Source organism: Streptomyces sp. NPDC018031 (assembly GCF_044327625.1).
Taxonomy (GTDB): domain Bacteria; phylum Actinomycetota; class Actinomycetes; order Streptomycetales; family Streptomycetaceae; genus Streptomyces.
Genome location: NZ_JBIRFT010000001.1, coordinates 1,390,744 through 1,447,252 on the forward strand (window position 1 = coordinate 1,390,744; position 56,509 = coordinate 1,447,252).

At 73.8% G+C, this 56,509-nt stretch carries 50 protein-coding genes, 1 pseudogene and 1 riboswitch (1 of these 52 cut by a window edge); of the genes and pseudogenes, 28 read left to right on the top strand and 23 right to left on the bottom strand.

The annotated features are described in order from the left end of the window. Window positions 1-165: 165 nt before the first annotated feature. The 5 genes and pseudogenes from ACH4B3_RS05955 to mshD all read right to left on the bottom strand — a co-directional run. A pseudogene (locus ACH4B3_RS05955) lies at window positions 166-531 on the bottom strand (CHAD domain-containing protein); the annotation flags it as partial. 91 nt (window positions 532-622) lie between these two features. Then, window positions 623-2,878 (bottom strand): RNA degradosome polyphosphate kinase, encoded by a 2,256-nt coding sequence (locus ACH4B3_RS05960; RefSeq protein WP_398461448.1) that lies wholly within the window; start codon window positions 2,876-2,878, stop codon window positions 623-625. 670 nt (window positions 2,879-3,548) lie between these two features. Continuing rightward, window positions 3,549-4,841: a phosphatase PAP2 family protein gene (locus ACH4B3_RS05965; protein ID WP_398461598.1), complete on the bottom strand. Its 1,293-nt coding sequence runs from the start codon at window positions 4,839-4,841 to the stop codon at window positions 3,549-3,551. 352 nt (window positions 4,842-5,193) lie between these two features. Then, entirely contained in the window at window positions 5,194-5,475 is a 282-nt protein-coding gene (locus ACH4B3_RS05970) for a hypothetical protein (protein ID WP_398461449.1), read from the bottom strand. Between the two features lie 279 nt (window positions 5,476-5,754). Then, window positions 5,755-6,684 carry a mycothiol synthase gene (mshD, locus tag ACH4B3_RS05975; RefSeq protein WP_398461450.1) on the bottom strand — a complete coding sequence of 310 codons (930 nt, stop codon included), beginning with the start codon at window positions 6,682-6,684 and terminating at the stop codon, window positions 5,755-5,757. 218 nt (window positions 6,685-6,902) lie between these two features. Here mshD and ACH4B3_RS05980 point away from each other — a divergent pair, with 218 nt between their 5' ends. The 3 genes from ACH4B3_RS05980 to ACH4B3_RS05990 all read left to right on the top strand — a co-directional run bounded on the left by ACH4B3_RS05980 (window position 6,903) and on the right by ACH4B3_RS05990 (window position 10,560). After that, window positions 6,903-8,726 (top strand): bifunctional metallophosphatase/5'-nucleotidase, encoded by a 1,824-nt coding sequence (locus ACH4B3_RS05980; protein WP_398461451.1) that lies wholly within the window; start codon window positions 6,903-6,905, stop codon window positions 8,724-8,726. 105 nt (window positions 8,727-8,831) lie between these two features. Beyond that, window positions 8,832-9,686 carry a helix-turn-helix transcriptional regulator gene (locus ACH4B3_RS05985; RefSeq protein ID WP_398461452.1) on the top strand — a complete coding sequence of 285 codons (855 nt, stop codon included), beginning with the start codon at window positions 8,832-8,834 and terminating at the stop codon, window positions 9,684-9,686. A 103-nt stretch (window positions 9,687-9,789) separates the two neighbouring features. Then, window positions 9,790-10,560, top strand: a complete 771-nt coding sequence (locus ACH4B3_RS05990) for a glucose 1-dehydrogenase (protein ID WP_398461453.1) — start codon at window positions 9,790-9,792, stop codon at window positions 10,558-10,560. 63 nt (window positions 10,561-10,623) lie between these two features. Here ACH4B3_RS05990 and ACH4B3_RS05995 read toward each other — a convergent pair whose 3' ends face one another. Together ACH4B3_RS05995 and ACH4B3_RS06000 are read right to left on the bottom strand one after the other, a co-directional pair. Beyond that, window positions 10,624-10,827, bottom strand: a complete 204-nt coding sequence (locus ACH4B3_RS05995; RefSeq protein ID WP_398461454.1) for a DUF397 domain-containing protein — start codon at window positions 10,825-10,827, stop codon at window positions 10,624-10,626. Between the two features lie 12 nt (window positions 10,828-10,839). Next, window positions 10,840-11,694: a helix-turn-helix domain-containing protein gene (locus ACH4B3_RS06000; RefSeq protein ID WP_398461455.1), complete on the bottom strand. Its 855-nt coding sequence runs from the start codon at window positions 11,692-11,694 to the stop codon at window positions 10,840-10,842. Between the two features lie 159 nt (window positions 11,695-11,853). On the opposite strand from ACH4B3_RS06000, the gene ACH4B3_RS06005 reads away from it, so the two are divergent. Then, entirely contained in the window at window positions 11,854-12,357 is a 504-nt protein-coding gene (locus tag ACH4B3_RS06005; protein WP_398461456.1) for an ATP-binding protein, read from the top strand. Between the two features lie 36 nt (window positions 12,358-12,393). On the opposite strand, the gene ACH4B3_RS06010 is transcribed toward ACH4B3_RS06005, so the two are convergent. Both ACH4B3_RS06010 and ACH4B3_RS06015 read right to left on the bottom strand, forming a co-directional pair. After that, window positions 12,394-13,644: a hypothetical protein gene (locus tag ACH4B3_RS06010; RefSeq protein ID WP_398461457.1), complete on the bottom strand. Its 1,251-nt coding sequence runs from the start codon at window positions 13,642-13,644 to the stop codon at window positions 12,394-12,396. Window positions 13,645-13,800: 156 nt separating this feature from the next. Next, entirely contained in the window at window positions 13,801-15,024 is a 1,224-nt protein-coding gene (locus ACH4B3_RS06015; protein WP_398461458.1) for an alpha/beta hydrolase family protein, read from the bottom strand. 244 nt (window positions 15,025-15,268) lie between these two features. On the opposite strand from ACH4B3_RS06015, the gene ACH4B3_RS06020 reads away from it, so the two are divergent. Next, window positions 15,269-16,867 carry an LmeA family phospholipid-binding protein gene (locus tag ACH4B3_RS06020; protein WP_398461459.1) on the top strand — a complete coding sequence of 533 codons (1,599 nt, stop codon included), beginning with the start codon at window positions 15,269-15,271 and terminating at the stop codon, window positions 16,865-16,867. 93 nt (window positions 16,868-16,960) lie between these two features. Here ACH4B3_RS06020 and ACH4B3_RS06025 read toward each other — a convergent pair whose 3' ends face one another. The 7 genes from ACH4B3_RS06025 to ACH4B3_RS06055 form a co-directional block, all read right to left on the bottom strand. Next, window positions 16,961-17,443: a nuclear transport factor 2 family protein gene (locus ACH4B3_RS06025; RefSeq protein WP_398461460.1), complete on the bottom strand. Its 483-nt coding sequence runs from the start codon at window positions 17,441-17,443 to the stop codon at window positions 16,961-16,963. Between the two features lie 127 nt (window positions 17,444-17,570). Beyond that, window positions 17,571-18,368, bottom strand: a complete 798-nt coding sequence (locus tag ACH4B3_RS06030; protein ID WP_398461461.1) for a GNAT family N-acetyltransferase — start codon at window positions 18,366-18,368, stop codon at window positions 17,571-17,573. 47 nt (window positions 18,369-18,415) lie between these two features. Beyond that, entirely contained in the window at window positions 18,416-19,858 is a 1,443-nt protein-coding gene (locus ACH4B3_RS06035; protein ID WP_398461462.1) for an ATP-binding protein, read from the bottom strand. Between the two features lie 110 nt (window positions 19,859-19,968). Beyond that, window positions 19,969-20,727: a response regulator transcription factor gene (locus ACH4B3_RS06040; RefSeq protein WP_398461463.1), complete on the bottom strand. Its 759-nt coding sequence runs from the start codon at window positions 20,725-20,727 to the stop codon at window positions 19,969-19,971. 359 nt (window positions 20,728-21,086) lie between these two features. Next, window positions 21,087-22,223 carry a S1C family serine protease gene (locus ACH4B3_RS06045; RefSeq protein ID WP_398461464.1) on the bottom strand — a complete coding sequence of 379 codons (1,137 nt, stop codon included), beginning with the start codon at window positions 22,221-22,223 and terminating at the stop codon, window positions 21,087-21,089. A 152-nt stretch (window positions 22,224-22,375) separates the two neighbouring features. Beyond that, window positions 22,376-23,398, bottom strand: coding sequence for a LacI family DNA-binding transcriptional regulator (locus ACH4B3_RS06050; protein WP_398461465.1), 1,023 nt, complete (start codon window positions 23,396-23,398; stop codon window positions 22,376-22,378). Window positions 23,399-23,422: 24 nt separating this feature from the next. After that, complete coding sequence (locus ACH4B3_RS06055; protein WP_398461466.1) at window positions 23,423-24,247, bottom strand: response regulator transcription factor; 825 nt, start codon at window positions 24,245-24,247, stop codon at window positions 23,423-23,425. 321 nt (window positions 24,248-24,568) lie between these two features. Between ACH4B3_RS06055 and ACH4B3_RS06060 the strand changes: the two genes are divergently transcribed. Then, window positions 24,569-25,570, top strand: a complete 1,002-nt coding sequence (locus tag ACH4B3_RS06060; protein ID WP_398461467.1) for an alpha/beta hydrolase — start codon at window positions 24,569-24,571, stop codon at window positions 25,568-25,570. 373 nt (window positions 25,571-25,943) lie between these two features. Here ACH4B3_RS06060 and ACH4B3_RS06065 read toward each other — a convergent pair whose 3' ends face one another. Then, window positions 25,944-27,917, bottom strand: coding sequence for an ABC transporter ATP-binding protein (locus ACH4B3_RS06065; protein WP_398461468.1), 1,974 nt, complete (start codon window positions 27,915-27,917; stop codon window positions 25,944-25,946). Then, window positions 27,914-29,653: an ABC transporter ATP-binding protein gene (locus ACH4B3_RS06070; protein WP_398461469.1), complete on the bottom strand. Its 1,740-nt coding sequence runs from the start codon at window positions 29,651-29,653 to the stop codon at window positions 27,914-27,916. The genes ACH4B3_RS06065 and ACH4B3_RS06070 overlap by 4 nt, the downstream gene beginning before the upstream one ends. Before the next feature lie 285 nt (window positions 29,654-29,938). On the opposite strand from ACH4B3_RS06070, the gene ACH4B3_RS06075 reads away from it, so the two are divergent. From ACH4B3_RS06075 to ACH4B3_RS06120, 10 genes are all read left to right on the top strand, one after another. Beyond that, window positions 29,939-30,547 (top strand): hypothetical protein, encoded by a 609-nt coding sequence (locus tag ACH4B3_RS06075; RefSeq protein WP_398461470.1) that lies wholly within the window; start codon window positions 29,939-29,941, stop codon window positions 30,545-30,547. A 1,756-nt stretch (window positions 30,548-32,303) separates the two neighbouring features. Then, the gene (gene mycP / locus ACH4B3_RS06080) at window positions 32,304-33,440 is read left to right on the top strand and encodes a type VII secretion-associated serine protease mycosin (RefSeq protein WP_398461471.1); all 1,137 of its coding nucleotides are present in this window, start codon (window positions 32,304-32,306) and stop codon (window positions 33,438-33,440) included. Window positions 33,441-33,851: 411 nt separating this feature from the next. Continuing rightward, window positions 33,852-35,168, top strand: coding sequence for a type VII secretion-associated serine protease mycosin (gene mycP / locus ACH4B3_RS06085; RefSeq protein ID WP_398461472.1), 1,317 nt, complete (start codon window positions 33,852-33,854; stop codon window positions 35,166-35,168). Between the two features lie 178 nt (window positions 35,169-35,346). Next, window positions 35,347-35,631: a MoaD/ThiS family protein gene (locus ACH4B3_RS06090; protein WP_398461473.1), complete on the top strand. Its 285-nt coding sequence runs from the start codon at window positions 35,347-35,349 to the stop codon at window positions 35,629-35,631. Between the two features lie 10 nt (window positions 35,632-35,641). Beyond that, the gene (locus ACH4B3_RS06095; RefSeq protein WP_398461474.1) at window positions 35,642-37,483 is read left to right on the top strand and encodes a hypothetical protein; all 1,842 of its coding nucleotides are present in this window, start codon (window positions 35,642-35,644) and stop codon (window positions 37,481-37,483) included. Window positions 37,484-37,870: 387 nt separating this feature from the next. Next, a complete protein-coding gene (locus tag ACH4B3_RS06100; protein WP_398461475.1) occupies window positions 37,871-38,707 on the top strand; it encodes a DUF2993 domain-containing protein in 837 nt (278 codons plus the stop codon). 251 nt (window positions 38,708-38,958) lie between these two features. Beyond that, entirely contained in the window at window positions 38,959-39,066 is a 108-nt protein-coding gene (locus ACH4B3_RS06105) for a putative leader peptide (RefSeq protein WP_398461476.1), read from the top strand. A 167-nt stretch (window positions 39,067-39,233) separates the two neighbouring features. After that, window positions 39,234-40,073 carry a sulfurtransferase gene (locus ACH4B3_RS06110; protein ID WP_398461477.1) on the top strand — a complete coding sequence of 280 codons (840 nt, stop codon included), beginning with the start codon at window positions 39,234-39,236 and terminating at the stop codon, window positions 40,071-40,073. A 57-nt stretch (window positions 40,074-40,130) separates the two neighbouring features. Beyond that, on the top strand, window positions 40,131-40,418 hold the full coding sequence (locus ACH4B3_RS06115) for a DUF1416 domain-containing protein (protein WP_398461478.1): 288 nt from the start codon (window positions 40,131-40,133) through the stop codon (window positions 40,416-40,418). Between the two features lie 433 nt (window positions 40,419-40,851). After that, entirely contained in the window at window positions 40,852-41,106 is a 255-nt protein-coding gene (locus ACH4B3_RS06120) for a DUF3099 domain-containing protein (RefSeq protein ID WP_398461479.1), read from the top strand. 348 nt (window positions 41,107-41,454) lie between these two features. On the opposite strand, the gene ACH4B3_RS06125 is transcribed toward ACH4B3_RS06120, so the two are convergent. Next, window positions 41,455-41,817, bottom strand: a complete 363-nt coding sequence (locus ACH4B3_RS06125) for a DsrE family protein (RefSeq protein WP_398461480.1) — start codon at window positions 41,815-41,817, stop codon at window positions 41,455-41,457. Window positions 41,818-42,079: 262 nt separating this feature from the next. On the opposite strand from ACH4B3_RS06125, the gene ACH4B3_RS06130 reads away from it, so the two are divergent. From ACH4B3_RS06130 to ACH4B3_RS06155, 6 genes are all read left to right on the top strand, one after another. Continuing rightward, window positions 42,080-42,652 (top strand): FABP family protein, encoded by a 573-nt coding sequence (locus ACH4B3_RS06130; RefSeq protein ID WP_398461481.1) that lies wholly within the window; start codon window positions 42,080-42,082, stop codon window positions 42,650-42,652. Next, a riboswitch (cobalamin riboswitch) is annotated at window positions 42,645-42,784 on the top strand. (Overlaps the previous gene by 8 nt.) 177 nt (window positions 42,785-42,961) lie before the next feature. Further along, entirely contained in the window at window positions 42,962-43,996 is a 1,035-nt protein-coding gene (locus ACH4B3_RS06135) for a FecCD family ABC transporter permease (RefSeq protein WP_398461599.1), read from the top strand. Beyond that, window positions 43,996-44,775 (top strand): ABC transporter ATP-binding protein, encoded by a 780-nt coding sequence (locus ACH4B3_RS06140; protein WP_398461482.1) that lies wholly within the window; start codon window positions 43,996-43,998, stop codon window positions 44,773-44,775. The genes ACH4B3_RS06135 and ACH4B3_RS06140 overlap by 1 nt, the downstream gene beginning before the upstream one ends. Before the next feature lie 363 nt (window positions 44,776-45,138). Beyond that, window positions 45,139-46,191: an ABC transporter substrate-binding protein gene (locus ACH4B3_RS06145; protein ID WP_398461483.1), complete on the top strand. Its 1,053-nt coding sequence runs from the start codon at window positions 45,139-45,141 to the stop codon at window positions 46,189-46,191. Between the two features lie 19 nt (window positions 46,192-46,210). Next, window positions 46,211-46,687, top strand: coding sequence for a Fur family transcriptional regulator (locus tag ACH4B3_RS06150; protein WP_398461484.1), 477 nt, complete (start codon window positions 46,211-46,213; stop codon window positions 46,685-46,687). 92 nt (window positions 46,688-46,779) lie between these two features. Continuing rightward, complete coding sequence (locus ACH4B3_RS06155; protein ID WP_398461485.1) at window positions 46,780-47,745, top strand: YgfZ/GcvT domain-containing protein; 966 nt, start codon at window positions 46,780-46,782, stop codon at window positions 47,743-47,745. Window positions 47,746-47,978: 233 nt separating this feature from the next. Here ACH4B3_RS06155 and dtd read toward each other — a convergent pair whose 3' ends face one another. Continuing rightward, a complete protein-coding gene (dtd, locus tag ACH4B3_RS06160) occupies window positions 47,979-48,404 on the bottom strand; it encodes a D-aminoacyl-tRNA deacylase (RefSeq protein ID WP_398461486.1) in 426 nt (141 codons plus the stop codon). Window positions 48,405-48,549: 145 nt separating this feature from the next. Here dtd and ACH4B3_RS06165 point away from each other — a divergent pair, with 145 nt between their 5' ends. The 3 genes from ACH4B3_RS06165 to ACH4B3_RS06175 all read left to right on the top strand — a co-directional run bounded on the left by ACH4B3_RS06165 (window position 48,550) and on the right by ACH4B3_RS06175 (window position 51,579). Further along, entirely contained in the window at window positions 48,550-49,191 is a 642-nt protein-coding gene (locus tag ACH4B3_RS06165; RefSeq protein WP_398461487.1) for an ABC transporter substrate-binding protein, read from the top strand. A gap of 71 nt (window positions 49,192-49,262) precedes the next feature. Further along, window positions 49,263-50,222: an asparaginase gene (locus ACH4B3_RS06170; RefSeq protein WP_398461488.1), complete on the top strand. Its 960-nt coding sequence runs from the start codon at window positions 49,263-49,265 to the stop codon at window positions 50,220-50,222. A gap of 106 nt (window positions 50,223-50,328) precedes the next feature. Further along, window positions 50,329-51,579, top strand: a complete 1,251-nt coding sequence (locus tag ACH4B3_RS06175) for a GNAT family N-acetyltransferase (protein WP_398461489.1) — start codon at window positions 50,329-50,331, stop codon at window positions 51,577-51,579. A gap of 132 nt (window positions 51,580-51,711) precedes the next feature. Here ACH4B3_RS06175 and soxR read toward each other — a convergent pair whose 3' ends face one another. Further along, window positions 51,712-52,167 carry a redox-sensitive transcriptional activator SoxR gene (gene soxR / locus ACH4B3_RS06180; protein WP_398461490.1) on the bottom strand — a complete coding sequence of 152 codons (456 nt, stop codon included), beginning with the start codon at window positions 52,165-52,167 and terminating at the stop codon, window positions 51,712-51,714. Window positions 52,168-52,218: 51 nt separating this feature from the next. Between soxR and ACH4B3_RS06185 the strand changes: the two genes are divergently transcribed. Continuing rightward, window positions 52,219-52,836 (top strand): NADPH-dependent FMN reductase, encoded by a 618-nt coding sequence (locus ACH4B3_RS06185; RefSeq protein ID WP_398461491.1) that lies wholly within the window; start codon window positions 52,219-52,221, stop codon window positions 52,834-52,836. A 117-nt stretch (window positions 52,837-52,953) separates the two neighbouring features. Here ACH4B3_RS06185 and ACH4B3_RS06190 read toward each other — a convergent pair whose 3' ends face one another. Further along, window positions 52,954-53,823, bottom strand: coding sequence for a TetR/AcrR family transcriptional regulator (locus tag ACH4B3_RS06190; protein ID WP_398461492.1), 870 nt, complete (start codon window positions 53,821-53,823; stop codon window positions 52,954-52,956). 230 nt (window positions 53,824-54,053) lie between these two features. Here ACH4B3_RS06190 and ACH4B3_RS06195 point away from each other — a divergent pair, with 230 nt between their 5' ends. Together ACH4B3_RS06195 and ACH4B3_RS06200 are read left to right on the top strand one after the other, a co-directional pair. Further along, window positions 54,054-54,986 (top strand): serine hydrolase, encoded by a 933-nt coding sequence (locus ACH4B3_RS06195; protein ID WP_398461493.1) that lies wholly within the window; start codon window positions 54,054-54,056, stop codon window positions 54,984-54,986. A gap of 500 nt (window positions 54,987-55,486) precedes the next feature. Continuing rightward, on the top strand, window positions 55,487-55,915 hold the full coding sequence (locus tag ACH4B3_RS06200; protein WP_398461494.1) for a hypothetical protein: 429 nt from the start codon (window positions 55,487-55,489) through the stop codon (window positions 55,913-55,915). A gap of 187 nt (window positions 55,916-56,102) precedes the next feature. Here the strand turns inward: ACH4B3_RS06200 and ACH4B3_RS06205 are convergent, their stop codons facing one another. After that, window positions 56,103-56,509, bottom strand: partial view of a PLP-dependent aminotransferase family protein gene (locus ACH4B3_RS06205; RefSeq protein WP_398461495.1) — the 3' portion only. 1,177 nt of this gene lie beyond the right edge of the window; only the last 407 of its 1,584 coding nucleotides appear in the window; its start codon lies beyond the right edge, outside the window — the gene reads right to left on this strand; the stop codon is at window positions 56,103-56,105.

Sequence of the window (56,509 nt, forward strand, 5' to 3'; positions counted from 1 at the left end):
GCCCGGGGTCGGCTCGTGGGCGGCCGGTACCCGTACGCCCCCCGCGGCGGACGGTTCGGCCGCGGTGTCCGGGCCGGCCGGCTCGCGGTCGCCGTCCCGGCCGCGGTCCGGCAGGTCGGTGGTGCGGAGGTCCCGCGTCCGGTCGTGCTCGGCGTCCGGGTGCGGCACGGACGCGCCGGAGAGCCGGTGCAGGGCGCCGCGCAGCCGGGCGAGGCGGGCGGCGTAGGCGTGCTCCCGGGCGAGGGTGCCGGACAGCCAGGCGAGTTCGGCGCGGAGCTGGTCCGCCCAGGCGGTGTCGGTCAGCGGACGGTAGACGTGCAGCGCGCCGCTGATCCGCCGGGCCGAGCGGCGCAGCAGCCGGGCCGCTTCGGCGGCCTCCTCCACGTCCGCCGCGCTCTCCCGGTGCAGGCGCAGGCTGCGCAGGAAGTCACCGGCCTGCCCGTGCAGGTAGAGCGCGAGCACCTCGCCCGCCGTGGCGGGCCGCGGGCCCGGTGCGGAGGTGGTGGTGCTGCCCGTCGCGTGTTCCGTCATGTCGTTCCCCCCGGGGCCGAGTGCGCCAGTCGGCGGGGTGCCGGACGACGACGGTGGCCCGGTCGTCCCCGTAACTTCGGCCGGCAGCAGGTCATGTCGCTGTACCACGCCGGCGCCTCCGGGCGTCGATGAGCATTTCCTGTACGTTGCGCAGCGGCTTCCCCTCGGCGTCGGTGGCGTGCCGGGTCCAGGTGCCGTCCGGGCCCAGGTGCCAGGAAGCGGTCGAGTCGGACATCCCGGTCTCCAGCAGGCGGTCGAGGGAAGCGCGGTGGGCGGGGTCGGTGACGCGCACCAGCGCCTCTATCCGACGGTCCAGATTGCGGTGCATCATGTCGGCGCTGCCGAGCCACACCTCGGGCTCGCCGCCGTTCCCGAAGGCGAACACCCGCGAGTGTTCGAGGAACCGGCCGAGGATGCTGCGCACCCGTATGTTCTCCGACAGGCCGGCCACTCCCGGCCGCAGCGCGCAGATGCCGCGCACCCACACGTCGACCGGCACGCCCGCCTGCGCGGCGCGGTAGAGCGCGTCGACGACGGCCTCGTCGACCATCGAGTTGACCTTGATGCGGACGTAGGCGGGGTGGCCGGCCCGCAGGTGGGCGATCTCCTGGTGGATCCGGGAGACCAGCCCGTCGCGCAGCGAGCGGGGGGCCACCAGCAGCCGCTCGTAGCTCTCCTGCCGCGAGTAGCCGCTCAGCCGGTTGAAGAGGTTGGACAGGTCGGCGCCGACGTCCGGGTCGGCCGTCAGCAGGCCGAGGTCCTCGTAGAGCCGGGCGGTCTTCGGGTGGTAGTTGCCGGTGCCCACGTGCGAGTAGCGGCGCAGGGTGTCGCCCTCCTGGCGCACCACCAGCGACAGCTTGCAGTGCGTCTTGAGGCCGACCAGGCCGTACACCACGTGGCAGCCGGCCTCCTCCAGTTTCCGCGCCCACTTGATGTTGGCCTGCTCGTCGAAGCGCGCCTTGATCTCGACCAGCACCAGCACCTGCTTGCCGGCCTCGGCGGCGTCGATCAGCGCGTCGACGATCGGGGACTTGCCGGACGTCCGGTAGAGCGTCTGCTTGATCGCGAGCACGTCCGGGTCGCCGGCGGCCTGCTCCAGGAACGCCTGGACGGAGGTGGAGAACGAGTCGTAGGGGTGGTGCAGCAGCACGTCCCGTTCGCGCAGCGCCGCGAAGATGTCCGGGGCGGACGCGGACTCGACCTCGGCGAGGTCCCGGTGGGTGCCGGCGATGAACTTGCGGTACTTCAGCTCCGGCCGGTCCTGGGCCGCGATGCCGAACAGTCCGGTGAGGTCCAGCGGGCCGGGCAGCGGGTAGACCTCGGCGTCGGTGATCTTCAGCTCGCGCACCAGCAGGTCCAGCACGTACGGGTCGATGGACTCCTCGACCTCCAGCCGCACCGGCGGCCCGAAGCGGCGTCGCAGCAGCTCCTTCTCCAGCGCCTGGAGGAGGTTCTCGGCGTCGTCCTCCTCGACCTCCAGGTCCTCGTTGCGGGTGACCCGGAACATGTGGTGCGCCAGCACGTCCATGCCGGGGAACAGCTGCTCCAGGTGCGCCGCGATCACGTCCTCCAGCGGCACGTACCGCTGCGGGGACGCCTCCAGGAACCGGGAGAGCAGCGGCGGGACCTTCACCCGCGCGAAGTGGTCGTGGCCGCTGACCGGGTTCCGGACGACCACCGCGAGGTTGAGGGACAGCCCCGAGATGTACGGGAACGGGTGCGCCGGGTCCACCGCCAGCGGGGTGAGCACCGGGAAGATCTGCTGCCGGAACAGCGTGGACAGGCGCGACTGCTCCTTCTCCGTGAGGTCCGGCCAGCGGATCAGGTGGATGCCCTGGTCGGCCAGCTCGGGGGCGACGTCCTGCTGGAAGCAGGCGGCGTGCCGCGCCATCAGCTCGCGGGACCGGGTCCAGATCAGGTCCAGCACCTCGCGGGGCTGGAGTCCGGACGCGGACCGGGTGGCCACTCCGGTGGCGATGCGCCGCTTGAGACCGGCGACCCGCACCATGAAGAACTCGTCGAGGTTGCTGGCGAAGATCGCCAGGAAGTTGGCCCGTTCGAGCAGCGGGGTGGCCGGGTCCTCGGCCAGCTCCAGCACCCGCTCGTTGAACGCCAGCCAGCTGCGCTCCCGGTCCAGGAAGCGGCCCTGCGGCAGCTCGCCGCCGTCCATGCCGGGGAGGCCGCCGTCCTGGTAGTCGTCCGCGTCGGCGTCCAGGTCCGGGTCCAGATCGAGCTCACTCACCGGGGGCGCCGCCACGGCGTTCGGACGGTGCGCGGCGATGGAGCCGACGGAAGGCTGCGGCTGCGGCTGCGGGGGGACGGGAGCCTGACCACTGGACTGGTTCATGACCTCATTCTTCCGCGCCCCGGGCAGGTCAGGCGCGTCGGACGACGGCGCCGGGGCGGCACGGAGCCTCCGGTGCAGGGGCTTGGACACAGCGGGCTGCATTCAGTGATGCTCGCAACCAAGATTGAATCGCCGGTAACGGAGACATGGCGCGTAGGAAATCGGGGCGCATCTCCCAGGGAGTCCCGCCGCGGGCCTGGTCCGGTGTCCGCAGCCCGGTGAGCCCCGGTGCGCACCGGCCGGCCGCCGCGTCACCGGTGCCCGGCCCCGGCACGGTGGGCGCGCGGCCGCGGGTTCCGCCCCCGCGGTGCCGCCGTACGCCGTGCGCGCTGCGTCTTCACGCGCCGCCCGGCTGGGGCCGTCACGCGCCGTGCGCCCCGGGCCCGCGCGGCACCCGCACGGGCCGCACCGCACCGCGCGCCCGGGGTCTGCGCGGCACCCGCACGGGCCGTCACGCGCTGTGCACCTCGTGGCCGCCGGCGGTCCGCCACGGTGACCGGTGGCCGCCGGGCGGCCCGTGGGGGCGGACGCGCTCCGCTGCGCGGCGGCACGGCCGCGGCGGGTGCCCGGGCCCGTCCCCGGCAGGTACGTCGTCACCGACCCCTACCGGCCGGGGGCCGGAGGCCGGGGGCCTGGGGCCGGGGGCCTGGGGGCCGGAGGGGCCGGGGGGCTACACCAGCTCGGGCTGCGGTTCCGGTTGCCGCGGTGCCGGCACGGTCTTCGGCTCCCACACCCTGGTGGTCCGTACATAGCCGTAGATCACCGAGGCCATCGCCAGGATGAGAAGGGGTCCGAACACCCAGGGATGTTCGGCCATCTCCATCGGCAGATAGCGATAGGACGCCAGAAGCGCGGCGAAGACCGCGGTGCCGTAGGCGACCAGCTGGATTCCCGACCGGTCCCAGCCACGTGCGGACGCGCGCAGACCTGCCTCGATCGTCAGCGTGAACACCACACCGGCCACGAGATCCGCGCCGTAGTGGTAACCGAACCCCAGCGTGACGCTGAGCGTGGCGATCAGCCAGAACGTTCCCGCGTGGCGCAGAATCCACGGGCCCCTGCGGGAATGAATGAAGATCGCGACAGCCCACGCCGTATGCAGGCTGGGCATGCAGTTGCGCGGCGTGACCTCGTTGAACGGCATCTGGTCCGGGGTGGTGATCGGCGGCGGCGTGTCCGGCCAGAGATCGGCCACCGCCCAGTGCCCGCCGTCGGCACCGTAGGCGAAGATCGGCCCGACCACCGGGTAGATCATGTAGATGCCCGGCCCGAGGAGCCCGATCACCAGGAAGGTGCGCACCAGATGGTGGCGCGGGAAGCGGCGCTCGACCGCCACGTTCCGCAGCTGGTACAGCGCGACGATGACGGCGGCAGCCGCGAGCTGGATGTAGACGTACTGCAGGACGTGGTCGCCGATCGAGCCGGTGGCCCGGACGATCCGGCCCGCCACCCACGACGGGTTGCCCAGCGCGTGATCGGCGACCGCCACGTACTGGTCGAGCACCACCGGGCGGGACTTGGACGTGATGAGCAGCCAGGTGTCGCCGATCTTGCGGCCGGCCACCAGCACCAGGCCCAGCCCGACGCCCTTCAGCAGCAGGACGCGCTCCCGGCCGGTGCGGCGCGTGACGGCGATGACCGCGCAGCCCAGCATCACCCACAACGCGCCGTTGCCGTACGGGTACCCGGCCCCCTCCGCCGTCTTGACGTCGGCCGCCCACCGCGCCAGCACGAAGACGACGTCGACGCCGATCGCGACACCGATCGCGATGAACCGTTGCCGCCAGGTGAGCACCACCATCATCAGCGCCATACCGGCGTACAGCAGCGTCCCTGACTTGGGGGCGAACACCACCTCGCGGGCCTGGTTGGTCATCGGCCCCGGTACGCCGTAGTCGCGGGCGGCTATCTCCAGCGCGACGGAGAGGCCGAGGGCCGCGACAGCCACCGCGGTCCACAGCATCGCCCGTGGCCGTCGCCACGCGGCGAGCACTTTTCTGCTGTCTATTCGCGCTATGGATATCAATTGTTTGACCGATTTGTTAGTTGCCGGGCAATTAAGTCACTCTTCGTGCTGGATCGCATGGTTTTCCGGTGAAGCGGCAGCCAATGAGGACGATCGTCGTGAGTTCGAACATGCTAACGGAGCCGTTCGGGTGACTTTCGTGCTCGTGAACGGCGCGGACGGCGCGAAGGGCATGCGCTCCCGCGCTCGGCGGCGCGGCGTCCCGACAGCCCGACGGCGCGGCGCCCCGACGGCGCGGCGCCCCGACGGCGCGGCGTCCCGACGGCGCGGCGTCCCTACGCCCCGGGGATCACGAGACTTTCGACACCCGGCGGCCATCGCGGGCATCACCAGGCGCCCGGTGGGTCCACAGCGTGTGCACCGGGTCGTCCACGGGCAGGCCGGGCGGGGATGCCGGCGCACCGCCGGGCCGCCGGCCCGGGGCGGCGACGTCCGGCACGACGGTCACACCGACCGGGCCGCCGGCGCCCTCGACCTCGACCTCGACCTCGGCCTCGGCCTCGTCCTCGGCCTCGACCGGGGCGCCTGGCTCCCTCGGCGCGCAACAGCGCACGAGCGCGGCGGCGGGCAACGGGCGCACCGGCATCACGCCGGGCAGCGGCGCGCGAGGGCACCGGCAGCACGCCGGGCAGCGGCGCGCGAGGGCACCGGCAGCACGGCGCGCAACGGCACACGAGCGCGACGGCGGGCAGCCGCGCGAGCGCACCGGCAGCACGGCGGGCGACGCACCGGCCGGCGCGGCCGCCGGGTACGGGGGCGTCGGCCCGGACCTCGGCCGACGGGCCGGCGCCGCCGGGGCCACTGACCGGTCCGGCCCCGGCGGGGCCGGCTCCCGGCAGGCGGCGTCCGCTCAGCTCTCCGTGCGGTACATCAGGTCCACCTCGTGGGTGGTGAAGCCCAGCCGCTCGTACACCGCGACGGCGGCGGCGTTGTCGGCGTCGACGTACAGCATCGCGGTGGGCAGGCCGAGCGCGGCCAGGTGGCGCAGGCCGACCGCGGTCAGCGCCTTGCCCAGGCCGCCGCCCTGCGCGTCCGGCCGGGCACCCAGGACGTACACCTCACCCAGCCGCTCCTCCCCGTGCACCTTGGTCCAGTGGAAGCCGACCAGGTCGCCGCCCCGCTCGGCGAGGAAGAAACCGGCCGGGTCGAACCACGGCTGGGCCTTGCGGTCGTCCAGGTCCCGCTGGGTGAGCGAGCCCTGTTCGGGGTGGTGGGCGAAGGCCGCGGCGTTCGTCGCGAGCCAGGCCGCGTCGTCCTCACCCGGCCGGAAGGCCCGCACCGTCACCCCCTCCGGCAGTACCGGCTCGGGCAGGGCCGGGGCGTCCGGGCCGGTCAGCGGCCGCCGCATCTGGCGCAGTTCACGGAAGAGCGACATGCCCAGCACCTGCGCCAGGTGCCGGGCGGAAGGGTGCCCGCCGTGCGCCCACACCCGCAGCCGCCGGCCGGACTCGCGCAGCAGCGCGTTGCCCAGCTCCCGCCCGTGGCCGCGCCCCCGGTGCGCCGGGTGCACCACCAGTTCGGCGGCGGGCGCCTCCACCGGGTCGGTGCCCTCCAGCTGCCCGTAGCCGACGAGTTCCCCGGTGCCGTCCCGCACCAGCAGGTGACGCACCCCCGGGCGGCGGCCGTGCATCTGCAACCGCCCCTGCTCCGACACGGCGGGCTGACCGTCGGTGCGCGCCGACTCGGTGACCAGTTCCAGCACCCGGTCCGCCAGACCCTCGGTCAGCTCGTCCAGGATCTCGATGCTCCGGCGGCCCGCGGTCTCACTCATCTCGCTCATGGTCACGAGCGTAGGCCAGCGGCGGCCGGCGGCCCGGGCAAACCCCTGCGACGGTCCCGCGGGGCCGCGCGCCGCCGCGGTGAGGGGAACCGGGCCCGCCGCGGCACTCCGCCCGGCCCCCCACGCGCAACCAGGTCGTAACCTCGTCCCCCCTGCCCCGCTACGCGCGTTGACCGTAAGCTTCCGCCGTCGTCCGACCAATGCACAAAGGGGACCAGATGCCAGCGACACCTCATCGACGGCGAAAGTTGCGACGTTCGGTCACGGGAGTGGCGGTGCTGGCGGCCACCGCCGGGGTGTTCGCCGCCGCGCTCCCGGCGGGCGCGAGCCCCACCGCGCCGGAGGCCGGGGACCGGGCCGAGTTCGGCCACGGCCGCACCGTCGACGTACAGCTGCTCTCGTTCAACGACCTGCACGGCAACCTGCAACCGCCGCAGGGCTCCTCGGGCAACGTCACCGAACTCCAGCCGGACGGCACCACCAAGGCCATTCCGGCGGGCGGTGTCGAGTACCTGGCCACCGCGCTGCGCAAGGCCCGGAAGGGCCACCCGTACTCCATCACCGCCGCGGGCGGTGACATGATCGGCGGCAGCCCGCTGCTCTCCGGCCTGTTCCACGACGAGCCGACCATCGAGGCGCTGAACAAGCTGGACCTGGACGTCACCGCGGTCGGCAACCACGAGTTCGACGAAGGCGCCGTCGAGCTGGGCCGGATGCAGAACGGCGGCTGCCACCCCAAGGAGGGCTGCTACGAGGAGGGCAAGACCTTCCCCGGCGCGGACTTCCCCTACCTCGCCGCCAACGTGACGGACGAGAAGACCGGCAAGCCCATACTCAAGCCGTACGTGGTGTGGGAGCGCAAGGGCGTGAAGATCGGCTTCATCGGCGTCACCCTGGAGGGCACCCCGGACATCGTCACCGCCGACGGCGTCAAGGGCCTGAAGTTCCACGACGAGGTCGAGACGATCAACAAGTACACCAAGGAGCTGAACCGCAAGGGCGTCAAGTCGGTCGTCGCGCTCATCCACGAGGGCGGCATGCCCACTGCCCCCTCGTACAACTACGACTGCGACAGCGCCGGCCCGGGCGCGGGGATCTCCGGCCCGATCGTCGACATCGCCAAGAACGTCAGCCCGCAGGTCGACGCGCTGGTCACCGGTCACACCCACCAGGCGTACGCGTGCAGCATCCCGGACCCGGCCGGCCAGCCGCGCACCGTCACCTCCGCCGCCTCCTTCGGCCGCCTCTACACCGACACCACGCTCACCTACGACCGTGACACCGACGACATCGTGCGGACCAGCGTCACGTCGGCCAACCACGTGGTGCACCGGGAGCAGCGCAAGGCCCGCGACATGACCAAGCTGATCAAGCGCTGGGACAAGCTCGCCGCGCCGATCGCCAACCGGCCGGTGGGCTACATCTCGGCCGACATCCCCGGCCGCGGCGCCACCTCCTACGAGACCCCGCTCGGCGACCTGATCACCGACGCGCAGCTGGAAGCGCTCGCCCCCGCCGACAAGGGCGGCGCGCGACTGGCCCTGATGAACCCCGGCGGCATCCGCTCCGACCTGGCGTTCAAGGCGTCCGGCGCCGAGGGCGACGGGGTGGTGACCTACGGCGAGTCGTTCACCGTGCAGCCGTTCACCAACATGATGACCGTCATCGACCTCACCGGCGAGCAGCTGCTGACCGCCCTGCGGCAGCAGGTCAGCGGCGCCAACGCGGCCCAGCCGAAGATCCTCCAGGTGTCCCGGGGCTTCACCTACACCCTGGACCTGACGAAGACCGGCGCCGACCGGATCGTCACCGACTCGGTCAGGCTCGACGGTGAGCCGATCGACCCGGCGAAGACCTACCGGGTGGCGATGAACGAGTTCCTCTCCGGCGGCGGCGACGGCTTCCCGGTCCTCAAGGAGGGCAAGAACAAGCTGGTCGGCGCGTCCGACCTGGACGTCCTCAACGCCTACCTGGGCGCCCACTCCTCCGCCCAGTCCCCGCTGGCCCCGCCGAAGGCCGACCGCATCACCATCGTGAAGTAACACCCGGTTCCGCCGACGGGCCGCCCGCACCCCGGTGCGCGGGCGGCCCGTCGTGCTCCCGCCGCCCGCTCCGGCCCGCGGCCGCCCGTGACTACCATGACGCGTATGCCCAGCGAATCCCCTGCGGGGGCGCTCCACCGCCGCGAGCAGCTCCGCGACTTCCTGCGCACCCGCCGGGCGCGGCTCACCCCCGCGGACGTCGGCATGGCGACGGCGGGCAGGCGCCGCACGCCGGGACTGCGGCGCGAGGAGGTCGCGGTCCTCGCCGGGGTCGGCGTGTCCTGGTACACGTGGCTGGAGCAGGGCCGCGACATCAACGTCTCGACCGAGGTGCTCGACGCGATCAGCAGGGCGCTGCACCTGACCGAGCCGGAACGCGCCCACCTCTACCTGCTCGCCGGCCTCAACCCGCCCCGGGCCGGCGGGTTCCGCGCCTCCCCGGTCACCCCGGAGCTGCGGCGGCTGCTCGACGCGTGGGCGCCGCGGCCCGCGGTGCTCCAGGACCGGTACCGGAACCTGCTCGCCGTCAACGACGCGGCGCGGACCGTGTTCGGCTACGGCGACACCGACCACAACTGCCTCGTCACGTTCTTCACCAACGCCCGGTACCGCGGCATGCAGCTGCACTGGGCCTCGGTCGCGCCGGACGTCGTCGCCTCCTTCCGCGCCGACGCGGCGCACCACCCCGACGACCCGGAGTTCCGGCGGCTGGTGGACGACCTCAGCGCGGTGAGCCCCGAGTTCGCCGAGCTGTGGGCCCGCCACGACGTGAGCGCGCCGATGCCGGCGGTGAAGGCGGTGCGCCACCCGGACGCCGGCGACCTGGTCTTCGACACCACCGTCCTGACCGTGGCCGGCCAGCCCGACCGGCAGCTGGTGCTGTACGACCCGCGGCCCGGGACCGGCACCGGGGAACGGCTCCGGGAGCTGGTCCCGCTCCGGCTCGCCGCCCCGGCCTGACCCGGCGGCCGGAGGCGGTGGCCCCGGCCCCCAGGGTGGTGGTGCCGGACCCCGGTTGACTGCGCCCTGTATGCCTGCCGCGCGGGTCGGCAGGGTGGTCGCCATGACGCACAGCACTCCCCGATTCACTGACAAGATCGCGCTGATCACCGGCGGCACCAGCGGCATGGGACTGGTCACCGCGCGCAGGCTGCTCGCCGAGGGCGCGCGGGTGGTCATCACCGGACGCGACGACGCCCGGCTGGACGCGGCGGTCGCCGAGCTGGCCGGCGGCGACCGGGTCCTCGCGGTGCGCGCCGACGCGGGCGACCTCGCCGACCTCGACGCGCTGACCGCGACGATCCGGGAGCGGTACGGGCGGCTGGACGTGGTCTTCGCCAACGCGGGCGTCGGCTCGTTCGACCCCTACGGCGAGATCACCGAAGCGGAGTTCGACCGGGTCGTCGGCATCAACTTCAAGGGCGTCTTCTTCACCGTCCAGAAGACCCTCCCGCTGCTGTCCGCCGGCGCCGCGATCGTGATCAACGCGTCCTGGACGCTCCACCGCGGCCTGCCGAACGCCACCCTGTACTCGGCGACGAAGGCGGCGGTGCACAACCTGTCGCACACCCTCGCGGCGGAGCTGGGGCCCCGGGGGATACGGGTCAACTCGGTGAGCCCCGGCTACATCGAGACCCCGATGTTCCACGCCGCGGTCACCCCGGACGCGAAGCCCGCCGTCGCCGCGGAGGTGGTCTCCGGCCGCCTCGGCACCTCGGAGGAGGTCGCCGCCGCGGTCGCCTTCCTCGCGTCCGACGAGGCGTCGTACGTCAACGGGCAGGACCTGATCATCGACGGCGGGCTGGTCGCGGCCATCCCCGGCTCGACGGTGTAGCCGGTCCGGCCACGGCGGTTCCACGGGGCCGGCCACCGCCAGGTGGCCGGCCCCGCCGGCGCGTCAGGGCCGCGGTGCGACGCGGTCGAAGTCCCCGCGCCGGGCCGCGCGTATGAACGCGCCCAGCACGGCGGGGGTGGTAGCGAGGACAGTCCCGGGTTCGTCGCTCTCCCGGAGCCGGACATCTCCCTGGCCGCCTGTCGCGATGTTCACGCAGTTCCCCGCATCAGCGCTGTAGGTAGATTTCCGCCACTCAGAGGTGGGCATGCCCTTCACCTTTCACATGGTGCGCAGCAGTCCGTGGATGAAGTCCCGGGACCTGACTGGGTCGAGCGCTGTCCCCTCCATCCGGTCAGCAACCGCCCGGTACTTCGCCAACTCAGTGTCCGCGTAAGCAAACTGGCACCCCGGCGCTGCGTCCAGCTGCACGGTATCGAGCTGCGGTACGGGTCCCAGGACATAGTCGAAGGACTGCCCCGTCCCCGGGAACGTACCGCCACCGGCAAAGGGGATCACCCGGATCGTCACATTGTCCATCTCGCTCATGGTGAGCAGATGCTTCAGTTGCCCCTGCATGGTCCCGGGTCCACCGAACTCCATGCGGAGTGCCGCCTCGTGAATGATCGCGGTGTACGGCACGGGCCGGTCGCCATGGAGCACAACCTGGCGTTTCAAACGATGCGACAGGCGATGCTCGACTTCGTACGGACGCAGCGGCGGGGCCGCTTCCGAGATCACAGCACGGGCGTGATCAAGCGTCTGGAGCAGCCCAGGAATGTGAATGACCAGGCAGACCCGGAGCCCACAGGCATGGTGTTCCAGTTCGGCCAGATCGGCGAAGCCCGCGGGAAGATGCTCCCTGTACCCGTCCCACCAACCCTTCGTGCGGCCACCGGTCATGTCGGCCAAGGCATCCACCAGCGCATCGTCCGCGCAGGCATAACTGCTCGCCATGGCGCGCACCTTGTCGGCGCCAACCGCGTAGCGGCCGGCCTCGATCATGCTCATGCGCGCCTGCTGAAACCCCAGTTGGGCCGCCGCAGCAGTAGAGGACAAGCCTGCCCGCTCGCGCAGTTTACGCAGTTCAGCGCCAAGGCGGCGCTGCCTCAGCGTCGGGAAGTTCATCGGAGACATCGATCCTCACTGTACGACCGCCCACAAACCGAGCCTGTCACCCACACGAGGGGAGTTCATAGCTATCTCATCAGTTCACTATTAGATCTATCACTCACGAGCCTATGGTGTGCGTAGGTCGACCACGGGACTCAACTTCCGTTGCCAGAGGAGACGTTCATGGAACACGCACGCCACCCAGACCCGGACCTCGAAGAACCCTGGGCCTACACCCTCCACCTCCCGCACGACCCCCGTTCCTCCGGCGTCGCGCGGTCCACCCTGCGCGCCGTCCTCGCCGGACACGGGCTCGGCACGTACACCGAGACCGCGACCCTGCTCACCAGCGAGATGGTCGCCAACGCCTTTCTGCACTCCGACGGTCCCGCCCGGCTCCGCATCCGCTGCCTGGAGGAGAAGCGGCTGCGGGTGTGCGTGATGGACACCAACCCCGACATCCCGCCACCGTTCGACGCACCGCCCGGTCCCGGCGAGCAGGCCGGAGCCTTCCTTGAGGCGCGACGCAGGTGTCTCGACCTCGGCGGGCGCGGGTTACTGCTGGTGCGCTACTGGGCGGACAACTGGGGCGGCTACCCGCTCGCGGAGAGCCTGTGGGGGATGCACGGCAAGCTGCTGTGGTTCGAACTCACCCCGGACGGCTCGGCCTTCGCTCCGGCCGCCTGACGGCGGCCCCGCGCCGGGACCGGCACCGGACGGCGCTCAGTCGGGCAGCCGGTCGAGGATCCAGCTGCCCAGTTCCTCGGTCATCAGCGTGTGCGCCTCGTTCGTCGAGGCGCACCGGAACTCGTCCAGTTCGCTCGCCTCCGCCGGCAGGCCGGACAGGTCCGCGTACAGGTCCTCCTGGCGGTCGAGGCGTGCGCCCCGGACGGCCAGGGCGCTGACGGTCGGCACGAAGCACACCGACCGGTGGTGCACCCTGGTCCTGCCGAGCCGGTCCAGCTCGTCGGCGAGGGTCCCGAAGGACTCCAGCAGGCCGCCGGGCGCGCCGTCCAGCTCCGGCAGGCCCCCGGCCCGGACGGTACGGCGGCGGCCCACGAGGCTGCGCAGCTTCCCCACCACCGGGTCCTCGCCCGCGGCCTGGGTGTACAGCCGGGTGCCGTTGAACACCAGCCCGCCGACGCTCAGCGCCTCCGCCCCGGCCGGGACGCCGTTGCCGGTGCCGCGACCCGCTCCGTTGGCGACGCCGATCCGGCGGCAGCGGCGCGGCCACCAGCCCATCGACCGCAGCTCCGCCAGGAACGCGGTGCGGGCCGGGTCCTCGGCGGGGGTGCCGCCGACCTGCGCGAGGTGGCGCCACAGCAGCTGGCGGGCGGCGGGGCTGTTGATCTGCGCGGAGAAGCCGCCGCTCAGCGGCCTGAGGTAGTGCGCGAACGCCTGGAGGCAGATCGGCAGCCAGGCGCCGTGGTGCGGGCTGTCGTACGAGACGTACAGCCCGGTGCGGTGGTCGACGCCCTCGTGCTCCAGCTTCGTCAGCGCGTACCGGCTGACCACTCCGCCCATGCTGAACCCGCCCACCGTCAGGGCGCCCCGGCCCCGGCGCCGGGCGATGGCGCGCAGGACGGCCGCCCGGACGTTCTCCGCGTTGGCCGGTACGGACGCGCTGCGCTCGTCGAACCCGGTCAGCACCAGGCCGCGGCCGGACTCCCGCAGCCGGGTGAGGAAGGGGTACGCCCCCCGGTCCAGCAGTTCCCAGGCGAGGTCCAGCTCGGTGGGGCCGGTGCTGAAACCGTCGGCCAGCACCACCGGCCGCGCGAGTCCGCGCCGCCCGTGTCCGTAGTAGATCCAGGCGGTCCCGCTCGGCAGCCGCCAGACCTCGTCGGGCTCCGGCGCCCGGGAGGCCGCCTCGGCCGCCGCCCCGGCGGCCGCCGGGCTCACCGTGCGCGCCACGGCCGGGCTCACCGGCCCGGGATCCGCCGGGGCGTCCGAGCCGGTCTCCGTTTCTGCGGCCATCCGAGAGGTCTCCGCTTCACGCGGGCAGGCAGTTGATCCGATCATCACCCACCGGCGGCCGTGGGGCGGCGGTCCGGCGCGGGAACCGGGCCACCGTCACCCCGACGGCTCAGCGACCGGCCCCGGGGGCAGGCCGGCGAGTCGCCCCCGGGCGGCTCACGGGCGGTTGAACTTCACCTCCGGGTTCCCCGGGGTGGGCCCGGTGAGCAGCGGCTGCGGTATGCCGCGCAGCTGCTGGTCGAAGAAGGCGCCCACGTAGTCCCGGGTGATCTCCGCCGAGCGGGTGCCCGACAGTGGCGCCTCGGGGTCCGGCAGTCCCAGCTGCTCGCCGAAGACCGGCAGGTCGGTGAAGGTGAAGTGGCCGGAGCCGGTGACGGTCAGCCACCCCTTCCAGCCGTCCAGCCGCTGCCAGGCGCGCATCCAGCTGCCGTCCGTGCCGCCGGGCCGGTGGGTCTCGTCGTCGGTGCCGAGCATCAGGAACGGACGGCCGTCGAGCCCCTCCGGGGGCATCTCGGCGAAGAAGGTGCCGTCCATGTTGGCGCCCGCCCGCACCCGGCGGTCGGTGGCCATGGCCTGGGCGGCGCTGTTGCCGCCGATGGAGTGGCCGGCCGCGCCGATGCGCTTGCGGTCGATCAGGTTCGCGTGGCGCCAGGCCGGTTTCCGCCCGGTCAGCCGGTCCAGCAGGAAGCTGATGTCCTTCGCCCGGCCCTCGGCGACCGCGGCCATGCCGGTCTCCTTGGTCTTGGTGCAGGCGACGCAGGTCAGCATCCGCCCGCCGCCGTCCCCGCCGGGGAAGAGGGTGCCGACCGACTCGTAGGCGTGGTCGACGGCGGCGACCACGTACCCCCGGGAGGCAAGTTCCTCGGCGAGCAGGGTGAGGGTGTGGCGGGAGACGGTGAACCCGGGCGAGAGGACCACCAGCGGGTGCTTGCCGGGCAGCGGGCGGGCACCGGTCCTGCCGTGCGTGGCGACCGCGCTCACCGCCTCGGCGGGCACCACCCCGTCCAGCCGCCGGCTCTCCAGCAGCAGCCGGGCCTCCTCGGTGGTCATGTAGCCGGCGGGCGTGCCGCCACCGGGGCGGGCCGGGTAGTAGAGGTCGACCATCAGCTCCCGGGCGCCGGCCGCCGGCACCCACGGGTCGGGGCGGCCGCGGTCGGTCAGGTGGAGCGTGTCGCGGCCGATCGCGTACCGGCCGCCGGGGCTGGGCAGCCGGAGGTCCGGGACGGACCGGTCGGCCGGGTCCGCGGCGTCCGGGAGGGCCTTCGGGGCCGCGGCGGCACTCCCCGCGTGCGGCGCGGCGGCGGCGGTGCCGGCCGCGGCGACGGGGACGGAGAGGGTGAACGCGAGGGCGACGGCGATCGCCGTCTGTCGGATGTTCATCACCCTTCGAGACTAGGAACGCGGCGGGCCGGAATCGTCAGACCAAGGTCGCGTCACCACCCCCACCTTCGTCAAGTACCGCCCCTACGGGAGGCGTTCGGGTTCGTGCCGCACCGCTGCCGCCGGGTCCGGAGCGCTCGCGGGCACGGCTGAAAACCCGTCTCTTTTCCCGGTAACCGGCAGTAAAACTTGCGTTCGAACCGGGGCAGCGTGGTGGGATTGCGCGATGCGACCCCCCACACGCATGTCTTCACCCCCGTACAACTCCGCACCGCGCTCGCACCGGCGCAGACGCCGCCACGGCGGACGCGCCGAGCACGGGCGGCGGCCGTCCCCGGCCGACCCGGCGACCGGCGGACCGGCCGCCACCGGCACCGCGCTCGTCGACCCGGCGCCGCCCGGACCCGACCCCCACGACCCCGGCGCCCCGGCCGGACCCGACCGCCACGACCCCCACGACCCCCACGGCAACACCGCCCCGGCCGGATCCGGCACCGCGCCACCGGAGACGGACTTCCCCCGCGCCGCCCCGCCCGGCGCGCCCCACCCGCAGGCCCACCCGCAGGCCCACCCGCGACCCGAGTGGGCGCCCGCCCCCGGCCACCGCCAGGACCCCGGCGCGGCGGCCCTGCCGCGGAACCCCTACGAGGAACTGGCCGATCTGGCCGACCCGTTCGACCCCGAGGACCCGTTCGGGACCGGTCTCCGCCCCGCCCGCGGCCGGACGCGCGCCGGGACCGGCCCGGCCCCGGCGGACGCGGCGGGCGACGAGCCGTGGTCCCCGCCGAACCACCGGCGGATCCGGCGCGGCCGCAGCCGCTTCTCGCTCGTGCCGCGCACCGTCAAAGCGCTCGTCGCGCTCGCCGCCTGCGCGGTGATCCTGGTACTCGCCGACCGGTGCGCGGTGATGTACGCCGAACAGCAGGCCGGCCGGCAGGTGCAGCGGCAGCTGGGGCTGGCGACCGCCCCCGAGGTGGACATCCGGGGCTTCCCGTTCCTCACCCAGGTGCTGGACGGGCGGCTGGACCGGGTCGACGTCACCATCCCCGACGTGGCCGCCGACCGGGTCTCGCTCGCCAGGGTGCGGGCCAGCGCCCACGACATCCGGCTCGACGGCAGCCTGCCCGACTCCGTGACCGGGGCCGTGGTGGGCAAGGTCGACGGGGAGGTACTGCTCTCGTTCGACGACCTCAACCGGGAACTCGGCGCCTCCCAGGTCCGGTTCAGCCCGCTGGGCGACGACTCGGTGCGCGCCGTCGGCCGGCTCCCGCTGGCCGGGCAGGAACTGCGGCTGAACGCCCGGGCCCGCATCCGGCGGGACGGCGACCGGGGCGTCTCCACCGACGTCGGCGCCATGCGGCTGGACATCCCGGGGGTGGCCAGCTACCGGCCGGGCCGGCACGCCGGGCTGCGGCTGCACCCCGACACCGCCGAACGCATCAGCCGGGACGCGGCCAAGGCCAAGGCGATGCTGTCGGTGCCCGCACTGGCCCGGCGGCTCGGCGTGCCGCAGCACGCGGTGGACGAGGCGCTGAAGAGCGACCGGCGGCTGCACGACATCACCGGCTCGCCGCGTTTCGTCGAGCGGCTGACCCGGGTCAACCTGGTCGACCTGGTGGCCGGGCATCCCCGGCTGCTGGCCCGGCTCGGCGTGGACCCGAAGCTGGCGACGGCCCTGACCCGGCTGAAGCCGCCGGAGCTGTCCGAGCGGCTGGCCCTGTCCTTCCAGCTCCCCAAGCAGGCGGCCGGGCTGCGGCTGCGGGACATCACCGTGCAGCGCGACGGCATACGGGCCGACCTGGCGGCGGTGGACCTGAAACTGGGCCCGAAACGGCCCGCCTGACCCGGTCCACCGGCGTCCCCCGGCCCGCCTGACCCGGTCCACCGGCACCCCCGGCCGGGCCTCCGCGGCCCGGCCCGGGGGACGCCGCACCCGTCAGGCCGCGTCCGTCCCCTCCCGGCCGGCCCGGCAGGCGTCGGCGATCGCCGCGGTGTCCCAGTAGAACGGCCGGACCTCGGCGATCCGCCCGTCCCGGAACCCGATGGTCTGCAGGATCGGGAAGCGGAGTTCGCGCCCGGTGGCGCGGGCCCTGGCCCGCACCCGGGTCAGCACCACCGTCGGCTCGCCCACGGCGAGGAACTCCTGCTCCAGCAGCTCGAAGCTCTCCCACGTCTCGCTCATCGCGCGGAAGAACCGTTCCATCCCCTCATGGCCGCGCCACTCGCCCCCGTACGGCAGGGCGTCGGCCTGGTGGAGCACGACGTCGGGCGCGAAGTAGGGCGCCAGCAGCGCGAAATGGGCCCGGCCCGGGCCGCCCGCGGCCAGGTACCTGGCCTCCGCCTGGTACATGCCGGTGAGCACCGCCGGCGGGGCGAGCCCGGGGCCGGTCATCGTCGTCGTGTCGTTCGTTCCCGTCATACCGACAGCCTGACCGCCGCCGGCCGGCGGTGCTGGCGGCGATCGGACGTCGAGGTGCCCGCCGGGGCCCCGGCCCGGGGCGCACGGTGGGCGCCACCGGGCCGCCCGGGCCCCGCCGGGCCGCGGATCAGCGCAGCACCGCCGTGGTCATCGGGGTCTGGAGGTCCCAGCCGATCGACCGGTACAGCGCCCGCCCTTCCTCGGTCGCCACCAGCACGCCCAGCGCCGCCCCCTGCTCGGCCGCGATGGCGGAGAGCGCCGCCATCACCCGGCGGCCCAGGCCGCGGCGCCGGTGCGCGGGGTCGGTGTGGACCTGGTCGAAGACCGCGACGGACCGGGCCAGCGCCACCCGGCCGGCGGCCGCCGTCCCGCCGCCGGAGCGGATGCGCACATCGATCGCCCCGTCCCGCGCCACGCTCTCGATGACGTACCCCTGCGGGGCCGAAGCGGGCGCCGCCGGACCGACCCGCAGGCCGGACAGCGCCGCCGTCATCAGGAACTCCGGCTCCCCCACCTCCCAGGCGCCGGTGAGCAGCGGCACCACCCGCTCCCGGGAGGCGCACACCTTGAGCCGGACGCCAGGGGTGACGATGCCGCCCACCAGGTCGCGCAGGACCGTTTCGTCAGCGGCCGGCAGCACATACCGCACGGGCCGGCCCGGCGCGCCGTCCTCCACCCGGAAGCCGCCCGGCACCTCGATCGCCGCCGCGACACCCCGGGAGCGGGACCAGCCGTCCACCCAGGCGCGCACCAGCTCGCGGCGGACGGCCGCGGCGCCGCCCGGGGCCCCCGCCCGCCCCGCGCCGGGGTCCGTGTCCACACCCGCCGTCGCCGACGCCGAGGGGCTGACCCGCCCGGTGGGCGGGCCGGTCTCCGCGGCGGTGGCCGGGGAGACGTTCGTAGCCGTTGTGATCACATTCTCCACGCGGGCGATCCTAGGGCGGACGGAATCCGGCCACGGGTACGGTCCGTTCACGCCGGATCCCGGTCCGGCGGCGGAGTGGCCGCACCCGGCAGGCTCATCCGGGCGACCGTGCCGCCGCCCGGCGCCGGCCCCAGACCGACCTCGCCGCCCGCCGCCCGGACCGTGCGGGCCACGATCGACAGGCCCAACCCGGAGCCGGGCAGACTGCGGGCCGTCGGCGAGCGCCAGAACCGGTCGAACACATAAGGGAGTTCGTCCTCGGCGATGCCCGGCCCGTGGTCCCGTACGGTGACCCGCCCGGCGGCCAGCGCCACCTCGACCGTCCCGCCGCGCGGACTGAACTTGACCGCGTTGTCCAGCAGGTTCACCAGCGCGCGCTCCAGCGCGGCCGGTTCCGCCCGGACGTACCAGGGGTCGAGCGGCGCGGCGCGCACGGTCACGTCCGCGGCGCGCAGCCGGACCCGGCCGACGGCCGCGGCCACCACCTCGTGCAGCGCCACCACCGGCACCGGCCCACCGCCGGGCGGCGCCTCGGGCCGGGCCAGTTCCTGGAGGTCGCCGATGAGCGCGGCGAGTTCGGTCATCTGGGCGGTGACCGCGGCCAGCAGTTCCCGGCGGTCGTCCGGCGGCAGCGGGCGGCCGGTCTCCTCGCTCCGGGCCAGCAGTTCGATGTTGGTGCGGAGCGAGGTCAGCGGGGTGCGCAGCTCGTGCCCGGCGTCCGCGATCAGCCGCTGCTGGCGGAGCCGGGAGGACGCCAGCGCGGCGGTCATGGAGTTGAAGGACCGGGAGAGCCGGGCGATCTCGTCCTCCCCCTCCACCGGGATCCGCACCGCCAGGTCCTCGGTGCGGGCCACGTGCTCCACCGCGCCGGTGAGCTGGTCCACCGGACGCAGCCCGGTGCGGGCGATCCACAGACCGGCGGTGGCGGCCCCCACCACCCCGATCCCGGACACCAGCAGCATCACCAGCGCCAGCGTGCCCAGCGGATCGGTGACCTCGTCCAGCGGCCGGGACACCGACACGGTCAGCGCGTCGATGCCCTGCACCGGGGCCTTCAGCCGGACGTGCCGGGTGTGCACCCGGACGTCGCGGCCGTCCTCGGTGGTGCCGTCGTGGGTGGTCTCGGCGCCCGGCGGCCCCTGGGCGACCGCGACGTCCTCCCCCGTCACCGCCACCGCCTCGGCGCCGGGGGCCACACAGCTCGTGCCGTCCCCCTGGACGATCTGCACGAAGGCCCCGCCGGACCACAGGGCCCGGACCCGGTCGTCGCCGGGGTCCCGCCGGCCGGCGTCGCAGTCGGCGGTGAACAGCAGCGACAGGTCGACCTTCCGCGCGTCCTCGCGCAACCGCTCGTCCAGGGCGTCGCTGAGCTGCTCACGGGTGACGAACCAGCAGGCCAGCGCCGAGAGCGCGACCGCCACCGCCACCGCCACCGCGGTCAGCAGGGCGAGCCGGGAGCGCAGCGGCAGCCGCCGGAACCGGCGTGACACCCGGCCGGCCGGCCGGCTGCCGGTCCGGCGCGCGGCCGGCGGGCCGCCCGCGCCGGGCACCGTACCCGGGCCGGGCGCCGGCCCGCGTGACGGGCCCGGGGCCGGGCCCGTCACGGCGCCGCTCCGGCCCCGGCCCGCAGGACGTACCCCACCCCGCGCACGGTGTGCACCAGCCGGGGCTCACCGCCCGCCTCGGTCTTCCGCCGCAGATACATCACGTACACGTCCAGCGAGTTGGAGGCCGGCTCGAAGTCGAAGCCCCAGACGGCCTTGAGGATCTGCTCCCGGGTGAGCACCTGGCGCGGGTGCGCCAGGAACATCTCCAGCAGGGTGAACTCGGTGCGGGTCAGCTCCACCCGCCGGCCGGCCCGGGTCACCTCGCGGGTGGCCAGATCCATCCGCAGATCGGCGAAGGACAGCACCCCGGTGTCCGTCCCGTCCCGCCCCGACTCGCCGGCCCCGGCGGCCGCGTAGGAGCTGCGGCGCAGCAGCGCCCGGATCCGGGCCAGCAGTTCGTCCAGCTCGAACGGTTTGACCAGGTAGTCGTCCGCGCCCGCGTCCAGACCGGTGACCCGGTCCCCGACGGTGTGCCGGGCGGTCAGCATCAGCACCGGCACCGTGACGCCGGAGGCCCGCAGCCGCCGGGCCGCGGTGAGCCCGTCCATCCGGGGCATCAGCACATCGAGCACGATCAGGTCCGGCTCCCGGGCGGCGGCCTTCTCCAGCGCCTCCAGCCCGTCCGCGGCCGTCTCGGTGCGGTAGCCCTCGAAGTCCAGACTGCGGCGCAGCGCCTCCCGGACGTCCGGCTCGTCGTCGACGATCAGCACGCGGGCGGGGGGCTGCTGGTCGCCGTGGTCGGCGATGCTCATCACTACCTACCTCGGGTCGCCTTCGGGGGCACGGCTGCCTCCGGGCCAGCGTCGCACGCCCGGCGGGTGCGGGCTTCCCGCCACGGCCGGTGCCGGTGGCCCGGCCCCGCGGGGCGGATTCCCGGGCCCGCGGGGCGGGTTTCTCCGGGCCTGCCGGGCGGGTCTCGGGGCCCGGCGGCAGGGTTTCCGGATCTGCCGGTCGGACTTCCGGGTCTGCCGGTCGGACTTCCGGGTCTGCCGGCCGGGCTTCCGGGCCCGCCGGCCGGGTTTCCCAGTGCCCGCGTTTCCGGGCCCGCGAGGAGCCCGTCCGGCCGGCCCCGCCCCTGGGCAGCGGCCCGGGGGCGGGCGGGCCCGCCGGGTCAGTCGCCGGAGCCCGCGCGGAGCTTGGCGAGGTCCGCCTTGACGGTGTTCACCGGTATCGAGAAGCCCAGCCCCACACTGCCCGCGCTCCGGCCGGACAGCTCACCGGAACTCGGCGTGTACATAGCGGAGTTGATGCCGATCACCTGGCCCGCCATGTTGATCAGCGCGCCCCCGGAGTTGCCCGGGTTGAGCGAGGCGTCGGTCTGGATCGCCTGGTAGGTGGTCGTGGCGGAGCCCACCTCCCCGTTGTAGCGGCCGCCGCCGAACTCGAACGGCCAGTCGCCGGAGCCGTCACCCCGGTCGCGCCCCCGTTCCTGGTCGCTGGAGACGGTCACGTCCCGGTCCAGCGCGGAGACGATGCCGCTGGTGACGGTGCCGGTCAGGCCCTCCGGCGAGCCGATGGCCACCACCTGGTCGCCGACCCGCACCCGGTCCGAGTCGCCCAGGGTGGCCGGTTTCAGGTCACCGGCGCCGCTGACCCTGATCAGCGCGAGGTCCTTGCCGGCGTCGGTGCCGACCACCGAGGCGGTCTTCCGCCCGCCGTCGGAGAACCGCACGGTGATCTCGTCCGCGCCCGCGATGACGTGGTTGTTGGTGATGATCTCGCCGTCCTTGGTGATCACCACTCCGGAACCGGTGGACTCGCCGGAGCCGGACGTCGCCTCGATCTCCACGATGCTCGGCGCGACCGCCTCGGCGACCGCGGACACCCCGCCGCCGGACGTGGCACCGGTGTTGACCACAGGGGTGGGCGCGGTGCTCGTGGAGTCCTCGGCGGCCCGGCCGACCAGCGCGGCCGTGCCGCCGCCCAGCACCGCCGACACCACCGCGACGGCGACCAGCAGCGCGGCACCGCGGCGGTTCCGCCGCCGGCCCCGGCCGCCCCGGTGGTCACCGGCGAGCGCGTCACCGGCCGGCGGGTCACCGGCAGGAGGGGCACCGGCCGGCGGGTCACCGGCGCCGGGGGGCGGCGGCACGGCGGCCGCGGTCCCGCCCGGCCATCCGGACGCCCCGGGCGCCGCGCCCACCGGCGGCCGCGGCTGGTACGCCGGCGGCGGGGGCGGCGTGGCGGGGACAGGGGGCCGCTGCCAGGGGTCGGGGTGGCCGTCACTGGGGCGCGTGGTGTCCGTCATGCGTCCGACTGTGCGCGCGGCCCATGAGAATTCCATGAGAGCCCACTGAGAACCCTTGCAGAAGCGCGTATGCGCCGGATAAGGGCGACCGGAGCGGGCCGGGTCCGCGGGTCACCGCGCGGCGACCGGGGGGCCGGACGGCCCGCCGCGGCTCAGTGGCAGCCGCAGGAGCGCCGGACCACCAGCGCCGAGGGGAACTGGCGCAGCCGCTCCCGCCGCGAACCCACCACCCGCAGTCCGTCGTCCAGCACCAGGTCGACCGCGGCCCGCGCCATCGCCTCGCGGTCGGAGGCCACCGTGGTCAGCGGCGGATCGGTCAGCGCCGCTTCCTTCACGTCGTCGAAGCCCGCGACGGCCAGTTCGCCGGGCACGTCGATGCGCAGCTCACGGGCCGCCCGCAGCACGCCGATCGCCTGGTCGTCGGTGGCGCACACGATGGCCGGCGGCCGGTCCGGGCCGCTCAGCAGCTCCAGCGCGACCTTGTAGGCGTCGTAGCGGTTGTAGGGGGCCTGGAACAGCCGGCCCTCCACGGGCTTCCCGGCCTCCCGCATGGCCCGGCGCCAGCCCTCGACGTGGTCGGTGACCGGGTCACCGACGACCGGGGTCTCCTCGGTGCCGCCGAGGCAGGCCACGTACGGGTGCCCGTGCTCCAGCAGGTGGCGGGTGGCCAGGTGGGCGCCGCCCACGTCGTCCGTCACCACCGCGACGTCCTCGATCGCCTCCGGGCGGCGGTGCAGCAGCACCACCCGCGCGTCCCAGGCGTCTATCTCGGCGGCGGCGTGCTCGCTGGGGCCCTGGCTGATCAGGATCAGCCCGGACACCCGCATCCCCAGGAAGGCCCGGAGGTAGTGCACCTCGCGCTCGTCGAGGTAGTCGGAGTTGCCGACCAGCACCATCTTGCCGCGCTCGGCGGCCGCCTGTTCGACGGCGTGCGCCATCTCCGCGAAGAACGGCTGACGGGCGTCCGGCACGATCAGGCCTATCAGGTCCGTACGCCGGCTCGCCATGGCCTGCGCCACCCGGTCCGGCCGGTACCCCAGCTCCTTGATCGCGGCGAGTACCCGCTCGCGCGTGGCCGGTGCGACCGGCCTCGGTCCATTGTTGATGACGTAGCTGACGACCGCGGTCGAGGTCCCCGCCAGTCTTGCCACATCGTCACGCGTCACCTTGGCCACGCGCGGCAGTCTACGCGGGTCCACCTATCCCTTGACCGGTCGTGCCGACACCGGCTCCGGACGAGTCGTACGGCGGGGCTGCCCGGCCCCGTCCCGCGCACCGGAATCACCCGGTACCGCGCCGGATGCGGCTTTCGCCGCCGCCTTGGCCTTGGCCTCCTCCGCCGCGCGCTCCACCTTCTCCGGCGCGACGAACCGGTAACCGACGTTCCGGACCGTTCCGATCAGCGACTCGTGCTCCGGGCCCAGCTTGGCGCGCAGCCGCCGGACGTGCACGTCCACCGTACGCGTACCGCCGAAGTAGTCATAGCCCCACACCTCCTGGAGCAGCTGGGCCCGGGTGAAGACCCGGCCGGGGTGCTGCGCCAGGTACTTCAGCAGCTCGAACTCCTTGAAGGTCAGGTCCAGCACCCGGCCCTTGAGCTTGGCGCTGTACGTCGCCTCGTCCACCGACAGGTCACCGTTGCGGATCTCCATCGGGCTGTCGTCGGTGCTGATCTGCTGGCGGCCGGTCGCCAGCCGCAGCCGCGCCTCCACCTCGGCCGGCCCGGCGGTGTCCAGCAGGACGTCGTCCACGCCCCAGTCGGCGGTGACGGCGGCCAGCCCGCCCTCGGTCACCACCAGGATCAGCGGGCAGCCGGGGCCGGTCGACCGCAGGAGCTGGCACAGGCTGCGGACCTGCGGCAGGTCGCGGCGGCCGTCGATGAGGATGACGTCGGCTCCGGGGGTGTCCACCAGCGCCGGGCCCTCGGCCGGGGCGACCCGCACGCTGTGCAGCAGCAGGCCGAGCGCGGGCAGCACCTCCGTCGACGGCTGGAGGGCGTTGGTCAGCAGCAGCAGTGAACTCATCGGCCACCACCCGCCCCGGCGGTCGCCCAGCGGTCCGGGATGTCGAGGTCGTAGTCGAGGTCGAGGTCGTAGTCGCGGTCGCGGTCCTGTACGCGGTCCTGCACGCTTTCCGTCACCTTCAGCATCGTTGGCCGGCCTGGCTTGCCCATGACGTCGGTTCCTCCTCGGTCCCTGCCTGGGGGAGGGTGCGGCACTGCTTCGTACGGTTGCGGCTCCGCGCCCTGGAGCACGCTTGCGCTCACAGGCGCGGTACACGCCTCAAAGCACAAAAGGACCCGGGGGCTGCGTTGCCCGGATCCTCTTCCCAGCAGAATAGCCCACATGACCCGCGGATCAGAGGCCGAATCTGCACGCCGGGGTGTTCCCCCCGTCACGTCAGGCGCTCGGAGAGTGACGCTCCTGACCGACGACGGCGTCCCGATCGACGCCGCGTACACCCCCGGCGCGGGCCCGGCCGACGGACCGGCGATCGTGGTGGCACACGGGTTCACCGGCGCGCTGGAACGCCCCGTGCTGCGCCGGGCGGCGGCCGGCCTGGGCCCGGACGCGGCCGTGGTCACCTTCTCCTTCCGAGGTCACGGCCGGTCCGGCGGGCGTTCGACGGTCGGCGACCGGGAGGTCCGGGACCTCGCCGCGGCGGTCCGCTGGGCGCGTGAGATGGGTCACCGGCGGGTGGTGACGGTCGGCTTCTCCATGGGCGGCTCGGTGGTGCTGCGGCAGGCCGCGCTCTGCAACGGCGCCCGGCGCACCCCGGAAGGCACCGTCGAAATCCAGCCGGACGGGCCACGGCCGTCCGCGGAGCACCGGGAGCACGGAACGGGGCGCGCGGAGCACAGTGCACGGCGCACGGGGCGCGAATCCCGGGGCACGCGGAACCTCCAGACCGCCCCCGGGTGCGGCCCCGCCCTCCCGGCCGGCCTCCGCGACGACGCCCACCCGGACGCGGTGGTCGCGGTGAGCGCCCCGGCCCGCTGGTACTACCGCGGCACCGCGCCGATGCGCCGCCTGCACTGGGTGGTGACCCGGCCGACCGGACGGCTGGTCTCCCGCTACGGCCTGCGGACCCGCATCGCCCGCGACGACTGGGACCCGGTACCGCTCTCCCCGGTCGCCTCGGTGCCGATGATCGCCCCCGCCCCGCTGCTGATCGTCCACGGCGACCAGGACCCGTACTTCCCGCTGGACCACCCGCGGATGCTGGCCGAGGCGGGCGATCCGTCGTCCACCGAGCTGTGGATCGAGCGCGGCATGGGCCACGCGGAGAACGCGGCGACGCCCGAGCTGCTCGGCCGGATCGCGGCCTGGGCCACCGCGCACACCTGACCGGCCGCACTCACCGCCTGACCGGCCGCAGTCACCGCCCGGGGCCGGGCAGGCCCCGGCGCACCGGGGGCGGGGCGGCCCCGGCCGGACGCCCGGGCGGGAGGGGTCCCGCCGGAATCCCGGCCGGATCCCGGGCAGCCCGCCCCCGGCAGCCGGCCACCGGCGGACGGCCACCGGCGGACGGCCCGGCCGGGGAAGCCCGCGGCCCGGCCGGACCCCGGCGCACCGGGGCCGGGTGAGCCCGGCGGGCGCCCCGCCCCCGCCCGTCCGTGTGCCGCGCCGTGCCGCGCCGTGCCGCGCCGTGCCGCGCGGACGGGCCGGGCCCCCCGGAACCGGTTCCGCGGGTTCCGCCGGCCGGGCCCCGCGGACCCCGCTACCCCTCCGCCACCGGCTGGGCGAACTGCGCCTGGTAGAGCCGGGCGTACGCCCCGTCCCGCGCGAGCAGCCCGTCGTGGGTGCCCTGTTCCACGATCCGCCCGGCCTCCATCACCAGGATCAGGTCCGCGTCGCGGATGGTGGAGAGCCGGTGGGCGATGACGAAGCTGGTGCGCCCGCTGCGCAGCGACGCCATCGCGTGCTGGATCAGCACCTCGGTGCGGGTGTCCACCGAGCTGGTCGCCTCGTCCAGCACCAGGATCGCCGGCTCCGCCAGGAACGCCCGGGCGATGGTGATCAGCTGCTTCTCGCCGACGCTGACGTTGGACCCCTCCTCGTCGATCACCGTGTCGTAGCCGTCCGGCAGGGTGCGCACGAACCGGTCGACGTGGGTGGCCTTCGCGGCCGCGACGATCCGGTCCATGGAGGCCGACTCCGCGCCGTACGCGATGTTCTCCGCGATGGTGCCGCCGAACAGCCAGGTGTCCTGGAGCACCATGCCGATCCGGGACCGCAGCTCCTCCCGGGAGATCCCCGCGATGTCCTCCCCGTCCAGGGTGATCCGCCCGCCGCTCACCTCGTAGAACCGCATCAGCAGGTTGACCAGCGTGGTCTTCCCCGCGCCGGTCGGGCCGACGATGGCCACCGTCTGCCCCGGGCGCACCGACAGCGACAGGTCCTCGATCAGCGGCCGGTCCGGCAGGTACCGGAAGGAGACCCGCTCGAAGTCCACCCGGCCGGTCACCCGCTCGGGGCGCGGCCCGGAGCGCTCCGCGTCCGGGCTCTGCTCCTCGGCGTCCAGCAGCTCGAAGACCCGCTCCGCCGAGGCGACACCGGACTGCAGCAGGTTCGCCATCGAGGCGACCTGGGTCAGCGGCTGGCTGAACTGCCGCGAGTACTGCACGAACGCCTGCACGTCGCCGATGGAGAGCGAACCGCTCGCCACCCGCAGCCCGCCGACGACCGCCACCAGCACGTAGTTGAAGTTGCCGATGAACATCATCGCGGGCTGGATCATGCCGGAGATGAACTGCGCCCGGAAGCCCGACTCGTACAGCTTCTCGTTCTGCTCGCGGAAGGTCTGCGCCGACTCCCGCTCCCGTCCGAAGACCTTCACCAGCGAATGGCCGGTGTACATCTCCTCGATGTGCGCGTTGAGCGCGCCGGTGGTCTTCCACTGGGCGACGAACTGGGGCTGCGCCCGCTTGCCGACCTTCGCGGCCACCAGCACCGACACCGGCACCGTCACCAGCGCGACCAGGGCCAGCAGCGGCGAGATCCAGAACATCATCGCCAGCACGCCGACGATGGTCAGCAGCGACGAGATCGCCTGGCTGAGCGTCTGCTGCAAGGTCTGGCCGATGTTGTCGACGTCGTTGGTGGCCCGGGACAGCACCTCGCCGCGCGGCTGCTTGTCGAAGTACGACAGCGGCAGCCGGGCCAGCTTCTCCTCGACGTCCCGGCGCAGCCGGTACACCGCCCGCTGGACCACCACGGTGTAGACCCGGGCCTGCACCAGGCCGAGCACCGAGGCGGCGACGTAGACGCCCAGCACCCACAGCAGCACGGTGCCGATCGCGTCGAAGTCGATGCCCTCGCCCGGCACCACGTCCATCGACGCGATCATGTCCGCGACGGTGGAGTCGCCCTCGTCCCGCAGCCGCTCCACGGCCTGCGCCTTGGTCTCGTCGGCCGGCAGCTGCCGGCCGACGATGCCCTCGAAGATCAGGTCGGTGGCGTCGCCCAGCAGCTTGGGGCCGATCACCGTCAGCGCGATGCTGACCACCGCGAAGGCCAGCGCCACCAGCATCAGGGCCCGTTCGGGGCGGAAGGTGGCGAGCAGCCGGCGGCCGGACCCGCGGAAGTCCATCGACCGTTCGGCGGGCTGGCCGCCCATGAACCGGGCCGCTCCGGCGGCCGGCGCCGGTCCTCTGCGGGGGGCCGGGGTTCCCTTGCCCGGTGCCGCGGTCATGCCGCCTCCTGCTCGGTGAGCTGGGAGAGCACGATCTCCCGGTAGGTCTCGTTGTCCGTCATCAGTTCGGTGTGGGTGCCGGTACCGACGACCCGGCCCTCGTCGAGGACCACGATGCGGTCCGCGTCCCGGATGGTGGAGACGCGCTGGGCGACGATCACGACCGTCGCGTCCTCGGTACCGGCGGCGAGCGCCGCCCGCAGCCGGGCGTCGGTGGCGTAGTCCAGGGCCGAGAAGGAGTCGTCGAACAGGTAGATCGAGGGGCGCCGGACCAGGGCCCGGGCGATCGCCAGCCGCTGCCGCTGCCCCCCGGACACATTGGCCCCGCCCTGGGCGATGGGGGCCTCCAGCCCGCCCTCCATGGCCGCCACGAAGTCCTTGGCCTGTGCGGTCTCCAGGGCCTGCCACAGTTCCTCGTCGGTGGCGTCCGGGCGCCCGTACCGCAGGTTGGAGGCGACCGTGCCGCTGAACAGGTACGGCTTCTGCGGCACCAGCCCGATCGCCCCGGACAACGCCTCGGGGTCCAGGTCCCGCACGTCCACACCGTCCACCCGCACGCTGCCGCCGGTGGCGTCGAAGAGCCGGGGCACCAGCCCGAGCAGCGTCGACTTGCCGCTGCCGGTGGAACCGATGACGGCGGTGGTCCGGCCCGGGCGGGCGATCAGCGAGACGTCCCGCAGCACCGGCTCCTCGGCGCCCGGGTAGCGGAACTCCACCCCGGTCATCTCCAGCAGCCCGCGCCGGGTCCCGGCCGCCGGGCGCACCGGGGTGCTGGGCGGCACCACGCTCGTCCCGGTGTCGAGGACCTCCTGGATGCGCTCGGCGCACACCTCGGCGCGCGGCACCATCATGAACATGAAGGTGGCCATCATGACGCTCATCAGGATCTGCATCAGATAGGAGAGGAACGCGGTCAGCGCGCCGATCTCCATGTCACCGCTGTCGATGCGGTGACCGCCGAACCACACCACCGCGACGCCGGCGGCGTTCACCACCAGCATCAGGGCGGGGAAGAGCAGCGCCATCAGCCGCCCGGCGCGCAGCGAGACGTCCAGCAGCTCGGCGTTGGCCACCTCGAACCGCTCCCGCTCGTGCCGGTCGCGGACGAACGCGCGGATCACCCGGATGCCGGTGATCTGCTCGCGCAGCACCCGGTTGACCGTGTCGATGCGCTCCTGCATGCCGCGGAAGAGCGGCCGCATCCGGCGGACCAGCAGCACCACCACGGTGCCGAGGACCGGGACGATCAGCAGCAGCAGCCCGGAGAGCGGGACGTCCTGGTCCAGCGCCATGACGATGCCGCCGACACACATGATCGGCGCGGACACCATCAGGGTGAACGCCATCAGGCACAGCATCTGGACCTGCTGCACGTCATTGGTGGTGCGGGTGATCAGCGAAGGGGCGCCGAAGCGCCCCATCTCACGGGCGGAGAAGGACTGCACCCGGTCGAAGACCGCGGCCCGCACATCGCGGCCGAGGGCCATCGCGGTGCGGGCGCTGTAGTAGACGGCTCCCACGGAGCAGAGGATCTGCAACAGCGTGACGGCCGTCATCAGGCCGCCGATCCGCAGGATGTATCCGGTGTCCCCCTGCACGACACCGTTGTCGATGATGTCGGCGTTGAGGCTCGGCAGGTAGAGGGTGGCCAGCGTCTGCACCAGCTGGAGCAGGACGATCAGCACGATGGGTCGGGAGTAGGGCCGCAGTCGGGCACGTATGAGTCGGACCAGCACACCGGAACCCTAGGCGTGACTCGACAGCGCGTCCGATGGATTTCCCTTCTCTTTCCCCTTCTTCCAGGTCTTTCCGGCGATTCGCCGCGACGGCCCGCGCCGGCGATCCGGCGCGGCCTCGGGACGGCCGGCGGGCGGGCGGGCCGCCGGCCGCCGCGTCGTGGCGAGTGACGGACGCCATGGCCGAACACGGTCGCTCCCTGCAACGTGTTGACTATGGACTGTCATGACCGATCGCTAGAGTGACGTCCGGGACTTCGGGGGTCGGCTGCATGGGGGGAAGTCATGTCCGCACACGAAGACGGGACGGCGCTGGCGTCGGCGTCGGGGTCGGAGTCGGGGCCTGGATCGGGGTCGGAGTCGTCAGGGTGGCCGTCCGCTCTCGGCGACCGGCTGCGCAAGGGATTCGACGCGACCTCGGAGGTCGCCGACGCCACCGCTGACCTGGCCACCGAGCTGTCATCGTTCACCACGTTCCAGAAGCGCGTGGACCAGCTGATCGTGGACCTCAAGGGCTCCGAGGCCGGCCCGGGCAAGGTGGGGAAGGAACAGCTGTCACGGCACCAGTTCGGTGGCGGCGACGGTCACTTCGTCGAGGCGGCCGACCTCTACGGCTCCTACGAAAAGGTCATCACGGAACTGGAGAAGCTCTCCAAGATGCTGTCCGACTCCATCGAGGGCATGGGCATCGCGGTACTCGCCTCACACAAGGGCTACGCGCGGTTGGACGTGGACGTCCGGGACCGGATGGCCGCGATCGCCGAGGAGACCGAGAGGCACTACGGGGGCGAGTACGTCCCCGACACCAGGCAGGGCCACGGCAGGAACGACGGTGACGAGCGGAAGAAGTCGGAGCAGCCGTCGTTGGGCGACAACTCGGAAGGCGGCATCTGATGGGCGCTGGCACGAACTCCGGCCGCACGGGTGGGGGCCGCACATCCTGGGACTCCATGACTTACGAGCAGATGCTCGCATGGCTGGACCAGGCGGATTCGCCCATGGTGCACGGGGCCGCGGACCGGCTGCGCACGGCCGCCGAGGAGCTTGAGAAGATCGGCGACGAACTCAAGATCCGCCCGCAGTACGTGTCGTGGAAGGGTGAGGGGGCGGAAGCCTTCCGCACCTGGAGCGCCGACCTGGCCAACGCCACGCTGCGCCTGGGCGAGTTCAGCAAGGAATCCGCGCGCTGGCTGTCCCGGGCCGCAGGCATGATCACTGAGGTCAAGTCGGCGTTCCCGCACTCCGCAACCACCGGGGAAGCGCAAGCCAATCTGGACGCGGCCGAAGCCGCACCCAACGACCCGGACGCGGACGCGGTGGCGCGCAAGTCCAGCGGTGAACTGAAAGGACTCGCGGCCGACAAGGAATACCGGCGCCAAGAGGCCATCCATCAGATGGAGCGACTCGCGAACGTGTACGGGACGTCTGTCACAGAGATGGACAAGCTGGAGCGGCCCAGGGTCCCGCCGCCACCGAAGGCTATTCAGCCCGCGACTGAGAGGCGCGGTGAGGTGGTGTCCCACGGAATCAGCAATTCGGGCGCATCATCTCCAGGGAATGCGACCGGCCTCTCTCCTTCCTCCGGGTTGCAACGCCCGGTCGAGCCCGCGGGAGTCTATGCTCCGGGCGCCTCAGCCCCGCATGTACCAGAAATGCGAGGGCCGGAAGCAGACTCGGGGAGGGACACATCTGACGCGGTCACGCGTCCAGCACCCAGCGACTCGGGCGCCGTGGGCATGGAGATTGACACGATCACACCGCCATCGCCCACCTTGCCGTCTGGCGGGCCCCCGCTGGACTTTCCGAACGGCGGTAGGCCCGACCTCGGACGGCCTCAGCCCATGGACATGATTCCACCGATGGTGGGCGGCGGTCCGCCCCCTCCGAGCTCGGGACGGAACGCGTTCACTGGCGACCGTCCTCCGATACTGCCTGGGCAGGGCCGTCTACCGGAGTCTGGTGCAGGGCGTCTACCGAACAACCCCGGCCCCACTGTCGGCGGTCAGGGGACACCACGGGATGCCGGACGCTCAGCAACTGGAGGGCGTCCGCCGATGGTCCCCGGATCAGGCCCGATGGGCCCTGGACCCGGACAAACGCCGAGGAATAACGGCGTCGTCGGCGGCCGCCCCGTTCCTCAGCCGCCAGGACGCGCGACCGGGCTGCCCCGCGGCACCGTCATCGGTGGTGAGGCCCCGGGGGCGTACGGCCGAGGCCCCATTGGCACCACGGCCGGCGGAGGTACCAGCAGACTGGACACTGAGCGCCGTGGGGGCGCACCCCAGCGCCGACTCCCGAATCCGGCCACGGGGATCGTGGGCGGCCGACCGCAGCAGGCGTCTTCCCCTGGTCGCTCGTTCACTCCCGGCGGCTCAGGGCTGGTACACCACAACGGCAATCCGGACGATGGCTCCGAGCGGACCGGCGAGAACCCACATGCCGGGCAGCAGGATGATCGGAGGGCTGATCCTCCGGCCGGTGACCGACCTTGAACAGCGAGATTGAAAGGAAGCGCATGCCTGCCGGGGACAACCGAGGTAACCGACTCAGGCGTGCTGTCGCCGCAGCTGTGGGACTACTGCTGTTCGGCAGCACGGCGAGCCCCGCGCACGCGGATTCGATCCGATCACGGCAGTGGTACCTCACCGCCATGGAAGCCGAGCAGATGTGGCTGACGAGCACCGGCAAGGGCATCACGGTCGCCGTCATCGACACGGGCGTTGACGACGATCTTCCGGATCTGCGAGGACAAGTACTACCCGGCAAGGATCAGGCACCGGAATCACCCGGCGACGAACACACGGACTACGACGGTCACGGAACGACCATGGCTCTCCTTATCGCGGGCACCGGAAAGGACGCCGCCGGCAACGGCACCTTCGGCCTCGCACCCGGAGTCAAGATTCTCCCTGTCCGGGTGCCGGATCATGGCCTTGACGCCCCTCGACACAACAAGGAATACAACGAAAACCTCAGCAAAGGAATCCGCTATGCGGCCGATTCCGGCGCGCGCGTGATCAACATCTCTCTGGGGCAATTCAAAGGATCAGACCAGCTCACCGCCGCCGTGAAGTACGCCCTCGACAAGGGTTCCCTGATCTTTGCACCGACGGGTAACGATGGCACCTCGAGCCTGGAATATCCCGTGGCAACCCCGGGAGTTGTGGGGGTCGGGGCAGTTGGAAGGGATCTCCGTAGGACGAAAGAGTCCAACTGGGGTCCACAAGTGGACATGGCCGCCCCCGGCGACGAGATGTTCCACATTTGCTCAAACGGTACTGAACTTTGCGAGTCACACGGCACCAGTGACGCCACCGCCATCGCCTCCGCCAGTGCCGCCCTGATCTGGGCCGAGCACCCGGACTGGACCAACAACCAGGTCCTGCGGGTCATGCTCAACACCATCGGCGGCCCGACCAGCGGCGCCAAGCGCACCAACGCCATCGGCTACGGCATCGTCCGCCCCCGGATCGCCCTCAAGGACCCCGGCGACCCCGGCCCCGCCGACGTCTACCCGCTGCCCGACCTCAAGCAGGCCGAGACCCCGCCCCCCAAGCCCTCGGCTCCCACGTCACCCGAGCCGTCCGGATCGCGATCCCCGGCGGAGGACAAGGCCGCCCCCGCCGCCACGGGAGGCGACGACGGTGGCGTGGACTCGACGGTCTGGATCGCCGCGGGCGTGGGCGGCGCGGTGCTGGCCGCCGCGGTGCCCGCCGGCTTGGCCGTCCGCAGGCGCCGCGCCGCCACCGCGTATGCCCGAGTCCACGGGACCGGGAGCGGGCCCTGACGTCCCTGACTCGGTTCCGCGTCTGATACCCGAAGTCCCCGACGCCGTGGACCTGCCGACCGACGGTCGGCCCGACATCGGCATGCCACGCCCTGGGTACGGGCTCCCACCGGTCGTGGGCGACGGCCCGCCTTCTGGGGGCACAGGACGCCACACGATGCCCTCAACCGTCCTCAAGTACTGCCCGGGCGAGGGCTACCGGAGCCGGGAGCCGGACGTCTGCCGGGCGGCAGCGGTCCGATCCTGGCTGGCTGCTCAAGGCGGTTCCCGGGGGCCCGGGAGATCACCGTTGGGAGGCCGTCCTCCGATGTTTCCGGAGCGGGGCCGGTCGGCCCGGCCCCGTACACCTCGCGAAGCAACGGCGTCGTCGGCCGCCGACCGACCGTGAAGAGCCAGACCGAGAGGGAACGTATGTCCACCAGCACCCATGGGAGTGGCCGACTGCGGGCTGCTGCCTCGGGCATCGCGGGGCTGCTGCTGATCGGCAGCGCGGCGACCCCCGCGCACGCGGAGTCGATCCGTTCACGGCAGTGGTACCTCACCGTGATGAAGGCCGAGCAGATGTGGGAGACCAGCACCGGCGAGGGCATCACGGTCGCCGTCATCGACTCGGGCGTCGACGCCGATATCGCCGACCTCCAGGGGCAAGTACTTCCCGGCAGGGACGACGCACCGGAGAGGCCCGGCGACGAGCACACGGACTACGACGGTCACGGAACCACCATGGCCCTCCTCATCGCGGGGACCGGCAGGGCGAACGGGGGCCAGGGCACCTTCGGACTCGCACCCGGCGCCAAGATCCTGCCGATCCGCCTGCCCTGGGTGGAGGACGCCAATCTGCGCTCGAAGGAGTTCAACGCGAATCTCAGCAAGGGCATCCGTCATGCGGCTGATGCCGGCGCCCAGGTGATCAATATCGCGAGCGGGTCGTTCAAGGGGTCGGATCAGCTCACGGCCGCCGTGAAATACGCCCTCGACAAGGGCTCACTCATCTTCGCCTCGACCGGCAACGACGGCACTTCGGATGTCGGGTTCCCCGTGTCGACGCCCGGGGTGGTGGGGGTCGCGGCCATCGGCAGAAATCTCCACAGGACCAGCGAGTCCAACTTCGGCCCGTACGTGGATGTCGCCGCGCCCGGCGACGAGATGTACCACGCCTGTCCGAACGGCATCGACCTGTGCAGGTCCCATGGCACCAGTGACGCCACCGCCATCGCCTCCGCCAGTGCCGCCCTGATCTGGGCCGAGCACCCGGACTGGACCAACAACCAGGTCCTGCGGGTGATGCTCAACACCATCGGCGGCCCGACCAGCGGCGCCAAGCGCACCGACGCCATCGGCTACGGGCTCGTCCGCCCCCGGGTCGCCCTCAAGGACCCCGGCGACCCCGGGCCCGCCGACGTCTACCCGCTGCCCGACTTCAAGCAGGCCGAGACCCCGCCCCCCAAGCCCTCGGCTCCCACGTCACCCGAGCCGTCCGGATCGCGGTCCCCGGCGAAGGACGAGGACAAGGCCGCCCCCGCCGCCACGGGAGGCGACGACGGTGGCGTGGACTCGACGGTCTGGATCGCCGCGGGCGTGGGCGGCGCGGTGCTGGCCGCCGCGGTGCCCGCCGGCCTGGCCGTCCGCAGGCGCCGCGCCGCCGCCGCGGCGTCATCTCAGGTGACGGCCGCGGCACCCGGGCCGGGGAACCGGCCGTCCGGCGGCGGCACCACCTGGAGGCCGTGACCCGCCCGCACGGCCGGGCCCGGGCGGCCAAGTGGCCGGGCGGCCGGGCCGCCGCAGGGGCCCGCGACCGATCACCCGCCCGGGACGCGGCGGTCCCGCCGATGGACTTTCCCTCTCCGGCAGCACGTCATCATGGAGGCGGTAACCGCCGCGGCGGATGACATGGAAAGGGGTCGCGATGGTGACAAGCGACACGACGGACCGGCCCGGCGGCACCATCCGGTACTGGGCCGCCGCCAAGGCCGCGGCCGGCACCGCGGAGGAGCCGTACGCCGCCGCGACGCTCGCCGACGCGCTGGAAGCGGCCCGGCAGCGGCACACCGCCCGTCCGGAGTTCGCCCGGGTGCTGCTGCGCTGTTCGTTCCTGGTGGACGGCGAGCCGGTCGGTACCCGCGACCACACGACGGTCACATTGGCGGAGGGCAGCACGATCGAAGTGCTCCCGCCGTTCGCAGGAGGGTGAGCCCGCAGCCATGAGCAACCAGCCGCAGTCTCCGGACCCGGGCCGTCACGAACCGGACCCGTACCGGCAGCCGCAGCCGCAGTCCCCGGCCGACGACCCGTACCCGCCGTATCCGGCCCAGGGGGCGGACGGGGCGCACGGTCACGCGCCCGGCGGGTACAACACCGCTGCCCCCGGGCAGGCCGCGTACGAGCCCCACGGGCAGCACGACGCGTGCGGACGGCACGACGCGTACGGGCAGCCGGCTCAGCACGACGGATACGGACAGCAGGGGCCGTACGGGCAGCAGGCACCGCACGGGCAGCAGGGGTATCCGGGGTCATACGACCAGTCGGCGTATCAGGAGCCTCAGGCACACCAGGACCAGCACGGGTACCAGAGCCAGCAGGGCTACCAGGACCCACAGGCGTACCAAGGCTCGCAGGGGTATCAGAACCCGCAGGGTTACCAGAGCCCGCAGGGATACCAAGACCCTCAGGCGCACCAGAACCAGCAGCCGTACCAGGACCCGCAGGCGTACCAGGCCCAGCAGCCGTACCAGAACCCGCAGGGCTACCAGAGCCCGCAGGCGTATCAGGACCCGCAGGGCTACCAAGGCCGGCAGGGGTACCAAGACGCTCAGGCCCACCAAAGCCATCCGCAGGCGCACCAGAACCAGCAGCCGTACCAGGGCCAGCAGGCCCACCAGAGCCGGCAGCCGTACCAGGGCCAGCAGGGATACCAGGACCCGCAGCCGTATCAGGACCCGCAGGCGCAGCACCCGCAGCAGGCGCACCACGCCGCGCAGGATGCCTGGGCCGGGCAGCAGCAGCCGGTGACCGCGCACACCGGCGCCGACACCGCCTACTTCCCGCCGCAGGCCGCCGGTCACGCCGCGCCGGGCCACGCCGCACCGCAGTCCGCCCCCGGCCACCCGGAGGGACAGCGGCCCGCGCCGGTCCCGGCGTCCGGCGCCCCGGGCGGCACCGCCGGGCAGTCCGGCGACGCTCCGGCCGGCACCGCGGGGCAGGCGCCCGGGGGCGGGCGGCCGGCCGGGGCCGAACCGCCGGGGAGCGCGGCGGAGCCGGCCACTCCGGCGAAGCCGCTCACCGCGGCGCAGCGGGCGCGGGCCGAGGGCCGCTCCCCCATCATCGACCCGGGCATGACGCCCGCCCTGCTGACCGCCGCGATCGCCGGTCTGCTGGCGGCCACCGCCTCGCTGCCCCGGCCCGCGACCGCCGCCGTGGTGGTGCTGCTCCAGGCCGTCACGGCGGCCGGGTGGTTCCGGCTCAACGGCATGTGGCCGGCGCGGCAGGGCATCGCGCTCGCCTTCGCCGGCGGGCTCGCCGCCGACATCGGGCTGCTGGCGACCGACCGCGAGGACGCGCCGACGGTCGTCATCGGCACCCTGGGCGTCTGGCTGCTGCTCGTCATCGTCCTGCAACTGCGCAACCGCAGCTCGGCCGACGAGCGGATGTACAGCCTCACCGCGACCACCGCCTCGACCGCCGTCACGGTGATCGCGGCCGGTCACCTGGCCACCGCCGCCGAGTCCTCGGACGCGGTGGCGGTGGGCGCGGCGGCCGTCGCCATCGCCGCGATCGCCCGGGCGGTGCCGCTGCCCACGGCGGTCTCGGTGGTCCTCGCGCTGCTCGCCGCGGCGGGCGCCGGGGTCGGCGCCGGGCATCTGACGGGCATCGGCACCGCCGAGGCCGCGGGCCTGGGCCTGGCGGCCGGGGTGTGCGCGCTCATCGGGCTGCGGGTGGCGAGCTACGACTACCCGTCGCGGTTCGTCCACATGACCGCCGGGGTGGCGCTGCCCCTCGCGGCGGCCGCCCCCGCCGTGTACCTCATCGGGCGGGCCATCGGCTGATCGCCGCGCCCCCGTCCGTCCCGCGCCCCGCGGGCCTGCCCGGCACCGGCCGGGCGGCCGGCGGGGCGCGGTCTTCCGCCGGGCGGCGCACCTCTCCGGTTAGGCTCGCATGCCGCGGGCAGGCGCCCGCCGACAACCACTGGGGGGACGAGGATGACAGACGCTGCGCACACCACCGACGAGACGGGTCCGGCCGGCGGGGCGAACCCCGCTCACCCGCCGCTCCCGCCGCGGCCGGCCGGCGCCGCGGCTCCGGGGGGCGGGGCGGGGGCCGGGAACCCGGGGGGCCCGGCGGGCGCGCCGGCCGGGACGGACGGAGCGGGCTTCGCCCCGGGCGCCGGGCCCGCGGGTCCGGGGCACCCGCCCGGGCCGGCCGGGACGGCGGCCATGCCCGCGGTGGCGCCGCCCGGCGCGGACCCGTACGGCGGCGGACCTCTCGGGGACGGGCCCGGCGGCGACGGCCCGCACGGGGAGGGGCCGTACGGCGGCGGGCCGCACGGGGACGGCGACCGGCGCCCGCCGAAGCGGAAACGGCGCGGCCGCGGGCTGATCATCACCCTCGTGGTGCTGGGCGGCCTCTTCGTGGGCGCGGACCGGCTCGCGGTGAACTTCGCGGAGTCCAAGGCCGCCGACGAGCTGAAGAGCCGGGAGGGGCTGAACATCACCCCCGAGGTCTCGATCAAGGGCTTCCCGTTCCTGACCCAGGCGTTCGGCAAGGAACTGGACGAGGTCGAGATCAACCTGGACGGACTGGTGACCGACACCGGCGACGGCCGTCGGGTGACGGTCACCGAGCTCCGCGCGGTCCTGCACAACGTGCGGATCGGCGGCGACTTCTCCTCCGCGACCGCGGACCGCGCGTCCGGCCGCGCGCACATCAGCTACGCGGACCTGTCGGCCGCCGCCGGCCCCGGTATAGAGGTCGGCTACGCCGGCAAGAGCGCCACCGGCAAGAGCCTGGTCAAGATCACCGGCAAGTTCATGGGGCTGCGCGTCAGCGCCAACGGCACGGTGTCCGTCGTCGACGGCAACACCATCAGGCTGCGCGCCAACGCCATCCCGGACAGCATCCCGGGCAAGTGGGAGCAGCAGGTCCGGTCCCGTACCGACTTCGACCGGAAGGTGGACGGCCTGCCCTCCGGGATGCGGCTGGACGGCGTGGAGTCCACCCGCGAGGGTGTGGACATATCCATCGCCGGCGAGCAGGTGAGCCTGGCCGGCTGAGCCACCCGGGGAACCGGCCGGCCGCCGGTGCCCGTCCGCGACGCGCCGCCCGCCCCCGTGGTGTGGCGGCGCGCCGCGTTCCACGGGCTGAGACAGGTGCGTCCGTACGGTAGATCCACGGCGCCCTGCCCCCGGTCGGCGGGGTCCGCGGAGCCGCGGCACCGGACCCTCATCCCACATTTCAGACGATCGTGTCTCATCATTCGACACACCGGTGACACGCCCGCCCGACCGTCCCTACGATCGGACGCATGCAGAGCTGGATCAGCGGTCCCCGTCACCGGGACCAGGCGGAACTCACGAAGCGGCGGGCAGTCGACCTGTGCCGCGTCGCCGCCATGCTCTGTCCCACCGTCTGACCCGGCTGGGTGGCCCCGCCCATCCGCCCGCCCGCTCAGGGCTGCCCGACTCCGCGCACGGGGGTGTCCCCGGCCCCCGCCGAGGGAACCGCGCTCCATCGCCCCGCCGTACCGCCGTGCGTCCCGTACTGCCCCGCACCGCCGCAACTGCCCCGGAGGAGAGAACAATGAGCCGCAGTGACGTCCTGGTCGACGCCGACTGGGTCCAGGCCCGGATCGACGACCCGAAGACCGTCATCGTCGAGGTCGACGAGGACACCTCGGCCTACGAGAAGAACCACATCAGGAACGCCGTCCGGATCGACTGGAAGCAGGACCTCCAGGACCCGGTGCGCCGCGACTTCGTGGACCAGGCCGGTTTCGAGAAGCTGCTCTCCGAGAAGGGCATCGCCAACGACGACACGGTCGTCCTCTACGGCGGCAACAACAACTGGTTCGCGGCCTACGCCTACTGGTACTTCAAGCTCTACGGCCACCAGGACGTCAAGCTCCTCGACGGCGGCCGCAAGAAGTGGGAGCTGGACTCCCGCGACCTGGTCGCCGAGGTGCCGTCGCGCCCGGCCACCGAGTACAAGGCCAAGGCCCAGGACGCCTCGATCCGCGCCTTCCGCGACGACGTGGTGGCCGCGATCGGTTCGCTGAACCTGGTCGACGTGCGCTCCCCCGACGAGTTCTCCGGAAAGCTGCTGGCCCCCGCGCACCTGCCGCAGGAGCAGTCGCAGCGCCCGGGCCACGTGCCGACCGCCCGCAACATCCCGTGGTCGAAGTCGGCCAACGACGACGGCACCTTCAAGTCCGACGAGGAGCTCAAGGCCCTCTACGAGGGCGAGGGCGTCGACCTGTCGAAGGACACCATCGCCTACTGCCGTATCGGTGAGCGCTCCGCGCACACCTGGTTCGTGCTGCACGAGCTGCTCGGCCAGTCCAACGTCAAGAACTACGACGGCTCCTGGACCGAGTACGGCTCCCTGGTCGGCGTGCCGATCGAGCTCGGCGCCCACAGCTGACCCGAGCGGTCCGGCTATCCCGTCACCCCCGACCGACTACGACCGAAGGACATCAACATGTGTGGAGCCAAGGCCGGCGGCCCCGACGCCTCGTCCGTCAAGCCCGGTGAGACCACCATCCAGGGTTCGGTGACCCGCGACGGCGAGCCCGTCACCGGTTACGTGCGCCTGCTGGACAGCACCGGCGAGTTCACCGCGGAGGTCCCCACCTCCGCCACCGGACAGTTCCGGTTCTACGCCGCCGAGGGCACCTGGACCGTGCGCGCCCTCGTCCCGGGCGCGACCGCGGACCGCACCGTCGTCGCCCAGAAGGGCGGACTGGCGGAGGTCGCCATCGCCGTCTGAGCCGTGCGCACCGGCTCAGCGAGACGAGGGCCGCACCCCGGGGTTGGACGCCTCGGCGGGGTGCGGCCCTCGCCGCATGCCCGGAAACCCCCGGCCGTCGGCGAGGCCCCGGAGCCCCGCCGTCGCCGGGCTCCCGGAACCCCCGGCCGTCGCCGCCGGGCCACCGGAACCCCCCGGCCGTCGCCGCATGCCCGGTGGCCCCGGTTCTCCCCGCGCGTCCGGCATCCCTCGCCGTCGCCGCACCCGGCATCCCTCGCCTGCGCTGCCCCGGGCCCGGGGGCGGTGCCGGGGAGCGGCGCCGGGCAGCCCCGGGCGCGCGGGGCGGACACCGGCGCCCGCCCGCGCGGCGCGGGGCGCGGCGGTGGCGCGGACCCACCCGTCCGCCCCGGCCGGGGCCGGTGCCGGACGGCGCCCCCGGCCGTAGGCTGAAGGTATGTACGCGCGACGGCGCCACACCTATTTCGTACTGATGGGAGTGTGTCTGGCGCTCTTCATCACGGCCTGGGCCGTGGTGCGGCTGTGGTCGGTACCAGTGGCCGTCGGGATGTGCGTCGTCGCCATGGTCATCCCCCCGTTCGCCGCGATCGTCGCCAACCGGCGGGGGCCGGACGACCGGTGGTGGGACGAGACCGGCGACCGGCAGTCGGACGAGTGGTGGCGCGAGATCGACCGCCGCGAGCCGCGCTGAACGGCGCCCACCCGGCCCCGCGCGCCGGAACACCACGCCGGAGCACGGCGCCACACCGCGCCGGAACACCCCACGGGAACGTCGCACCGGTCCGCACCGACGGCCGCCGCGCACGACGGCCGGACCAGCACGAAAGCCGGGCCTGAACGAAGGCCGGACCAGCACGAAGACCGGGCCCGCACGAAGACCGGGCCCGCACGACGGTGGGGCGGACCCGGAATGCCCGTGCCACGCCCGGCCGCGGCCCACCGGCCGGCGCCACGCCCGTCCGGGGCCCACCGGCCGGCGCCCCGCCATCCGAGCCCGCCGGCCCGTGCCACGCCCGTCCGGGCCGCCGGCGGCGCCCCCTCAGTAGACGAGGGCCTGCACGCCGTCCGGCATGATCTCGCTCACGAAGACCTGCGCCCCGGCGATCCGGGCGCCCTCGATCAGATCCTTCTCCTCGATCCCGCGGCGCGCCGCGCACTGCGTGCACACCGTGACGGTGCCGCCCGCCAGGATGCCGTCGAGCAGCTCCGGCAGCGGGGCCGCGTGCGGCAGCTCGAACTCCGCCGCCCGCCCCGGCAGCGCGAACCAGGTGGACTCCCCGGTCAGCCACAGCGAGACCTCGACCCCGCTGGCCGCGGCCACCGCCGCCACCGTGAACGCCTGCGAGCACCGCTCGGGCGCGTCGGCGCCCGCCGTCACCTTGATCACCAGCTTCTTGGCCATGTCGGCACTGTAGTGCGCGGCGCGCCCGCCTCCTGCCGCGCACCTCACAGCACCGGCGCGCGGACCGCCCACTAGACTTGGCCACGGTCCGTAAAACCCTCACTCCGTCCGAGGAGCGCGCTCGTGCTTGAGGCAGTCTTCACCACCCTGCTGGTCCTGGTCGCCGTCGCTGTCGTCGCTTTCGCCGGGCTGACCTGGAAGAAGCTGTACCAGGGCCAGCGCTGACTCCCCTCCCGCCCCTCTCCACAGATCGCCTGATTCCATGATCGAGATCCCGTCCGACCTCCACCCGGACCTCGTGCCCCTCGCCTTCCTCCTCGGGAACTGGGCGGGCGCCGGCGTCGCCGACTTCCCCGGCTCGGAGAAGTGCAACTTCGGACAGGAAGTCACCTTCAGCCATGACGGCCGGGACTTCCTGGAGTACGTCTCCCGCAGCTGGGTGCTCGACAGCGAGGGCAAGAAGGTCCGCCCGCTGGAGTCCGAGTCCGGCTACTGGCGCATCGACAAGGACCGCAAGGTCGAGATCGTGATGGTCCGCGACCAGGGCGTGGTCGAGGTCTGGTACGGCGAGCTGGCCGAGGGCAAGCCGCAGATCGACGTCGTCACCGACGCGGTCGCGCGCACCGCCGCCTCCGGGCCCTACTCCGGCGGCAAGCGACTGTACGGCTACGTCAAGGGCGACCTGATGTGGGTCGGCGAGAAGGCCACCCCCGAGGTGCCGCTCCGCCCCTACATGTCGGCGCACCTGAAGAAGGCGGTGACCCCGGAAGAGGTCGCGGCCTGGGCCAAGGACCTCGGCGACCTCCCGGACGACGGGATCGCGTTCTTCCGCTAGACCCGGTTCCAGCAGCACCTTCTCCACCCGCCCCGCAGGGGAAGTCCGGTCGAAATCCGGCGCTGACCCGCAACTGTGGGCGTCCCGCGAGGGACGCGAGCCAGATCACCTGCGGCGGCGGTCGTTCCTGACAACTCGCCGTGGACTGCGAGGGGATCCGCCACCGGCGCTGTGCCCGCACAGCCCGCCCCGGGCGCCCTTTCCCGTAGGTACGAAACGGCCCGAGGCGAAGGCGACCCGCCCGTGGCAGCCACCACCAGGACCGCACCCGACACCGAGACCGCCGGCCCGCGCGCACCCGGCGCACCGCTGCGGCTGCCGCTCCCCCCGCTGGTCGGCGCGGGCTGCGCCGCCCTGCTGATATCCCTGGTCTGCGGGGCCGGCCTGGGCTCGGCCGGCATCGGCTGGCCCGAGGTGCTGCGCTATCTGCGCGCCGGGCTCACCGGCTCGGCCATCGAGCGGCACGAGGTCGCCGCCTACACCATCGTCTGGGAACTGCGCTTCCCGCGCGCCGTGCTCGCCGCGGTCGTCGGCGCCGGGCTGTCGGCGGTGGGGGTGGCGGTGCAGGCGATGGTCCGCAACGCGCTCGCCGACCCCTTCGTCCTGGGCATCTCCTCCGGAGCCGCGGTCGGCGCCAACGCCGTCCTGCTCTTCGGCGCCTTCACCGGCCTCGGCATCTGGGCCCTGTCGGCCTCCGCGTTCGTCTCCGCGCTCGCCGCCATGGCCCTGGTCTACGCCGCGGCCCGCACCCCGCAGGGGCTCACCCCGCTGCGCCTGGTCCTCACCGGCACCGCCATGTACTACGGCTTCTCGGCGATCACCACCCTGATGGTGTTCAGCGCCGACCGCGGCGAGGCCGCCCGTGCCGCGATGATGTGGCTGCTGGGCAGCCTCAGCGGAGCGGGCTGGCCCTCGGTACCGATCGCGGCCGCCGCCGTCGCCGCCGGACTCGGCTACCTGGCGCTGGCCGCCCGCCGGCTCAACGCGCTCGCCATGGGCGACGAGACCGCCGCCGCGCTCGGCGTGGACGCCCGGCGGCTGCGCACCGAACTGTTCGTGGTGACCGCCGCCGTCACCGGCGCGGTGGTGGCGGTCAGCGGGGCGATCGGGTTCGTCGGACTGATGGTCCCGCACATCACCCGGATGCTCGTCGGCGCGGACCACCGCCGGGTGCTGGCGGTCGCCCCGCTGCTCGGCGCGGTCCTGCTGGTCTGGGTCGACATCCTGTCCCGGGTGCTGCTGGCACCCGTCGAACTCCCGGTCGGCGTGATCACCGCCGTCATCGGCGTGCCGTGCTTCGTGCTGCTGATGCGCCGCCGCGGCCACCACCTCGGAGGTGCCTGATGCGGCTCGACATCGAGAACGTGACCGTGGACGTCGCCGGGGCCCGGCTGGTGGACGACCTCACCCTGCGGGCGGACAGCGGGGCGCTGGTCGGCCTCGTCGGCCCCAACGGCAGCGGCAAGTCCACCCTGCTGCGCTGCGTCTACCGCGCCCTGCGCCCCACCGCCGGCGCGATCCGGCTGGACGGCACGGACCTGCGCACCCTGAGCGCGCGGGACGGCGCCCGGCGGCTGGCCGCACTCCCCCAGGAATCCACCGGGGAGTTCGGCTTCACCGCCGCGGAAGTGGTCGCCATGGGCCGGCTGCCGCACCAGAGCGCCGCCGGCCGCACCAGCGCGACCGACCGGGAACTGTGCACGGCGGCGCTGGCCCGGGTCGGCGCCGCCCACCTCGCCGACCGGAACTTCCACACCCTCTCCGGCGGCGAGAAGCAGCGGGTGCTGATCGCCCGGGCGCTCGCCCAGCAGCCCGCCGTCCTCGTCCTGGACGAGCCCACCAACCACCTGGACATCGCCCAGCAGCTGGAGGTGCTGGCGCTGGTGCGGGACGCCGGGCTGACCGTGCTGGCCGCCCTCCACGACCTCAACCTCGCCGCCGTCCACTGCGACCGCCTGTACGTCGTCGCGGGCGGCCGGATCGTCGCCTCCGGCACCCCGCACGACGTCCTCACCCCGGAGCTGCTCGCCGACGTCTTCGGCGTGCGCGCGCACCGGGTGCGGCACCCGGAGACCGGCGCGGTGCAACTCCTCTTCGACCGGCTGCCGGCCACCGCCCCCTGAGGCCCCGGTCCCACCCCCGGGACCGGGTCCGGGACCGGGTTCCGGGACCGGGACCGGGACCGGGACCGACGCGCACCACCCCGCCCCGCCCCACTCCACCCGCGCTGTGCCTCCCCCACCCACCCGCGCTGCGTCTCTCCCGCCCACCCGCCCTGTGCCTCCCCCACCCACCCGCGCTGCGTCTCTCCCGCCCACCCGCGCTGTGCCTCTCCCGCCCACCCACCCTGTGCCTCCCCCACCCACCCGCGCTGCGTCTCCCCCGCCCACCCGCGCTGCGTCTCCCCCGCCCACCCGCGCTGTGCCTCTCCCACCCACCCGCCCTGTGCCTCCCCGTACCTCCCCCACCCACCCTGTGAGGTCCCCATGCACGCCCGTTCCCGCACGCCCGCCCTGCTCCTCGTCGCTGCCCTGGCCCTGGCCGGGTGCGGGGCCGAGGTCAAGGACGACGAGACCACCGCCGGGAAGCACGACCGGTCCGGCCACTACCCGGTCACCGTCGAGAACTGCGGCGTCGAGACCACCTACGCGGAGATGCCGCGGCGCGTGGTCACCAACGACGTCGGCATCACCGAGATCATGTTCGCCCTCGGTCTGGAGGACCGGATGGCCGGGTTCGTGACGCCCGACGACAAGGGCGACCTGGCCGGGGTGCCCTGGAAGGACGGCTACGACAAGGTCCGGTGGCTGTCGAAGAAGGAGATCAACAAGGAGATGGTGCTGGACGCCCGGGCCGACCTGGTCTTCGCCGGCTGGAACTACGGCTTCGGCGAGGACGACGGGTTCACCCCGGCCGCCCTGGAGAAGCTCGGCATCGGCAGTTACGTCCTCACCGAGTCCTGCCGCAACGGCCGGGGCTCGGCACGCGGCGTGATGCCGCCGCTGGACGCGCTCTACACCGACCTGACGAACCTCGGGAAGATCTTCGACGTGGAGGACCGGGCCGCGAAGCTGGTGCGCACCTTCCGGGCCCAGGTCGCCGAGGCCCGGGCCGAGGCCCCCCGCGGCGCCGACCGGCCCACGGTGTTCCTCTACGACGACGGCCGGGACAAGCCGTTCACCTCCGGCCGGTTCGCCGCACCGCACGACATCATCACCAAGGCCGGCGGCGACCACATCATGAAGGACCTCGACGACTCGTGGACCACCGTCGGCTGGGAGACCGTCGTCGAACGCGACCCCGACGTCATCGTGATCAACGACTACGGGGACACCGGCGCCGAGCAGAAGCGGAAGTTCCTGGAGAGCTACCCGCCGCTGCGCGACGTGTCCGCCGTGAAGCACGGCCGGATCTTCGTCCTGGACTACGCCGACCTGGTGGAGAGCCCGCGCAACCCGGCGGCCGTCGCCGCCCTGGCCGGCTATCTGCGCGAGGTGGCCGACGAGCGGCGCGACGCGGGCGGCAACCGATCCCACTGACCGTGCCTACACTGGGCCCGTGGCGACCACCGACTGGAAGACCGACCTCCGACAGCGCGGCTACCGCCTGACGCCCCAGCGCCAGCTGGTGCTGGAGGCCGTCGACCGCCTCGAACACGCCACCCCCGACGACATCCTCACCGAGGTGCGCCGGACCGCCAGCGGCGTCAACATCTCCACCGTCTACCGCACCCTGGAGCTGCTGGAGGAGCTGGGCCTGGTCAGCCACGCGCACCTCGGACACGGCGCCCCGACCTACCACCTCGCCGACCGCCACCACCACATCCACCTGGTGTGCCGGGACTGCACGGACGTGATCGAGGCGGACCTGTCGGTGGCCGAGTCGTTCACCCGGAAGCTGCGCGAGGAGTTCGGCTTCGACACCGACCTCAAGCACTTCGCGATCTTCGGGCGGTGTACCCGGTGCGCCCGCGGCGAAGGCGCCCCGGCCCCCGCCGAGGGCGCCGCCGGCCGAGGCCCGTCCGCCACCTCCTGAGCCGCCCCGGCCCGGGCCCGCGCCCCGCGGTGGCCCCGGCCCGGCCCGCTCGGCGGGCCACCGCACGGACCGCACGACGTAGGCTGGCCCGCATGAAGAGCCCTTTGCTGTCGCTGCCCGGCGCCGTCCCCGGCGAGGGCCCCGACGAAGGCGTCGCCGCCCACTACGGCGACCTGTTCCGAGAGCAGCGCGCGCTCGCCGACGGCACCGGATTCGTGGACCTGTCGCACCGCGGCGTGGTCACCGTGACCGGCCAGGACCGGCTCAGCTGGCTGCACCTGCTGCTCACCCAGCACGTCAGCGACCTGCCCCCGGGGCAGGCCACCGAGGCGCTGATCCTCTCCCCGCACGGCCACATCGAGCACGCGCTGTACCTGGTGGACGACGGCGAGACCACCTGGGCGCACGTGGAGCCCGGCACCCAGGAGGCCCTGCTCGCCTACCTGGAGAGCATGAAGTTCTTCTACCGGGTGGAGACGGCGGACGCCACGGACGCCTACGCGGTGGTCCACCTGCCGGCCGGCAGCATCACCGCGGTTCCGCCGGACGCGGTGGCCCGCGAAACGGCGTACGGGCGCGACCTGTTCCTGCCCCGCGCCCGGCTGGAGGAGTTCGCCGCCGAGGCCGGCCCGGCGATCGGCCTGCTGGCGTACGAGGCGCTGCGGGTCGAGGCGCACCGGCCGCGGCTGGGCATGGAGACCGACCACCGGACCATCCCGCACGAGCTGGGCTGGATCGGCACCGCGGTCCACCTGCAGAAGGGCTGCTACCGGGGCCAGGAGACGGTCGCCCGGGTGCAGAACCTCGGCAAGCCGCCGCGCCGCCTGGTCTTCCTCCACCTGGACGGCAGCGAGGTGAAGCTGCCCGGACACGGCGCTCCGGTGCGGCTGGCGTCGGAAGGCGTGGAAGGGCGCCAACTGGGCTTCGTCACCACCTCGGCGCGCCACCACGAACTGGGCCCGATCGCCCTCGCCCTGGTGAAGCGGAACGTGCCGCTCGACGCCGGGCTGATCGCCGACGGCACGGCGGCGGCCCAGGAGGCCGTGGTCGAGCCCTGAGCGGGATCCCGGCCGGGGGCTGAGCAGCCGGTCGTCACCGAGTCCTGAACCGGGTCGCGGCCGGGCCCTGAGGCCCGGTCGCGGCCGAGTCCTGGACGGGCTCGCGCCCGGGGCCTGAACGCGGCCGCGGCCCGGCGGGCGCCGATGGAGCCGCGGCCGGGCGGGCGCCCAGCCGGGTCCGCCGGGCCGCCCCGGCCGGCGGACCTCGGCGTACCGCGCGCCGCGCCGCCCGGCTACACCTCGACGAGGACGGTGAACGGGCCGTTGTTGGTGAGCGAGACCTTCATGTCCGCCCCGAACCGGCCCGTCTCCACCGGCGCGCCCAGCTCCCGCAGCCGCGCCACCACCTCGTCCACCAGCGGCTCCGCCACCTCCCCGGGGGCCGCCGCGTTCCAGGTGGGCCGGCGCCCCTTCCGGGCGTCGCCGTAGAGCGTGAACTGGCTGATCACCAGGAGCGGCGCCCCCAGGTCGGAGCAGGACTTCTCGCCCTCCAGGATGCGCAGCGACCACAGCTTGCGGGCCAGCTGCGCGGCCTTGGCGGGGGTGTCGTCATGGGTGACGCCGACCAGCACGCACAGCCCCTGGCCGACGATCTCGCCCACCGTCTCCCCGTCGACCACGACGGAGGCACCGTTCACTCTCTGTACCACAGCACGCATGCCGACAATCATGCCGTGCGTCCATCCGGGGCGGATCCGCCGCACTGCCACTCCCGCGTGGGACCCGAAATGGCACGATGCGGGGAACCCAGTGCGTTATGTGGACAGTGCGGCGCCACGCCGTGCACCGAGGGGACGGACACGCATGAGCACACTCGGCACCGGACACCCGCCCGGGCCCGCAACTCCCATCCGCGCCAAGGGACGCGAGATGCGCACCGCGCTGCCCGGCGCGGGCCGGACGGAGGCGGCCCCGCGGCCGGAGATCCCCCGGCCGGGCACCGCATGCCACGACGGGGGCCGGCCGGACCGCGCGCCACTGGGCCGCCTCCGGCTGGCCGAGCTACGCGAGCTGCGCCGCGACTCGCAGCGCGAGGAGGCCGACCTGAGCTACGTACGGCGGCTCCTGCAGGGCCGGATCGACATCCTCCGGGCCGAACTGGGGCACCGCTCGGCCCCCGCCGGGCCGGTCGTCGACCGGCTGCCGCAGATCCTCGCCGACGAGCCGCCGCGGCAGCGCGGTTCGGCCCGCCATGTGACGCTCGGCACCCCGCACGGCGAGGAGTACCGGCGGCTGGCCGAGTCGATGCTCGCCGAGGTGGAGCTGTCCGACCTGCGGGCCCGCACCGACGAGGAGCTGCACGGCGCGATGGGGCGGCTGCAGGGCTACGAGCGGCAGGTCTCCCGGCGCCGCCAGGAGCTCCAGCAGACCGCGGACGGTTGCGGTGCCGAGATCGCCCGCAGGTACCGTGAGGGAGAAGCACAAGTAGACGACCTGCTCGCCTGAACGGCCCGCTCACCGGCGCCGGCCCCGGGGCGCGGCGGGTCCCGCACGCCCCGCACCCCGGAAGGCCGACGATGACCTCCTCCTCCACCGCCATACGCCCGGTCCTCGCCGAGGTCGTACGTTCCGGCTTCGTCGAGGGCCACCACCGGGGCTCGCTGGTGGTGCTGGCGGCGGACGGCGGTGTGGAGCGCGCCCTCGGCGACGTCGACGCCCCGGTCTTCCCCCGGTCCAGCAACAAGCCGATGCAGGCCGCGGCCGTGCTGCGGGCCGGTCTGGAACTGTCCGGGGAGCGGCTGGCACTGGCCGCCGCGAGCCACTCCGGGGAGCCGTTCCACCTCGACCTGGTCGAGCGGATGCTGGCCGAGTACCGGCTGCCGGCGGACGCCCTGCAGACCCCGCCCGACCTGCCGCTGGACCCGGAGGAGGCGGAGCGCTACCTGGCGGCCGGACGGACCCGCGACCGGATCACCATGAACTGCTCCGGCAAGCACACCGCGATGCTCGCCGTCTGCGTCCGCAACGGCTGGCCGCTGGAGAGCTACCTCGACCCCGGCCACCCGCTCCAGCAGCTGATCCACACGGTGGTGGAGGAGGCCGGCGGCGAGCGGGTCGGGCACGTCGGCACCGACGGCTGCGGCGCCCCGCTGATGGCGCTGTCGCTCACCGGCCTGGCCCGCGCCTACCGGTCCTTCGTGCTGGCCGCGCCGGGCACCGCCGAGCGGCGGGTGGCGGACGCGATGCGCGCCCACCCCGAGTACGTGGCTGGCACCCGCCGCCCCGACACCTGGCTGATGCGCGAGGTGCCCGGCGCCCTGTCGAAGATGGGCGCGGAGGCGGTCCAGGCGGTCGCGCTGCCCGACGGCCGGGCCCTGGCGTTCAAGATCGACGACGGTGGGCTGCGGGCGCTGGGTCCGGTGCTGGCCCGCGCCCTGGAACAGCTGGGGATCTCCGCCCCGGTGCTGGCCCGGATCGGTGACGCGCCGCTGCTGGGCGGCGGGGTCCGGGTCGGCGAGGTGCGGGCCGCGTTCTGAGCCGGCCCGGTCCGGGCGGCCCGCTCCGGGCCGCCCGGACCGGGCCGCCCGGACCGGGGGCGAAAACCCGGTGCGCCGGAGGCCGTGGGGCACCTAGCGTGGGCCCATGGGCCTCGACATCCGGACGATCGAAGAATCCGACCTGCACGACTGGACCCTGGCGCTGCGCACCGGCTTCCTGCGGCCGCCGACGGTCAGCGACGAGGAGATCGGGTTCCGCCGGACCGGCTTCGTCCCGGAACGCACCCAAGGGGCCTTCGACACCGACACCGGACGCTGCGTCGCCACCTTCCGCAGCTTCGCCCAGCAGGTCACCGCGGTCGGTGGCGCCCCGGTGCCGGCCGACGCCATCAGCAACGTCACCGTCTCCCCCACCCACCGCCGCCGCGGCCTGCTCAGCCGGATGATGGAACGCGACCTGCGGGCCGCCAAGGAGCGCGGCGAGGTGGTCGCCACCCTGATCGCCGCCGAGTACCCGATCTACGGACGGTACGGCTTCGGCCCGGCCACCTGGATCACCGAGTGGCAGGTGGACGTCGCCCGCAGCGGCCTCGACCCGCGCTACTCCGGCCCCGCGGACGGTGGCCGCACCGACCTGATCGACGCCGAGGCGGTACGGACCCTGGGGCCCGAGCTGCACGAGCGGCTGCGCGCCACCCGGCACGGCGTGATCGACCGGGACGAGCGGTGGTGGCAGGCGAACACCGGGATGTTCCCCGTCCCCGGCGACCCGTGGACCGAGCCGTTCCACGTCGTCCACCGCGCACCGGACGGCACCGTGGAGGGGCTGCTCACCTACACCGTGAACAGCAACTGGGAGGCCAAGCTCCCCGCCAACACCGCCACCGTGGTCGATCTGACGGCCGTCACCCCGGCCGCCGAACGGGCCCTGTGGTACTACCTGATGTCGGTCGACTGGGTCAGCAGGGTCAACTCCGGTCACCGGGCGCCGGACGACCTGCTGCCGCTGCTGCTGCCCGACCCGCGGGCGGCCAGGGTCACCGCGCACGCCGACTTCCTGTGGGTCCGTCCGCTGGACGTGACCCGCATGCTGGAGGCGCGTACCTACCCCGGCGAGGGCTCCCTGGTGCTCCAGCTGGACGACCCGGCCGGCCTGACCGAGGGCCGCTACCTGCTGGAGGCCGGACCGGACGGGGCGAGCTGCACGCCCACCACCACCCGGTCGGCCGATCTGTACCTGAGCGCGGCCGAGTTGGGCGCGCTCTGGCTGGGTGACGAGTCGGCGGTGCGGCTCGCCGCGCTGGGCCGGGTCTCGGAGGAGCAGGCGGGTGCGGCGGCCCGCGCGGACGCGCTGCTGCGCACCTCGCGGCGCCCCTGGTGCCCGGACATCTTCTGACCGGCGTCCCCCGGCCGCGTCCGGCCGGCGGGCCCGGGCGGGCACCGGCCGGCGGGCCCGGGCTGGTTCCGGCCGGCTCGGACCCGGTCCCGGATCACCCCGTGGGCAGCCGGCGCGGGCCGCTGCCCCGCTTCACCCCTTGAGCAGCCGGCGCGGGCCGCTGCCCTGCTCCCCGAGCCGGTCGTAGGGGTTCGCCAGCGCGCAGTTGGAGATCGACAGGCAGCCGCAGCCGATGCAGTCGCTGAGGTGGTCCCGCAGGTTCTCCAACTGCTCGATGCGTTCGGTCAGGTCCTTGCGCCAGCACTCGGAGATCCGGGCCCAGTCCTCCTTGGTCAGCACGTGGTCGTCGGGGAAGAGCGCGAGGACCTCCCGGATCTGCGCCAGCGGCATCCCCACCCGCTGCGAGGCCCGCACGAAGGCCACCCGGCGGAGCATGTCCCGGGTGTAGCGGCGCTGGTTCCCGCTGGTCCGACGGCTGTGGATGAGCCCTTCCCGCTCGTAGAAGCGGAGCGCGGAGGCCGGGACGCCGCTGCGCTCGGAGAGTTCGCCGACCGTCAGCTCATGAGTCTTCCAGGTGAGTTTGGACATGTGCCGACGATAGCTTGACTTCAACCTTGCTTTAAGTCCGATGCTCTTCCCATGAACACCGACACCACCGCCACCGCTCCCGCCTCCACCACCGACGCCCTCCGGCTCGCCGTCATCGTCGGCAGCACCCGCGACGGCCGCTTCGGACCGACCGTCGCCGACTGGTTCGCCGAGCGCGCCCGGATCCACGGCGACCTGGAGGTCGACGTCGTCGACCTGGCCGAGACCCCCCTGCCCGACCGGCTCAGCGGCCGCCCCGGCCCGGAGGCCGCGGCCGCCCTGGAAGCCGTCAGCCCGCGCCTGGCCGCCGCCGACGCCTTCGTGGTCATCACCCCCGAGTACAACCACAGCTACCCGGCCTCGCTGAAGAACGCCATCGACTGGCACTTCACGGAGTGGCAGGCCAAGCCCGTCGGCTTCGTCTCCTACGGCGGGCTCTCCGGCGGCCTGCGCGCGGTGGAGCATCTGCGCCCGGTCTTCTCCGAGTTGCACGCCGTCACCGTCCGCGAGACGGTCAGCTTCCACACCGCCTGGGAACGGTTCGGGACGGACGGTCAGCCGCTGGAGGCGGACGCCGCCAACGGCGCCGCGAAGACCCTGCTCGACCAGCTCACCTGGTTCGGCAGGGCGCTGCGCACCGCCCGCGCCACCCACCCCTACGGCTCCTGACCCCGGAGTGCGCGCGGCCCCGCCGCGCCGCCCCGGAAACCCCGTACCCGGCGGTCCGGCCCGGGCCCGGCCGGGACGGCCCCGCCGGACGCGGGGTCTCAGGCCGGACGCGGGGCCTCAGGCCGGGACCGGCGCCTGGAGGCCGGCGGCGCAGCAGTCCGGCAGCGGACGGCGGGCGACCTCGGCGGCCTCGTCGGCCGCGACGCCCAGCATGCGCAGCAGCAGTTCCGCCATCTGCTCGCAGAGGTCGTCCGGGGCCCCCGGGCCGGCGGCGAACCCACCGGCCGCCCCGGCCATCTGCGCCATGGCCACCGCCCCGGGCACGCCGGCCATCCCGGGCACCCCGTAGGCCGCGGGGAGCGCGGCCGGAGTGGTGCCGGGCAGCGCGGCCGGAGTGGTGCCGGGCCGCCCGTCCGCCCCGGCGCCGGACATCCGCAGCTCCAGCAGCCCGAGCAGGCACCCGGCCACCCCGGCCAGCGCCACCTGGGGGTCCGCGACCCGGAAGCGCCCGGCGGCCACCCCCCGTTCGATGACGCACAGGGCCCGCGGCGGCATCGCGTCGCCGACCCGCATGGACACCGGGCCGGTCCGCAGCAGGATGCGCGCGACCTGCGGGTGGGTGTCCGCCAGCCGGCCGGTGAGACGGACGCCCACCGCGAACACCTCGGCGGGGTCGCCGAGGTGGGCGGTGCGCTCGTCCAGCAGCGCGCCGTACTCCTCCATGGCGTCGGCCACCGCCGCCTCGAACAGCTCGGCCTTGCTGCCGAAGTGGTTGTAGAAGGAGCCGAAGCCGACGTCCGCGCGGTTGGTGATCTGCTGGATGCTCACGTCCGCGGGACCCTGGTCGGACAGGATGGACCGGGCCGCCGCGATCAGCGCCCCCCGCGTACGCGCCCTTCTGCGGTCGGTACGGGTCGGGCCGGTCCCGCGCACCTTGGCCTCGCCGGGCGGATTTCCTGGATCGTGCACCGCATGTGCCCCCGTCATTCCGTGCTGTGCTCCAGCTCACCCTACTGTCATCAGGTCATACAGGTGACAACGTTGGCAGATACCGGCCACGTAGGACGAATGCCACGAACAACCACAATCTCTGGGAGCAACGGGCGAGATGTGGGGAAAACCCCGCCCCCTTCGTACAACCTTTCGCCCCGCATCCGGTGTCCTCGTCACGCAAGTCCACCGGCAAGTGGTGGGCTGACAGGGGATGGGAAAGCTCCATGACGCAACACCGGATATCCCGGCGTGCCCGCGGCACGCTGGCCGCCGCGCTCGCCACGGGCCTGCTGGCACCGCTGGTCACCCTCGCCGGGGCGCAGCCCGCCGCGGCCGCCGGTGCGGCCGTGACCTGCACCTCGGGCAAGGCCGGACTGGCCGACAAGCTCGAAAGGGACATCACGGCGGCCCTCCGCGGCAAGACCGCCACCACCGCCGTCTCGCTCCGCGACCACACCACCAAGACCGTCTGCACCCTCCGCCCCGACCAGGCCTTCGACTCGGCGAGCGTGGTGAAGGTGACCGTGCTGGCCACCCTGCTGTGGGACGCCAAGAAGCACAACCGCTATCTGACCCAGCGCGAGTCCGACCTCGCCACCGCCATGATCACCAAGTCCGACAACGCGGCCACCACCGCGCTGTGGAAGCAGCTCGGCATGACGAAGATCAAGGGGTTCCTGGCGGCCGCGAAGATGACCCGGACCGTGCCCGGAGCCGACGGCTACTGGGGCCTCACCCGGATCAACGCGCGTGACGAGCAGCGTCTGATGGACCTGCTGACCGCGCCGAACACCGTGCTCAGCCCCAACGCGCGCGCCTACATCCTGAAGTTGATGAACAAGGTGGTCAGCTCCCAGCGCTGGGGCACCCCCGCCGGGGCGCCCGCCACCGCCCGGATCCAGGTGAAGAACGGCTGGCTGTCCCGCTCCACGCACGGCTGGCGGGTGCACAGCGTGGGTGCCTTCACCGGCAACGGCCACGACTACAGCATCACCGTCCTCACCCATGACAACCGCACCATGAACGACGGCGTGGCGACCATCCAGGCCGTGGCCCGGGTGATCCACAAGGACCTCGCCCCGTCCGCCCCGGCGGCCACCCGCTACACGCCGACCGCCACGCCGCGCGAGGCACTCCCGGCGGTCCCGCGCGCGTAGCGCCTCTCCGGCCTCTACGGCCTCTCCGGCCCATCGGCCCGTCGGCCCGTCGGCCCATCGGCCCATCGGCCCATCGGCCCATCGGCCCATCGGCCCATCGGCCCATCGGCCCATCGGCCCATCGGCCCATCGGCCCATCGGCCCGGGGCACCCCGACGGGCGCCCCGGGCCGTTCGTGCTCCCGCCCGACCCGGGGCACCGGCTCGGGGCCTCGGACCCGGCGGTTCCGGTCAGGGGTCCGGCCCGGCGGCTCCGGCCCGGCGGTTCGGCCCGGGCCCTCCGGCATGAGGGTTCCGGCACGCGGCCTCCGGCCCGGTGGTTCCGGGCCGGGGGTCGGCCCCGTGGTTCCGGGCCGGGGGTCGGCCGGGGGCGGCCAGGGTCACGGCGCCCCGCTGCCGACGGTCACTCGTCCGGGTGCTCCCGGAGGTCACCGCGCCGACCGGCCGCGCCCGGTCGTTATCCCGGACGCCGCGCGTGCGGCGCGACGAGAGGACCTGGCGATGACGGTGACGGCGACGAGGACCGCGCGGCCCGGCGGCGGGGACGGGCGCGGCAGGCACGGCAGGCCCGCGAGGACGGCGGCCAGAGCCGGGCGGTGGCTGTGCGCCGGGGCGCTCGGCGGCGCGCTGCTGACCGGCCTCCTCACGTTCGGGCTGCCCGGCTCGACCGGCGCCCAGGCCACCGCCCCGAAGGGCCCGCGAGTGGTCGCCGGCCCGGTGAGCGCCCCGGACGCGCCGTCGGTGGCGAAGTGCCCGCGCGACACCCGGGTCGTCAACGGCGGCTATGTGAGCCATGGCTTCCGCACCACCGGCAGCCGGACCAACGACTACGTGGTCCGTAACGCGCCACTGGCCGACGGTCGGGGCTGGCAGGCGAAACAGGTCGCCGGGCGGATCCAGGCGTTCGCGGTGTGCGTCACCCCGGACTGAGCCCGCCCGGCACCCCGGCCCCGGCGGGCACGCCCTGCGGCACCCCCGGCGAACGGCCGCCCACCGACGCGGACCCCGCCCGCCGGAGCGAACACCGTCCACCGGCGCGGTCGACGCCCGCAGACGCGGTCGGCACCCCGCCGGCGCCGGCCCTCGGCCCTCGGCCCCCCAAGCCACCGGGGCCCGTTCACCCGGCGTCCGGACCGGCCTCCGCACCGGCCTCCGGGGTGCCCGGCAGCGCCAGGCACAGCGCCTCCAGCGCGGCGCCGAAGCCGTGCTCGGGCGGCGTTCCGTACCCGATGACCAGCCCGTCCCGGGGCGGCATGGTGCTGCCGGGGTGGCGGAAGGCGCCCAGTCCGGCCACCGCCAGCCCCAGCCGCCGGGCGGCACGCAGCGCGGCAGGCTCGGTGCCCGGCGGCAGTTCGAGCACCGCGTGCAGGCCGGCGGCGATCCCGCTGACCCGGACCTGCGGCGCCTGTTCGGCGAGGGTGGACACCAGCAGGTCGCGCCGCCGCCGGTAGCGGCGGCGCATCCCGCGCAGATGACGGTCGTAGGCGCCGCAACCGATGAAGTCGGCGAGGGTGAGCTGGTCGG

Coding starts and splice junctions, on each gene's coding strand:
- ACH4B3_RS05960 (WP_398461448.1), bottom strand. CDS start 2,878: ATGAACCAGTCCAGTGGTCAGGCTCCCGTCCCCCCGCAGCCGCAGCCG.
- ACH4B3_RS05965 (WP_398461598.1), bottom strand. CDS start 4,841: ATGCTGTGGACCGCGGTGGCTGTCGCGGCCCTCGGCCTCTCCGTCGCG.
- mshD (WP_398461450.1), bottom strand. CDS start 6,684: ATGAGCGAGATGAGTGAGACCGCGGGCCGCCGGAGCATCGAGATCCTG.
- ACH4B3_RS05980 (WP_398461451.1), top strand. CDS start 6,903: ATGCCAGCGACACCTCATCGACGGCGAAAGTTGCGACGTTCGGTCACG.
- ACH4B3_RS05985 (WP_398461452.1), top strand. CDS start 8,832: ATGCCCAGCGAATCCCCTGCGGGGGCGCTCCACCGCCGCGAGCAGCTC.
- ACH4B3_RS05990 (WP_398461453.1), top strand. CDS start 9,790: ATGACGCACAGCACTCCCCGATTCACTGACAAGATCGCGCTGATCACC.
- ACH4B3_RS05995 (WP_398461454.1), bottom strand. CDS start 10,827: ATGCCCACCTCTGAGTGGCGGAAATCTACCTACAGCGCTGATGCGGGG.
- ACH4B3_RS06000 (WP_398461455.1), bottom strand. CDS start 11,694: ATGTCTCCGATGAACTTCCCGACGCTGAGGCAGCGCCGCCTTGGCGCT.
- ACH4B3_RS06005 (WP_398461456.1), top strand. CDS start 11,854: ATGGAACACGCACGCCACCCAGACCCGGACCTCGAAGAACCCTGGGCC.
- ACH4B3_RS06010 (WP_398461457.1), bottom strand. CDS start 13,644: ATGGCCGCAGAAACGGAGACCGGCTCGGACGCCCCGGCGGATCCCGGG.
- ACH4B3_RS06015 (WP_398461458.1), bottom strand. CDS start 15,024: ATGAACATCCGACAGACGGCGATCGCCGTCGCCCTCGCGTTCACCCTC.
- ACH4B3_RS06020 (WP_398461459.1), top strand. CDS start 15,269: ATGTCTTCACCCCCGTACAACTCCGCACCGCGCTCGCACCGGCGCAGA.
- ACH4B3_RS06025 (WP_398461460.1), bottom strand. CDS start 17,443: ATGACGGGAACGAACGACACGACGACGATGACCGGCCCCGGGCTCGCC.
- ACH4B3_RS06040 (WP_398461463.1), bottom strand. CDS start 20,727: ATGAGCATCGCCGACCACGGCGACCAGCAGCCCCCCGCCCGCGTGCTG.
- ACH4B3_RS06045 (WP_398461464.1), bottom strand. CDS start 22,223: ATGACGGACACCACGCGCCCCAGTGACGGCCACCCCGACCCCTGGCAG.
- ACH4B3_RS06055 (WP_398461466.1), bottom strand. CDS start 24,247: ATGAGTTCACTGCTGCTGCTGACCAACGCCCTCCAGCCGTCGACGGAG.
- ACH4B3_RS06060 (WP_398461467.1), top strand. CDS start 24,569: ATGACCCGCGGATCAGAGGCCGAATCTGCACGCCGGGGTGTTCCCCCC.
- ACH4B3_RS06065 (WP_398461468.1), bottom strand. CDS start 27,917: ATGACCGCGGCACCGGGCAAGGGAACCCCGGCCCCCCGCAGAGGACCG.
- ACH4B3_RS06075 (WP_398461470.1), top strand. CDS start 29,939: ATGTCCGCACACGAAGACGGGACGGCGCTGGCGTCGGCGTCGGGGTCG.
- mycP (WP_398461471.1), top strand. CDS start 32,304: ATGGAAGCCGAGCAGATGTGGCTGACGAGCACCGGCAAGGGCATCACG.
- mycP (WP_398461472.1), top strand. CDS start 33,852: ATGTCCACCAGCACCCATGGGAGTGGCCGACTGCGGGCTGCTGCCTCG.
- ACH4B3_RS06090 (WP_398461473.1), top strand. CDS start 35,347: ATGGTGACAAGCGACACGACGGACCGGCCCGGCGGCACCATCCGGTAC.
- ACH4B3_RS06095 (WP_398461474.1), top strand. CDS start 35,642: ATGAGCAACCAGCCGCAGTCTCCGGACCCGGGCCGTCACGAACCGGAC.
- ACH4B3_RS06100 (WP_398461475.1), top strand. CDS start 37,871: ATGCCCGCGGTGGCGCCGCCCGGCGCGGACCCGTACGGCGGCGGACCT.
- ACH4B3_RS06105 (WP_398461476.1), top strand. CDS start 38,959: ATGCAGAGCTGGATCAGCGGTCCCCGTCACCGGGACCAGGCGGAACTC.
- ACH4B3_RS06110 (WP_398461477.1), top strand. CDS start 39,234: ATGAGCCGCAGTGACGTCCTGGTCGACGCCGACTGGGTCCAGGCCCGG.
- ACH4B3_RS06115 (WP_398461478.1), top strand. CDS start 40,131: ATGTGTGGAGCCAAGGCCGGCGGCCCCGACGCCTCGTCCGTCAAGCCC.
- ACH4B3_RS06120 (WP_398461479.1), top strand. CDS start 40,852: ATGTACGCGCGACGGCGCCACACCTATTTCGTACTGATGGGAGTGTGT.
- ACH4B3_RS06125 (WP_398461480.1), bottom strand. CDS start 41,817: ATGGCCAAGAAGCTGGTGATCAAGGTGACGGCGGGCGCCGACGCGCCC.
- ACH4B3_RS06130 (WP_398461481.1), top strand. CDS start 42,080: ATGATCGAGATCCCGTCCGACCTCCACCCGGACCTCGTGCCCCTCGCC.
- ACH4B3_RS06140 (WP_398461482.1), top strand. CDS start 43,996: ATGCGGCTCGACATCGAGAACGTGACCGTGGACGTCGCCGGGGCCCGG.
- ACH4B3_RS06145 (WP_398461483.1), top strand. CDS start 45,139: ATGCACGCCCGTTCCCGCACGCCCGCCCTGCTCCTCGTCGCTGCCCTG.
- ACH4B3_RS06155 (WP_398461485.1), top strand. CDS start 46,780: ATGAAGAGCCCTTTGCTGTCGCTGCCCGGCGCCGTCCCCGGCGAGGGC.
- dtd (WP_398461486.1), bottom strand. CDS start 48,404: ATGCGTGCTGTGGTACAGAGAGTGAACGGTGCCTCCGTCGTGGTCGAC.
- ACH4B3_RS06165 (WP_398461487.1), top strand. CDS start 48,550: ATGAGCACACTCGGCACCGGACACCCGCCCGGGCCCGCAACTCCCATC.
- ACH4B3_RS06170 (WP_398461488.1), top strand. CDS start 49,263: ATGACCTCCTCCTCCACCGCCATACGCCCGGTCCTCGCCGAGGTCGTA.
- ACH4B3_RS06175 (WP_398461489.1), top strand. CDS start 50,329: ATGGGCCTCGACATCCGGACGATCGAAGAATCCGACCTGCACGACTGG.
- soxR (WP_398461490.1), bottom strand. CDS start 52,167: ATGTCCAAACTCACCTGGAAGACTCATGAGCTGACGGTCGGCGAACTC.
- ACH4B3_RS06185 (WP_398461491.1), top strand. CDS start 52,219: ATGAACACCGACACCACCGCCACCGCTCCCGCCTCCACCACCGACGCC.
- ACH4B3_RS06190 (WP_398461492.1), bottom strand. CDS start 53,823: ATGACGGGGGCACATGCGGTGCACGATCCAGGAAATCCGCCCGGCGAG.
- ACH4B3_RS06195 (WP_398461493.1), top strand. CDS start 54,054: ATGACGCAACACCGGATATCCCGGCGTGCCCGCGGCACGCTGGCCGCC.
- ACH4B3_RS06200 (WP_398461494.1), top strand. CDS start 55,487: ATGACGGTGACGGCGACGAGGACCGCGCGGCCCGGCGGCGGGGACGGG.